At 56.2% G+C, this 43,975-nt stretch carries 36 protein-coding genes; 19 read left to right on the top strand and 17 right to left on the bottom strand.

Going from position 1 to position 43,975, the window contains the following annotated elements; genetic code table 11:
* Positions 1-666 precede the first annotated feature (666 nt).
* On the bottom strand, positions 667-987 hold the full coding sequence (locus DXY10_RS12335) for a hypothetical protein (protein ID WP_136989202.1): 321 nt from the start codon (positions 985-987) through the stop codon (positions 667-669).
* Between the two features lie 329 nt (positions 988-1,316).
* Here DXY10_RS12335 and DXY10_RS12330 point away from each other — a divergent pair, with 329 nt between their 5' ends.
* Positions 1,317-1,658 carry a hypothetical protein gene (locus tag DXY10_RS12330; RefSeq protein WP_136989200.1) on the top strand — a complete coding sequence of 114 codons (342 nt, stop codon included), beginning with the start codon at positions 1,317-1,319 and terminating at the stop codon, positions 1,656-1,658.
* A gap of 764 nt (positions 1,659-2,422) precedes the next feature.
* Here DXY10_RS12330 and DXY10_RS14315 read toward each other — a convergent pair.
* From DXY10_RS14315 to surE, 5 genes are all read right to left on the bottom strand, one after another.
* Positions 2,423-2,728 (bottom strand): hypothetical protein, encoded by a 306-nt coding sequence (locus tag DXY10_RS14315; RefSeq protein WP_136989196.1) that lies wholly within the window; start codon positions 2,726-2,728, stop codon positions 2,423-2,425.
* A 320-nt stretch (positions 2,729-3,048) separates the two neighbouring features.
* Complete coding sequence (locus DXY10_RS12320) at positions 3,049-3,264, bottom strand: hypothetical protein (protein ID WP_206749701.1); 216 nt, start codon at positions 3,262-3,264, stop codon at positions 3,049-3,051.
* A complete protein-coding gene (locus tag DXY10_RS12315) occupies positions 3,240-3,599 on the bottom strand; it encodes a hypothetical protein (protein ID WP_115019734.1) in 360 nt (119 codons plus the stop codon). The genes DXY10_RS12320 and DXY10_RS12315 overlap by 25 nt, the downstream gene beginning before the upstream one ends.
* A 34-nt stretch (positions 3,600-3,633) precedes the next feature.
* Positions 3,634-4,746, bottom strand: a complete 1,113-nt coding sequence (locus DXY10_RS12310; RefSeq protein ID WP_136989194.1) for a tyrosine-type recombinase/integrase — start codon at positions 4,744-4,746, stop codon at positions 3,634-3,636.
* Positions 4,747-5,056: 310 nt separating this feature from the next.
* Positions 5,057-5,866, bottom strand: a complete 810-nt coding sequence (surE, locus tag DXY10_RS12305) for a 5'/3'-nucleotidase SurE (RefSeq protein ID WP_115019730.1) — start codon at positions 5,864-5,866, stop codon at positions 5,057-5,059.
* Positions 5,867-5,939: 73 nt separating this feature from the next.
* Here surE and pheS point away from each other — a divergent pair, with 73 nt between their 5' ends.
* Both pheS and DXY10_RS12295 read left to right on the top strand, forming a co-directional pair.
* Positions 5,940-6,947 carry a phenylalanine--tRNA ligase subunit alpha gene (pheS, locus tag DXY10_RS12300; RefSeq protein ID WP_115019729.1) on the top strand — a complete coding sequence of 336 codons (1,008 nt, stop codon included), beginning with the start codon at positions 5,940-5,942 and terminating at the stop codon, positions 6,945-6,947.
* Positions 6,948-7,036: 89 nt separating this feature from the next.
* Positions 7,037-8,680, top strand: a complete 1,644-nt coding sequence (locus tag DXY10_RS12295) for an AarF/ABC1/UbiB kinase family protein (RefSeq protein WP_115019727.1) — start codon at positions 7,037-7,039, stop codon at positions 8,678-8,680.
* Between the two features lie 3 nt (positions 8,681-8,683).
* On the opposite strand, the gene DXY10_RS12290 is transcribed toward DXY10_RS12295, so the two are convergent.
* Positions 8,684-10,687 carry a hypothetical protein gene (locus tag DXY10_RS12290; RefSeq protein WP_115019725.1) on the bottom strand — a complete coding sequence of 668 codons (2,004 nt, stop codon included), beginning with the start codon at positions 10,685-10,687 and terminating at the stop codon, positions 8,684-8,686.
* 161 nt (positions 10,688-10,848) lie between these two features.
* Here DXY10_RS12290 and DXY10_RS12285 point away from each other — a divergent pair, with 161 nt between their 5' ends.
* The 4 genes from DXY10_RS12285 (at position 10,849) to DXY10_RS12270 (ending at position 13,980) form a co-directional block, all read left to right on the top strand.
* Positions 10,849-11,769 (top strand): NAD(+) kinase, encoded by a 921-nt coding sequence (locus DXY10_RS12285; protein WP_115019755.1) that lies wholly within the window; start codon positions 10,849-10,851, stop codon positions 11,767-11,769.
* 5 nt (positions 11,770-11,774) lie between these two features.
* Positions 11,775-12,452: a winged helix-turn-helix transcriptional regulator gene (locus tag DXY10_RS12280; protein ID WP_115019723.1), complete on the top strand. Its 678-nt coding sequence runs from the start codon at positions 11,775-11,777 to the stop codon at positions 12,450-12,452.
* A 345-nt stretch (positions 12,453-12,797) separates the two neighbouring features.
* Positions 12,798-13,229 carry a VOC family protein gene (locus tag DXY10_RS12275; RefSeq protein WP_115019721.1) on the top strand — a complete coding sequence of 144 codons (432 nt, stop codon included), beginning with the start codon at positions 12,798-12,800 and terminating at the stop codon, positions 13,227-13,229.
* Positions 13,230-13,536: 307 nt separating this feature from the next.
* Positions 13,537-13,980 carry a DUF192 domain-containing protein gene (locus tag DXY10_RS12270; protein WP_115019754.1) on the top strand — a complete coding sequence of 148 codons (444 nt, stop codon included), beginning with the start codon at positions 13,537-13,539 and terminating at the stop codon, positions 13,978-13,980.
* A gap of 136 nt (positions 13,981-14,116) precedes the next feature.
* On the opposite strand, the gene DXY10_RS15030 is transcribed toward DXY10_RS12270, so the two are convergent.
* Complete coding sequence (locus tag DXY10_RS15030) at positions 14,117-14,251, bottom strand: hypothetical protein (protein ID WP_256359483.1); 135 nt, start codon at positions 14,249-14,251, stop codon at positions 14,117-14,119.
* Positions 14,252-14,257: 6 nt separating this feature from the next.
* Positions 14,258-15,604: a precorrin-6y C5,15-methyltransferase (decarboxylating) subunit CbiE gene (cbiE, locus tag DXY10_RS12265; RefSeq protein WP_115019719.1), complete on the bottom strand. Its 1,347-nt coding sequence runs from the start codon at positions 15,602-15,604 to the stop codon at positions 14,258-14,260.
* Positions 15,605-15,734: 130 nt separating this feature from the next.
* Here cbiE and DXY10_RS12260 point away from each other — a divergent pair, with 130 nt between their 5' ends.
* The 4 genes from DXY10_RS12260 to DXY10_RS12245 all read left to right on the top strand — a co-directional run bounded on the left by DXY10_RS12260 (position 15,735) and on the right by DXY10_RS12245 (position 21,652).
* Positions 15,735-16,853, top strand: coding sequence for a DUF1254 domain-containing protein (locus DXY10_RS12260; protein WP_115019717.1), 1,119 nt, complete (start codon positions 15,735-15,737; stop codon positions 16,851-16,853).
* A gap of 290 nt (positions 16,854-17,143) precedes the next feature.
* Positions 17,144-18,649, top strand: coding sequence for a DUF1254 domain-containing protein (locus tag DXY10_RS12255; RefSeq protein WP_244282298.1), 1,506 nt, complete (start codon positions 17,144-17,146; stop codon positions 18,647-18,649).
* 37 nt (positions 18,650-18,686) lie between these two features.
* A complete protein-coding gene (locus DXY10_RS12250) occupies positions 18,687-20,240 on the top strand; it encodes a DUF1254 domain-containing protein (protein WP_115019715.1) in 1,554 nt (517 codons plus the stop codon).
* A 98-nt stretch (positions 20,241-20,338) separates the two neighbouring features.
* Positions 20,339-21,652 carry an NAD(P)/FAD-dependent oxidoreductase gene (locus DXY10_RS12245; RefSeq protein ID WP_115019713.1) on the top strand — a complete coding sequence of 438 codons (1,314 nt, stop codon included), beginning with the start codon at positions 20,339-20,341 and terminating at the stop codon, positions 21,650-21,652.
* A gap of 28 nt (positions 21,653-21,680) precedes the next feature.
* On the opposite strand, the gene DXY10_RS12240 is transcribed toward DXY10_RS12245, so the two are convergent.
* From DXY10_RS12240 to DXY10_RS12230, 3 genes are read right to left on the bottom strand one after another with little or no spacing between them, the layout of a single operon-like run.
* Positions 21,681-22,292 carry a hypothetical protein gene (locus DXY10_RS12240; RefSeq protein WP_115019711.1) on the bottom strand — a complete coding sequence of 204 codons (612 nt, stop codon included), beginning with the start codon at positions 22,290-22,292 and terminating at the stop codon, positions 21,681-21,683.
* A complete protein-coding gene (locus tag DXY10_RS12235; RefSeq protein WP_115019709.1) occupies positions 22,293-23,165 on the bottom strand; it encodes a bile acid:sodium symporter in 873 nt (290 codons plus the stop codon).
* Positions 23,166-23,209: 44 nt separating this feature from the next.
* Positions 23,210-23,596, bottom strand: a complete 387-nt coding sequence (locus tag DXY10_RS12230) for a YidH family protein (RefSeq protein WP_115019707.1) — start codon at positions 23,594-23,596, stop codon at positions 23,210-23,212.
* A 62-nt stretch (positions 23,597-23,658) separates the two neighbouring features.
* Here DXY10_RS12230 and DXY10_RS12225 point away from each other — a divergent pair, with 62 nt between their 5' ends.
* Positions 23,659-24,120, top strand: a complete 462-nt coding sequence (locus tag DXY10_RS12225; protein ID WP_371411157.1) for a DUF1622 domain-containing protein — start codon at positions 23,659-23,661, stop codon at positions 24,118-24,120.
* Between the two features lie 1,122 nt (positions 24,121-25,242).
* On the opposite strand, the gene DXY10_RS12215 is transcribed toward DXY10_RS12225, so the two are convergent.
* Positions 25,243-27,561 carry an arylsulfatase gene (locus DXY10_RS12215; RefSeq protein ID WP_115019704.1) on the bottom strand — a complete coding sequence of 773 codons (2,319 nt, stop codon included), beginning with the start codon at positions 27,559-27,561 and terminating at the stop codon, positions 25,243-25,245.
* A gap of 278 nt (positions 27,562-27,839) precedes the next feature.
* Here DXY10_RS12215 and DXY10_RS12210 point away from each other — a divergent pair, with 278 nt between their 5' ends.
* Positions 27,840-28,910, top strand: a complete 1,071-nt coding sequence (locus DXY10_RS12210; protein WP_244282297.1) for a neuromedin U — start codon at positions 27,840-27,842, stop codon at positions 28,908-28,910.
* Here the strand turns inward: DXY10_RS12210 and DXY10_RS12205 are convergent.
* Complete coding sequence (locus DXY10_RS12205) at positions 28,907-29,947, bottom strand: helix-turn-helix transcriptional regulator (RefSeq protein ID WP_115019702.1); 1,041 nt, start codon at positions 29,945-29,947, stop codon at positions 28,907-28,909. The genes DXY10_RS12210 and DXY10_RS12205 overlap by 4 nt on opposite strands.
* 103 nt (positions 29,948-30,050) lie before the next feature.
* Here DXY10_RS12205 and DXY10_RS12200 point away from each other — a divergent pair, with 103 nt between their 5' ends.
* Positions 30,051-31,148, top strand: coding sequence for a sulfotransferase (locus DXY10_RS12200; RefSeq protein ID WP_115019700.1), 1,098 nt, complete (start codon positions 30,051-30,053; stop codon positions 31,146-31,148).
* On the opposite strand, the gene DXY10_RS12195 is transcribed toward DXY10_RS12200, so the two are convergent.
* Both DXY10_RS12195 and DXY10_RS12190 read right to left on the bottom strand, forming a co-directional pair.
* On the bottom strand, positions 31,114-32,160 hold the full coding sequence (locus DXY10_RS12195) for a hypothetical protein (RefSeq protein ID WP_115019698.1): 1,047 nt from the start codon (positions 32,158-32,160) through the stop codon (positions 31,114-31,116). The two genes, DXY10_RS12200 and DXY10_RS12195, sit on opposite strands and share 35 nt — an antisense overlap.
* Complete coding sequence (locus DXY10_RS12190; protein ID WP_115019696.1) at positions 32,157-32,657, bottom strand: hypothetical protein; 501 nt, start codon at positions 32,655-32,657, stop codon at positions 32,157-32,159. Before DXY10_RS12190 ends, DXY10_RS12195 begins: the two co-directional genes overlap by 4 nt.
* Before the next feature lie 82 nt (positions 32,658-32,739).
* On the opposite strand from DXY10_RS12190, the gene DXY10_RS12185 reads away from it, so the two are divergent.
* Both DXY10_RS12185 and DXY10_RS12180 read left to right on the top strand, forming a co-directional pair.
* Positions 32,740-33,009, top strand: a complete 270-nt coding sequence (locus tag DXY10_RS12185; protein WP_115019746.1) for a hypothetical protein — start codon at positions 32,740-32,742, stop codon at positions 33,007-33,009.
* A 40-nt stretch (positions 33,010-33,049) separates the two neighbouring features.
* Positions 33,050-33,313, top strand: coding sequence for a DUF3764 family protein (locus tag DXY10_RS12180; RefSeq protein ID WP_115019694.1), 264 nt, complete (start codon positions 33,050-33,052; stop codon positions 33,311-33,313).
* Between the two features lie 16 nt (positions 33,314-33,329).
* Here DXY10_RS12180 and DXY10_RS12175 read toward each other — a convergent pair whose 3' ends face one another.
* Positions 33,330-34,871, bottom strand: a complete 1,542-nt coding sequence (locus tag DXY10_RS12175; protein ID WP_115019692.1) for an MFS transporter — start codon at positions 34,869-34,871, stop codon at positions 33,330-33,332.
* Between the two features lie 273 nt (positions 34,872-35,144).
* On the opposite strand from DXY10_RS12175, the gene DXY10_RS12170 reads away from it, so the two are divergent.
* The 3 genes from DXY10_RS12170 to DXY10_RS12155 form a co-directional block, all read left to right on the top strand.
* Positions 35,145-38,327 carry a glycosyl hydrolase family 18 protein gene (locus DXY10_RS12170; RefSeq protein ID WP_115019690.1) on the top strand — a complete coding sequence of 1,061 codons (3,183 nt, stop codon included), beginning with the start codon at positions 35,145-35,147 and terminating at the stop codon, positions 38,325-38,327.
* Between the two features lie 108 nt (positions 38,328-38,435).
* Positions 38,436-40,934 carry a GH116 family glycosyl hydrolase gene (locus tag DXY10_RS12165; RefSeq protein WP_115019744.1) on the top strand — a complete coding sequence of 833 codons (2,499 nt, stop codon included), beginning with the start codon at positions 38,436-38,438 and terminating at the stop codon, positions 40,932-40,934.
* Positions 40,935-41,385: 451 nt separating this feature from the next.
* Positions 41,386-43,975: autotransporter-associated beta strand repeat-containing protein (locus tag DXY10_RS12155; protein ID WP_170955833.1), on the top strand; the 2,590-nt coding region annotated here is incomplete at its 3' end.

The following is a 43,975-nucleotide window of genomic DNA, read 5'->3' as shown; positions in this document are numbered from 1 at the left end:
GAAACCCCCAGTTGAACTTGATGGCATCCTTGAGGTTGATCTCCATCACCCCGAGCTCTTCTGCGCTGCCTGCCTCTTGAGCAGCAGCAGGCAGCAAACCCCCGTTAGCGACTGCCAGTGCAGCAACACCGCTCAGCGATAGATACAGTCTTCCAAGAGGCCGCACTGGGATAGATACAAAATTACACTTATTATCTTGTGTTTGTGCAAGCGTGCAACCAAGTCACATCAATTGTGGTAATGAACACCCTCACGAAGCCTCTGTGTTTTGACCGGTTCAGAACAGTAGTTCAGGCACCTGCAGTTGGGAGTCGGATTATTCCCAAAAAAATAATGTAAATCTCTGAAGTCCTATACGTATACAGGAGGACCTAGGAATTACCCCATAGGGTGCCTCTCTAGCTGGCTTGTTAGTCCAGATAGATCGGCTAAACTCGCTTTACTAGGTGCTACAGCACAGGTTTTAGGGCTTCAATACCAACCAATTTTTCATTTCATGCCAACCACCGCTGAGAACCGTTGTTATGGCTACGACGTCCTACTTCGTATAGAACTCGAACCTATTGTTGGTGCTTTCTTTTGTTTGTTAGGCTCTGCGAGACATTCGTTTAGTGTTCTGCTCCGCTGTGAGCTTAGGTATATCCCAAAGTTCAAGGCAGGCAAAAGTCAATAGCGGAAATATATTTTATTCCTGCCTTTCACTGTTGGTTCGTCGGATTCTTCCAGGAGTTTGCCCTCTTTGCGCCTGTCAGCATCATCAAACTCTCCATAAATGCCCTCGTATTGATTGTCCCAAAAAGCATTGTAGCAAGTTCGATTGCGATTAAAGAGATTATGTGTGATGCCATCTTTGCCTGCAAGCTTATAGCGAATCACCTCTCCCTGTTCTTCCCATTCATTACACGCTTCCAATGCCCTTTGACTGGATGGATACTTTCCGCATCCTGCAAGTCCTAGCAAAAGAAGGAGGGCTGCTACTCGTTTCATTGGTGCTCTGGCTCTAGTCAAAGGCTAGACCTCTTCATTTTGTCCCTTTAGTGGTTTTTGTTGTCACTGTCGCGCTATCTGTAGAAGGTTTGACTTCGGAATCAACTTCTATAGATAGTGTGTTCTCGTGCGTAAACGCCAGTCTCACCGCTACGCCTAGCGCCAACGCTGCTGCGACTGCTAAGTGCATTTGTGAGACGCTGCTATTTCCTTGGTGGCTACTGATGGCACTCAGGGTTAACGGCGCTGATGGCAGGTCAGTGGGTGTTCTGATCCATAATGAAGCAGAGAAGATTCTTATCCCACTGCGTTTCAGTTGAGGCAAGCAAATGAAACTTTCAATACTCCTTGGTGCTCTGCTCCTCTCAGCATCACCTGTTGTCGCTCAATACAATGCTGAAAATAACTGTATAATGAATAAGCGAAGTGAATTGAAAGTGGTTCAGGAATCTATGCTAATGGCTATTGAAAAATCACAACAGCCTGAGATGGTTATTGATTTAGTGAGGCAAATGGAGGAGATCAGTCATTTCCCTAAGGGTCTGAGTGAAAGGGATAAGAATGGTATTGCTTACAAGTTGATGACGGATACAATCGCCCAAATCAAAAACAAGATTGAATTGTTTGAAGCCCTGCCTGACTGCGCAGAACTTCAACGAGGTAAAGGATAATTAAACTCTCACTACTCCTTGCAACTCTGCTCCTCTCGGCGACACCTGCTTTGGCTGAAGACTTTGTGTATTTGATGTGCGAGTCTAAAGGTTTTAATGAAGCTAAAGACCTTGAAATAAATGAGATAGAACGGAGCATAGTTGGAAGTCATATTCAGCACTGGAAGGTTGATATTGCTAAAAGTCGATTAATTACGGCTGAAGGTGATGTATGGGAAAAGCAAAGATCGTTAATGGTGTGGCTATTGAAGAGTGGGAAAAGCCGAGAAACAAGGATGGAATTACCGTCTCTTTAAAGTACTCAATCCAGATAGTTCCTCCAGGTCCGTTATTTCTCCATTCTCTTGCTCGCGGTGATTTCTATTCATATTCGATAAACGGAACTGGGATGTGCAAAGCAAGTGATGCTTCAGTGTTTGAGAAAGCCATGAACCAATCAAACTGATATTCACAATTTCTCTTCAACAAGATGTCTTACTGAAGCCCTGCCCCTAAGAGAACCACGCAACCCAATGTCCGTTGCTTGGTGTGCTTCAAGGGTTACTGATGGTACTAAGAGCTAATGACGCTGATGGCTACAAGTCTTGGTCATAGACGTATCTGCGCGAGAAAATGCATTACAAAAAAGCAATACCAACCAAATGCCAGCCCACATTCACGACTGAGTAATTCAGTGGTACCAATAGTCTTGAAGGTTGGTATTGCCAATGTGCCAGTTCATCGAGAACTCGAGTCTATTGTTGGTTGGCTTATTTGTTGCCTTATCACTTCCCCCAAGTCCAAACGCTCGTTGGCTGAATCATGCCATGTTCTATCCCCAAACAATAGGCACCGACTTTTGATGCACCAGAGATGATCATAGTCACATCTCCCGTGACCACTGTTCCATCAGAGTGGATAATCGGGGCCGCATCCTTGACTACTGTTTTGAGAGTCGTTGGATCTATGCCAAGAATTGCTAGTGCCTTCTCGTCAGTTATTTGCTTATTTCTCCACTGTTGACAGACAACAGCTGATGATGAGCAACCAGTCAAAAGCATTGCAGCAACTGGGATGAGCAGAGACTTCATGTGTTGGCGTTAATCATAAAAATCGCAAAACTTTTCGGTGCTGTACTCGTGCGTCATCTCATTGATTCCAATACGACTAAGAAAATCTTCGTTGGTAATGGCCCCGGAATCTTGAAGTGCGCAGGCTTTACGTAGCTTGGCGTCTTCGTTTACGGCACAGCCAGTAACTAAAGTAATTGCAATTCCAATTGGTATAAATCTATTCATTTGCTGCTCCTAGGGATTCTGATTGACTCTGCCCCGCTATCTGTTGACGGTTTGACTTCCTCAGGAGAGGCCGAGGCACGGAGTGTTTTGAAGTCGTTGAGGGTTGTCATTATTCAGCAGTGACTATTCCTCCCTTTCCCACCAGCAATGGCGACCAGAGCGATGGCATCCAGTTCAACGTCATCAAACTCTTCATCGACGTCAATGGTTTTAATCAGCTCCGAGACTTCAGCTTGATAGAGCTCAAGCTTTGTCTCCATCGGCATGGCGTCTGAAAGCTGCTTAAACCGTTCCAGCTTGTCCATCAGGCGTTCCTCCCGAACAACCACTTGCGCATCGGCCGCATGCCAGGGCAACGGCCCCAAGGTTCGTCGTGTGCTTCCTCTTGGCAGCAACCGTTACGACCGGCACCAATACCACCACCAGCAATGGCAGTCAGGGCGATGGCATCAAGCTCGATGTCGTCAAATTCTTCCTCTTCATCCATTTGCGCCAGGAACCCTTTGACTTCCTCAACGCTGGTGGTCATGCCCTTCTCTGCCGCAAGCTCCACAATCCGCTCAAACATCAACTGAGGGTTTTGGCTCATGAGCGTGATCAGCTCACTTTGAGTTTCAAGAGGCACACCAGCCCGCAACTGACGGAACTGCTCAAGAGTTGGCATCGCTGTCCTCTTCCCTTACTCAAGTCTAGGCGGGTTACTCCAACAGCTCCAACACTTCTCGTACCTGATCCAAGGTCGGAGCTACATATCCCAGGACAACTTTGCTAGTACCTGGAACGGTATGACCAGTGATTGCATGAAGGTAATAGGGGTTTATGTTTTGGAGCATCATCTGTGTCACCACGTAAGAACGCAGATCATGTGATTGAAACCCATAGTTCTTTGTGAAACATGTTGCCCACTTGCTTCCCCAGTTTTCTAGGTGAGATTTGTAGTCCTTTGGCCATATTGGTTCGTTGTCATTCCTGGTTAAAGCTTCGGGTAGCATCAGTCTTATCTTTTGAATTAGTTTGCTGTGAATAGGGATAGTTCTTTCACCACCTTCCTTCAGCTTCAGGTTCCTCTTTTGTCCGTTCCACTCGTAACGCTTTAGGCGCATGACACCAGCGTTCGTGTCTAGGTCACACCAGCGCAGCCCACAGTAATCTTCTTTTCGCAGGCCTTGATATCGTCCAAACCAGAATCGAACATCTCCATGTTGTTCTGCCTTAGTCTCTGCTGCTTCAAGTAGTTGTGGATCGAGTGGTTGTCTTTTTTTGGGTTTGGGCAGATTCTTCTTTTGTCCTTCCCAGATATTCTCCCCAGTAATCTCGCCGTTATTGATTGCATAGTTCCAGAACCCGTTGAAGGCCCCGATGTAATTGAGAATAGTATTGGTCTTCATTTTTTTATGGACCATATGCAGCTTGTATGCACTGGCCTGCTTGCGAGTCATGGTTCCTACGATTGAAGATCCATACCACTCAGAAAGTTGTTTTAACTTGCTTCTCCAGTTAGTGACTGTCGATGCAGTTACCTCTTCCAATAAGCATCGTTCTGTGACCCACTCGCTCCAAGGACGAATATCTGATTTGACTTCTTCGAGTTTGGCTTCTTCGCTTCGGCTGAGCTTTGCATCTAGTCCCTGTTTCTCAAGATCAGCTTTGTCATGCAGGCCTAGCAGCAAGCGTTGACGTTCCTGTGGCTTGTAGTTCGCAGCTCTAAGCGTGTCGTCCAAGGCCTCATCAAGTGGCATCCCAGTGGCCTGAGCTTGCTCTCTGGCGGCCATGAAGGGGCCTGTATCGGCTTCCTTGGTCCACTGCTGCAATAGCTCCGCTTCGATCCTCAGAGCGTTCTTCAGGGCTTCTTCACGGGTATCACCTCCTTTCCGTCTAGCGGTCTTCCCGCCCTTCTTTAGCCGGAGTGCTGATGGCCGATCTACGAATACGTACCAACCACGCCTTCCTTTTTCTTGTCCGACTCGGAACCCCACAGACTTGCTCGACCCCCACAGCTACCCCCACAGAGTAGCGTCTCAGTTCAGTGTTTAAGCTATTGCTGGGGTTTTGGGCGGTTTTGGATCTATCGCGCCCGTTGAACCGAGCCCAGGCTGGTTGCAGCGAACACCGCTTCGATGCTTAACGCACGGCCTGGCCACTGAGGTTGACGCTGGGCAGGGCCGACAGGCCTCCTCGCCAGAAAAGCTCGGGCTGGATTGGCGTGAGTGATGGGGCATTGGTCTGGATCTGGGCCACATCCGTGGGCCAGTCACGTGGACCATCGCCGCCGGATTCGAGATCTTCCACAGCCTCCCCTGCTAGCCAGTAGTAGGTGCGACCACGGGGATCCTTTCGGGGGCTGAACTGCTCTTCGTAACGTCGGATTGAGAGCCGTGTCCAGCGCAGAGGCCCCATTGCATCGGGGTGACAGGGGGGGATGTTGAGATTGAGCAGCAGGTTGTCTGGCCAGCCGTCTCGAAGGGCTGATTCGGCCACATCCAGGGCCAACGCACCGGCGCCCTCGAACTGACGCCACTGGAAGCAGGCGCTGCTCACTGCCATGGCCGGCAGTTGTTCCAGGGTGCCTTCCATGGCGGCAGCCACGGTGCCGGAGCAGAACACATCTGTGCCCAGGTTGGGGCCGTGGTTGATCCCAGACAGCACCAGATCAGGGGGGGCATCTAGCAGTTCAAACAGGGCCAGCTTCATGCAGTCGGCAGGCGTGCCGCTGCACGCCCAGGCGGTGACCCCTTGGCCGAACAACTCATCAGCGCGTTCGGCCCGGATGGGTTGCTGGAGGGTGAGGCCATGGCCGGTGGCAGAGCGCTCCTGATCGGGGCACACCACTGTGACCAGGTGGCCGCGGGCGGCGGCGGCCAGGGCCAGAGCTTTGATGCCATCAGCGAAGACGCCGTCGTCATTGCTGATCAGGATCCGCAGCGGGGGCATGGCATGCCGGAGGGGGTTGAGGGGAACCTAAGCGTCGCTGCTGCTTACAGTCAGTCGCTGCGAACCCAATGCCGTGAGCGCCACAGTGTCTCTTCAGCAGCTCACCGACCAGCTGGAGGCCCTGGAAACAGAGGCCGCTGCTGAGATTGCTGCTGCAGTCGATGCCGATGCGCTTGAGCAATTACGGGTGAGTTTGCTGGGCAAGAAAGGGCGCCTTTCCGGGGTGCTTGGTGCCATGGGCAAGCTTCCGGGCAACGAACGCCCGCTGGTGGGTCAGCGGGCCAACGTGCTCAAAACCCAGGTGCAGACGCTGCTCAGTGAGCGGTTGCAGGTCGTGAAGCGTGCGGCTTTGGAAGCCCGCCTTGCCAGTGAAACTCTTGATGTGACGGCGGCCGCATCCGGCGTTCCGATGGGCCATCGACACCCCCTGATCACCACCACAGAAGAGATTGTTGATCTCTTCTGTGGCCTCGGTTATCGGATGGTGGAAGGCCCTGAGGTGGAGACCGATCACTACAACTTCACCGCACTCAATATCCCGCCTGACCATCCGGCCCGGGACATGCAAGACACGTTCTATTTGAAAGACAACCTGTTGCTGCGTACTCACACCTCCCCGGTGCAGATCCGCCAGTTGGAGCAGACCCCGCCACCGGTTCGGATCGTGGCTCCAGGAAGGGTTTACCGCCGCGATGCGGTGGATGCCACCCACTCGCCTGTGTTTCATCAGGTGGAGGTGCTGGCGATTGACGAGGGGCTCGATTTCAGCCATCTGCGCGGCACGGTGATGGCGTTTCTGAAGGCGTTCTTCGGTGATTTGCCGGTGCGCTTCCGGGCCAGTTATTTCCCCTTCACAGAGCCCTCGGCGGAGGTGGATGTGCAATGGCGCGGCCGCTGGCTGGAGGTGATGGGCTGCGGCATGGTCGACCCTGCTGTGTTGGAAGGCCTGGGACTCGACCCTGAGCGCTTCAGCGGCTTCGCTGCCGGCCTGGGAGTGGAACGCTTCTGCATGGTGCGCCATGGAATCGATGACATTCGCAGGCTGTACACCAGCGATCTGCGCTTCTTGGAGCAGTTCTGATCCCATTCGTATCGACTTGTTCTGATGCTGGATGACCATTGGTTCTGATCTGGTGAGGATCGGGTCTGATCCATGCCTCGGCCCTCGCGATGTCGGTGCTTTCTGTGTTCGATGGCTCTGCGCGTGCCCTCGAGATTGTCAAGATCGTTTCGCGTCATGAATGGTCGTTCCTGAGCCAATTGCTCGGGCGGGGCGACAGCGCAGAAACCCGTCTGCCCTTGCCTTCGGTGCTCTGCAATCTGCTCACCGAGCTGGGGCCCGTTTACGTCAAGCTCGGCCAGCTTCTGAGCACCCGACCTGATCTGCTTTCCGACGACTACATCACAGCTCTCAGCCGTCTACAAGCGGATGTGCCGGCTGTGGCTTGGCAGGAGGTCGAGCCCTCTTTACAGCGTGAGCTGGGCAAGCCGATCGATCAGTGCTTTGAAAGTTTCCAATCCCAACCGATTGCCGCTGGCAGCGTTGGTCAGGTCTATCGGGCCACCCTGCAGCAGGGGTTGCAGGTTGCGGTGAAGGTGCTGCGGCCCGGAATCGAGGCCCAGGTTGAGGAGGATGGTCGACTGCTGCGAAAGGTCGCTGCCTTGGCGGCTGCGACCGCTCTGGGCAGTCAGGTGGATTTTGTCGGCCTGGCCGATCAGGTTCTTGCGGCGTTGCAACGGGAGCTGGATTTCCGCATTGAGGCGGAAAGCACGTTGCGCCTGCAACGTTGCCTGGAGGATTCTTCCTTCCTGCCAGAAGGGCGTTTACGTCTTCCGCAGGTTGTGGACTCTCTGTCAGGTCAGAGGGTGTTGGTGCTCGAGTGGATTGAAGGTGAGCCGATCCTGGCGCCTGCGGCACGGGCAGCACTCCAGCAAGGCCCAGGGATCGAGGTCACGACCAAGGCGCTGCTAGGGGCCTTCGTCGAGCAGTATTTCGTCGAAGGCTTCTTCCATGCAGACCCTCACCCGGGGAATCTCAAGGTCCAGGCCGACGGCACTGTGATCCTGCTGGATGCAGGCATGGTGGGGATGTTCGACCCACGCACCCGCAGCAATCTGCTCGATCTGGTCCTGGCGCTGATCAATCAGGATGCGGCCCGGGCGACGGATTTGCTCGAGCAGATTGCGCCTCCTGTGCAGGGCATGAAGGTGGATCGCCAGCAGTTGCAGCGTCAGCTGGATCAGCTGATCGCCCGTAATTTCTCCAAGCCATTGCAGGAGCTCAATTTCGCTCTGTTTTTGTCTGCTTTGCTTCAGCTCGCCAATCGCACCGGCCTGCAGGTGCCGGGAACGATGGGATTGTTCGTGAAATCGGTTACCAATCTCGAAGGAGTGGGCTGCGCCCTCAACCCCCACTTCAGTTTCACCGGTGAGATGCAGCCCCTGGTCGCCCAGCTGCTGGCCCGATCGGTGATGGTGCCGCAGGAGCGGCTGATGCAATTCGGCCTCGATCTTCGCAACCTTTCGATCGATGCCCCACGCCAACTCAGTCAGCTGCTCCGTCGCTTCAGCAGTGATGAATTGGTGTTCGCATTGCAGCTGGAGGGACTCGATTCCCTGCGCGACACCCTTGACCGTTTCTCCCAGCGGGTGTCGCTTGCGATTCTGGTGGCGGCGTTGTTGCTGAGCGCAACCTTGATGGCGTCGTTGGCGCAGCAGGAGCTGCTGCGCACCGTCAGCGAGGGCCTGTTTATCGGTGCGACTCTCTTTGGTCTCTGGTTGATCGTGTCGCTGCTGCGTTCCAGCCGACGCTGAGGCTTAGTTGGGTTTGCGCACTGGGCCCATCAGAGGATTCTGGACGGGTGCTGCAACGCCGTAAGTGACAACAAGGCCCTGCCCTCCAGGGAAGGTGGAGGTTCGAGCGTTTGGCGTTTTGTTGATGACAACCTCACCGTCAAACCAGTTGTTGGCACTCCAGAGATTGCCAGCATCATCAACGATCACATCGGTGGTGATTTGGATGACTCCGCTTTGGTAATTGTGAATGACATCACCTGTGCTTTTCCCTTCAGGGCATGTGCTGGGTTTCATCCCGCAGATGTGAATTAGGCTTTGTCCATAGAGGTTGCCGATCCAGACATTATCGTTGCCATCAATCGTGACTCCCCAGGGAATGTAGGCGATCCCTTTTGCGATGTCGTTCTTGACAACTTTTAGGTCTGGTGAGATGACAGCAGCAACCCCAGACTGCGTCAGCGTGGGATTGTCAACATAGAACTCCGCCCCCGCCGCAAACTCCTGCATGATTGTTTTCGGTTGGGGTGGATTGGCGGGGATTCCCGGTGGGATCTTGGCGCCTGGTGCTAGAGCGCCTTTTGGTGAGTGGGTTTGTTGGGCGATCCATACATGGCCGGTTGAATCCACGGCAAGCCCGCGAGTACCAAGATTGACCTCGATGGCAGTTGATTGTTCAGGTGAATCCGCTGGGAAAACGGTGATTTTGTTGTTAAAGCTGCTACTCACCCAGACCCGATTTTGAGCATCAATGGCTACACCAAAAGGTGCCTGTAGGCCCTTGATTGAGATTCTTTTTCCCTGGGTATAGTCGCCACCGGGGAAATGAATCATGTGGTTTTCGGTGTTGTCGGCGATCCAAACATCTCCATTCCCCGCTGTGCCGATCCCTTGCAGTTGCCCCACAGGTTGATCGATGGTGGCAGGGCCAAGGGCCTTGCCGTCTTCCAGTGAAAAAACGCCGACTCGGTTATTAAATGTGCCAACCCATGCATACTTCTCTGAGACGCCTGTCCCCCAGCCGGTTCCGTTCAGGCCCTGGCCGTTGTAGCCCGTGATGGGAGGAGAGAGGGCCTTGCCTCCCGGGCCAAAATGCGTCACACCACCGCCAATGCTGTTGATCACGCCAGATTGCGATCCAGGCATCCAATTGGCACCACTCCAGGCGTTGCCTTTGTGATCAAACATCAACTTGCCCAGGGCGAGTGCACCACCGCCGTTGAGCCGGATGGATAGGGAGAAACTATCGGGCTGGAAGAGCAGGTAAGGAAGGCTTGCGGTGGAGCGCAGTTGTGTGTCCTGATCAACGGGGTAGTTGCTCTCAAATAATTGGTAGAGAGCCGCAACATTGTTCCAGGGCTGGCGGGCGATCGAGATCATCGCCGCAAGGGTGTTGTCTGCTCCAGTCAGGCTTAGGAGTGAAGTACAGCCACTGGATTGAGAGGTTTGTCCGCAGAGAGCTAGCAGGTTTGAAAGCACGTTCATGCGAACGGCTGTTTCGGAGTTGAGCAGATTGGCGCTGTTTAATAGGGTGTCACCGAATGTCCCTGATGTTTGGTTAACAAGGTTGTGCACTTGGCTGGAGCCAATCGCCAGTGCACTGGTGCTGCCTGTGAGTTGATCTCCTTCGAATAACTGGGCATTGGGCCACACCGAGCCGACGGTTGTCAGTTCATTGATATGGACGCTTTCAGTGGTGTTTTGATCCAGAACGGTCAACATGGTGAGCTTGTCCGCTGTCTCGCCATTGACGCTGCCCCCTTGGGCAACGAGGTAGTCAATGCTTCCTGCTTCAGGCTTGAGAGCCAGCTTGAAAGATCCGTCAGACTTCGATTTCAGCGTTTGTAAAAGCTTGGCTTCTTCTCCACCGCGGCTGCGCCAGACGTTGATGGTGGCCTGCTGAACCGGTTCACCCATTAGGGAGAGTTTCCCGCTCAATGCGTTTCCCCCTCCGAAGGAGCAAGATGCAACTCCTATCCCAAGTGCAGACAGCAGCAGAGCCAAGGGTGTGGAGCGAGCGAGCAGCATCGGCTTCAGAGAGTCTTCTCTCTCCTTAGCGACGAGAACTCTCGTTGGCAGTGCCCTTTGATGCGGGCCAAGACCCGACTGCAGGCATCACAAATCCCCACCCTGTGCCATGGAGACGGTTCTCTCTCATAAAGTGATCCACCTGTTGCGTGATTCGATCGGTGCCCAAGGTTGGACTGATCGTGAATGACGGCAAGACGCTGGCGGTCGAGACCGCGCAGACCATCCAAGCCAGTCTGGAGCGGGCCGGCCATGACGTCGTGCGGGTCAGCAGTGCTGGCGGCATGGTGGGCTTTGCGAACCCGGATCAGCACCTACGCATGCTGGGTTACAACGCCTGCGTGCCAGAGGGGTTTGATCCCTCAATGGCCTTGGCGATCGTGCTAGGCGGTGATGGCACTGTTTTGTCAGCAGCGCGTCAGACCGCCCCTGTGGGGGTGCCAATCCTCACGATCAACACCGGCCATTTGGGCTTTCTGGCGGAGGCTTATCTCGACAACCTCGATCAAGCGATCGAGCAGGTGCTCACCGAGCAATGGACGATTGAGGAGCGCGCCAACCTGGTTGTGAGTGTGATGCGCGGTGATCAGCGCCGTTGGGAAGCGCTGTGCTTGAACGAGATGGCTCTGCACCGAGAGCCGCTAACCAGCATGTGCCATTTCGAGATCGCGATCGGTCGTCATGCTCCGGTGGACATCTCCGCTGACGGTGTGATCCTTTCCACCCCGACAGGTTCCACCGCCTATGCGCTCAGCGCCGGGGGGCCAGTGATTACCCCGGATTGTCCAGTGCTGCAGCTCACTCCCATCGCTCCGCACTCTTTGGCCTCAAGGGCGCTGGTGTTTAGCGATCAGGAGCCGGTGACGGTGTTCCCGGCCACTCCAGAACGGCTGATCATGGTGGTGGATGGAAGTGCTGGTTGTTATGTGTGGCCAGAAGACCGGGTTTTGATTCGCCGAAGCGAGCATCCGGTGCGATTCGTTCGCCTGGCAGACCATGAGTTCTTTCAGGTTCTGCGCAATAAATTGGGCTGGGGCCTCCCGCACGTGGCCAAGCCAGATCCACCGAAAACGGAGCTTTAGCGGCTGTGGCAGAAGCGGTGTTGCTTGTGGGCGATCAGGCGGTCGGGCTGGCTCCACGCCTCGAAGCGTCCGGCTATCAGCCCCTCGATTGGAGTGCCGGTGCCGCGTCCTTCGCCCCTTCCCCTGAGGCGACGCCCGCTTTGGCGATCGTTTCGGCAGCGCAGGCCAACTTGATCCCCGCTCTGCGCGCTCGTGTTGGCGCCATGACCATCCTTCTGGATGTGGGGGAGGACAGCATTCAGGGGCGTGAAGCTTGCTTGAGCGCGGGGGCCAATGATTTCTGGCTTTCATCGTTGGGCATTAGTGACCTGTTGCAGCGTCTACGCCTGCACCTCACGATTCAGCAGCGCGATCGCAAGCGAAGAACCGTGCTTCAGCTGGCTGATCTGAGCGTTGATTCCAGTTGCCGTCAGGTGCGTCGAGGCGGCAGGCCTGTGGCGCTGACTGCTCGGGAATATGCCCTGCTGATGCTGTTGTTCAGCCAGGCGGGGCAGGTGGTGAGCCGCGAGCAGATCCTGTCTGAGGTTTGGAATGGCGATCAGCGCACATCCAGCAACGTGATTGAGGTGTATGTGCGCTATCTGCGCCAAAAACTTGAGCAGAATGGTGAACAACGGTTAATTCACACCATTCGCGGTAAGGGGTACAGCCTGAGCGACGGTCTGTCGTCCTCGGCACCCTGAAGTTGAGCTCGCGAAAACTGAATCCAATCTAAGTTGAAGCTGCGGCCTTTTAGCCTCTTCAACCAATCAGCCAATTTGTCTTTATTTTCGTTCTATTATTGTTGGATGGGTTTTGATTTGTTATTCCTGTCATTAGGAGATTTGGGGTGTCTTGGCTAGGTCTTGATCGCTTTGAAAGGTGCGCTGTCTGAACACTTATGGTGTCTCTGTTTAAGGTGGCTCCTGCACTGATGTGCATCTTTTCTTGGCGTTGTCTTGGGGTTTTTTGGGTCCAGAGGGCCGAAGTTCATAGGTCTTGATTGTTTGTCATGGTAGCGGGCTTGTCTTTGTTGCTAGACCGTTCTTGTGGCAGCAACAACGTCCCTACCTCTGCTTGGCATCGATCATGTCGTGATTCGTGTGCGCGACTTGGATTCCATGCTCGATTTCTACACAACGGTGTTGGGATGTGAGCTGGCAAAGCACAACGAAGCTTTGGATCTTTGGCATCTGCGTGTTGGCAATGGCCTGATCGACTTGGTTCCCGTGGATGGGGTTCTTGGGAAACTTGGTGGGGCTACGGGAGATACGGCACCACCAGCGGCCAGCGGCCGCAATGTGGACCATGTGGCGTTGAAAGTGCATCCATTTGATGCCGATGCGCTCTTGGCTTATTTGAAAAGCCATGGCATTGAGGCCCGGGCCACGTTGCAAACCCGCTTTGGTGCCGAGGGAAATGGGCCTTCGATTCAGTTCCGCGACCCTGAGGGCAACGGGATTGAGCTCAAGAGTTGCTGAGCTGCTCAGCAACGCGTTGTGGCGGTGGTTGCTTGTTTGCAGGCGGCCGATGTTTCATGTGGGGTCCGCTGTGGGCTCCGCATCGTCATGCTCCGTTTGACTGAATCGTTGGCCTGTCTGTCCAATTGTCAGCTCTCAGCTGGTCAGAGTCGCTAAGGCGGTCCTAGAGCATGGATGCCAGTGGTGTTCATCGAGAGGAGTCGAGGTTGTGAGGTCACGTGAGCGAAGGCTGAGAGGCTTAGCGGTGGCGGCTGGTCTTGCGGTCGTGCAGACCGGCTCAGGTGCCCTGTTCGCGCAGGCGCAGGGCATGCCACCACAGCAGTTGCCGATCGAAGCGCGCTGGTGTTTGAACAGCCGGATATGCATTGACCTTGAGGTGGCGGATCAGACCGACGAACAGCGCCTCGGCTTGATGCAGCGGCCACCACTCCCCCCCCTGAGGGGGATGTGGTTTCCGTTTAAGCGACGGTTGCCCCTCAAATTCTGGATGCATAACACCATTGCTCCGCTCGACATGGTGTTTGTGCTCGACAACAGGGTGATCGCCATTCATCGCGATGTGCCGTTCTGTTCTTCTTTGCCATGCCCCAGCTATGGAGCGGATGTGGATGCTGACGGCAAGATCGATCCCGCTGACAGTGTGATTGAACTCGGCGCTGGTGAGGCTGAACGGCTGGGAATTGAGCTGGGTGATGCGGTGATGATTGAGTCGTTGATCCGTGGATCCACCACCACCACCACCACGAAGTGACCCTCAAGACCACGAGGAGCAGCTGTCATGCCACTCGGGGCTGTCGCTTTCTTGCGATCCCCATTAAGAGCTTTCGCCTGGGCATTCCCCCTACTTGCCTTTGCTGAGGTCGAGGACCAGGTCGTTTCTGGTCTTCTCAGTTGACGGAATTGAAGAATCCCTTGGATTGCAGAAACAGGCCGACCGCCACCAGCGGTCCGAAGCCTGCGATCAGCAGGGTGATCTTGAGGCGAAGGGGAGACACCTGTTTCTCGCGCTTTTGAAGGGCCATCGCTGTTCAGGACTGATGTGAGCCTGAGTCTGCCGTGTTGCTCCCCTGTGCTGCTAACCCCTTGAGCAGCAGCACAGGGTTCATTGGTGCCAGCCGGGTGCCGTCCCCTAGGGACTGTCCGCGCCAGGCCTGATGTTGGCTAATCGTGACCTGCAGCCCGGCGTTGTTCAGGATCGGCCGCAGCTCTGCAAGAGCCTCCAGCGTGGCGAGAGGAATGAGCACGAGCCCCCCGGGGTTGAGGCGTTGCAGAACGGCTTTTAACAAGGCTGCCCGCTGTTTGCCTCCACCGCCGATGAGCACCCGGTCGGGTTGGCGCAGTGCGGCCGGGACAGCTTCGGGGACGGACTCAGGAACGGAGGTGGTGGGCTGGCACTTGGCCATGGCCCCAAGCAGTTGCAAGGCATCCCCTTCCAGAACAGCCCAGGGTTTGACCTGCAATCGCTCCGCGTTCGCCTGGATCAACCTGGCCCCGCCTCCACGCTTTTCAATCGCCAGTAGCTTCAGCTCCGGTCGCAGTCGAAGGGCTTCCAGCCCCACGCTGCCAGTGCCTGCACCCAGGTCCCACAACACGCCCTGCGCAGGCAGTTCAAGCTCTGCCAGTAGTTGGATGCGCACCTCCCGTTTGGTCATCAATCCAGGCCGGTCGCTGTGTTGCAGGAAGAGGCCGTCGTCGAGCCCGAACAGCGGCAATCGCACGGCTGTAGGTGCTGCTGCTGGTTTGGCAAGCAGCACCACTAAATGCAGGGGATGCAGATCGGCTGGAGTGGTCTGTCCTGGTTCCAAGCACTGCACACGTTCATCGGCATGGCCGAGAGCTTCAAAGAGCCAGAGCGTATAGGCCGCTTCCAGGCCACTTCCGCTCAGGATTGTGCGCACTTCCTCAACGCCGCCGCGGCTGGGATCGGTGAGGACGGCCAGTGCTTCGGGGCGTTGTTGAAGTGTGCGGTTGAGGCTGAGCGGATCCCTGCCATGCAGGCTGACCCAGTCCGCGTCCTGCCAAGAACGCCCCAACCGGGCGAAGGCCAGTTGCAGAGAACTTGGCCCGGGGTGAAAGCGCAGTCGTTTAGCTCCGAGGCGTTCGCTCAGGTAGCGGCCAATGCCAAACCAGAGGGGATCTCCGCTGGCGAGGACGACGGCAGGGGTGTTTCGATCGAGCGCGGCGAGTGCGTCACCGAGCACTGCAGGGTTGTCACTGGCAATGCGTTGCTGTGCTTCTGCGCAGGGTTCCCAGGCGTCTAGGGCCGCCAGTAGACGCTTGGGTGCCGCGATCAGCGCAGCGTTGCGGAGCTGCTGTTGCTGGGCTGCCGGCAGGGAGTGCGGAGCTCCGGCATCGGTGCCGATCACATCGATCATGCCGTCATTGTGCTCGTTGCTGAGAGTGGCCTTGATGGTTCCGCTTGTGCTGTTCGCTCCCTGTTGATCGCCGCTTCATCTGCCATCCAGCGCATTGATAGCTACTGAGAGTGAAAGTTTGTTTGTTGGTATGCCTTCGCTTTTTCGCCCACTCCAGCGTTCGGGGGTGTTGTTCGCCTCTGCCTTGAGCTTGGGGATGCTTGGTGCCTCTCAGTATCAGGCCGCTCTTTCTCAGCCTGCAACGTCTGCTGCTCCGTGCCCTAAGGCCGCGGTGGTGCAAACCGCAACGGCAATCACTCCGGTCACCAAGACCAACTACGCGCATGCGGAAACCGAGGTGATCTTGGCGGAATATGTGCGCAAGATTGCCAAAGGCACGTGCAGTTCTGGTGTAGGCGAGTTCCTGCATCTGAAAAAGGGCATGGATCCAGAAGACCGCACGATTTTGCGCCCTAATTTCGACACGCTGTATTCGTTCGCGGTTCTGGATTTGGACAGTCCGGCCACGGTGGTGCTTCCCGATACCGATCGGTATCAGATCCTTGAAGTTGTGGATGGAGAGCACTGGATTCCCCTGATCAGTGACAAGCCTGGTCGCTATGAACTGACCAAAGAATCCATGGGTAGTCGCTACGTTTTCGCCTTCGTGCGCACGCAGGTGAATATGCAGGATGCTGCGGATCTCAAGAAAGCAGGTGCTGTTCAGGATCAGATCCAGCTGGAGCAGGCACAGAAGGGTGAGTTCATCTCCCCACACAAGTACGACATGAAGGAGATCCTGGCCTTGCGCGCCGCCTACAACGAACGGATGGCACCTGAGGGCGTCACGTCGGAGATGGCCTTCGGTCAGCGAGGTGAGATTAGTGAGGAGATGCGTAACTTTGGTGTGGCGATTGGTTGGGGTGGTCTGCCAAAACAGGGGGCTGTTTACCCCTTCCCCAAAGTGGTGAACTCCACTGAGCCCCAGAAGCTTGTCCTCAAGGATGTGCCCAATGATCCCCGGGCCTTCTGGTCGGTGACCATCTATGACAAGCAGGGATTTGCGGTTGGTGAGAAGTACAACATCAACAGTGCTTTCGCTAAGCAGAACGCCAACGGTGAGTATGTGATTCACGTTGGTGGTGATGCCAGCCAAGACAACTACTTAGATATCTATCCCGGTTGGAATGCTGCAGTGCGCATCTATTCGCCGACAGAGGCCTATTTCAACGGCAGCTGGATTCCCCCGCAGTTTCAACCTGCCCAGTGATGCAGGCATGGGCCAGTTCTGCTCTGGCCTCTGCATGCTTGTTCTGTTGGCTCGAGGCATTCGTTTCGCGTCTCCCTGCCCTGTCTCCGACTCGGGTAGGGCTTCTCGGCTGCCTTGTACAGCTGGGATACCAGCAATGATCAGGATGATCCCGATTGGCACATTTTTGCTCTGAAGGATGTTGGGCTCCTTGAGAGTGCCTAAACCAAGAGAAGTGCTCGTACCTGGCTTTGATCAAAAGATTTCGGCAACCTTCAGGCAGGCTTCTCGGCTCTGCTTTGGTGGTGGGGCTGGGCCTCACTTCTGTTGTTAGGCCTCTCGCCGCTTTCTCTCAGGCTGTCCCTAAGGGTTACACCACGTCGATTCCTGCGGAGGTATTCACTCCTGATGTGGTTGACACCAGTGTTGGTACGTTCCGGTTCTTCGATGGCATGCCCGATGCAGCCACCGTTCAAACCAGCTTCGACTACCTCAAATTCATCCGCGCCTATGAGACGTTCCTGACGCTGATGCCGGCCGCCAGCATCGAGATGATGCGGGTCGGTCATGCCCAGCAGGGTGTCGACGACCACACCAAGGTCATGTTGATGGCCCCGCTGAATTCCAACCCCCTCTTCCTCACCGGCAACACCGACACGGTGTATGGCTCCACCTTCTTCAATCTGAAGGACACGGGGCCGATGGTGATCGAAATTCCTGCGGGGCTTGGTCCGGGCACGATCAATGATGCCTATTTCCGTTTCGTGGCCGACACCGGCGCCCCCGGTCCGGATCGGGGCAAAGGCGGCAAGTATCTGATCCTTGGACCCGATGACAGCGAGCCTGCCAACACCGAGGGATATTTCGTCTTCCGCTCACCCAGCTACTCCAACTGGTTGATTCTGCGCGCCTTCCTCGATGATCAAGGCAAGCCCGATCAGGCGATTGCGAACTACGAAAACGGTCTGCGTCTTTATCCCCTCTCGCAGAAAGACAATCCACCGGCGATGACATTCGTCCAGGGCGGCGATCTTGTCTTCAACACGGTGCATGCCAATAATTTCCACTTCTTTGAAGAGCTGAACACGGTGATTCAGCGTGAACCGGTCGACCTGTTTGACCCTGAACTGCTTGGGCTTGCTTCGGCGATCGGTCTGGAGAAAGGCAAACCCTTCAACCCGAGTGCTCAGGACCGCCAGATCCTTGAGGAAGCCGTTCAGGTGGGAGTCGCTTACGTGCGCGCTGATATGGGCAAGCCTCGCAACCGAGACGTCTACTTCTATGAGGACAAGCAATGGTTCACCCCGTTCGGGGGTGGGAGCCATGAATGGCTTGTCGATGGTGGAAAGGGCGGCCGAAATCTTGATGCCAGGAGCAACTTCTTCTGGGGTTACACCGTCAACACCCCAGCGATGGTGCTGAAGATGGTTGGCGCCGGATCCCAGTACGGCGTTGTGGCGACCGATGCCAATGGGGCCTATCTCGATGGCAGCAAAACCTACAAGTTCACGGTGGATGCCAACGTGCCCGCCAAGGATTTCTGGTCGATGGTGGTTTACGACCCTCAGACGCGCTCGGAGTTGCAGACCGATCAACTCTTGCCCAGTAAAAACAGCAAGCGCAACCAAGACATGGTGGTGAATGCCGACGGAAGTATTGATCTCTATTTCGGACCGACAGCACCGCAGGGCAAGGAAGCCAACTGGATTCAGACCGTGCCGGGTAAGGGATGGTTTGCCTGTTTCCGTTTCTACGGACCGCTACAGCCTTGGTTCGACAAGACCTGGCAGCTCAACGACATTCAGCCTCTCGGTTGAGACCTGAACAGATCAACACCACGATTCATTCTCAACCATGACTGCTTTCACTCGTTTCTCAACTGCTGCTCTTTCTGCTGCCGTTCTTGCCGGTAGCGCTTCTGCGCTGCGTGCGGCTGATGTGGTTCCGCAGGGCTACAACACGCCCATCCCTGAAGATGTGCTGACGCCTGACAGGGTGAAGACGCGGATCGGCAGCTTCAATTATTTCGATGGGTTCCCCAACGACGACACCATGGCCAAAGCCCGCCGCCAGGTGGACCTTGGCCGCGGCGTTCAGACCTTTCTGAACTTCATGCCGGCGGCATCCCTCGAGATGCTCTATGTGGGTCATCGTGATGGCTACGGCATGCAGCCGAATCGCGATATCGGTGTGTTTGAAGAGTTGATGAGTTCCAAATCGCTCTGGCTCACCGGTAACACCGATACCGTTTACGCCTCGGCCTTTCTTGATCTCAGTGCCGGCCCGATGGTGGTTGAAGTGCCGGCTGGTACAGGCCCTGGCACGGTGAACGATGCGTTCTTCCGCTTTGTGGTGGATATGGGAGGCCCCGGTCCCGATCGGGGCAAGGGCGGAAAATATTTGATTATCGGTCCAGGTCAGTCAGCTCCTGCCAACACCGATGGCTACTTTGTTGCCAACACTCCTAGCAAGATCAACTGGTTGATCTTGCGTGGTTTTCTGGATGATGAGGGCAAAACAGATACTGCAAAAAATGCATTCAAGGGAGGCCTGAAGGTCTATCCCTATGCGGAGCGTGCCAATCCCCCTGCCAACAATTTCAAGAACCTCACGGATTGGGAGACGAACACCATTCACGCCAACAATTTCAAGTTCTACGAAGAGCTTGATGAGGTGATTCAGCGCGAGCCGTCCGAGCTGTTCTCGCCGGAGCTGCTCGGCATGGCTTCGGCAATTGGCATCCAGAAAGGCAAGCCTTTCAATCCTTCTCCGGAACAGAAGGCGATGCTCACCGAGGCAGTGGCCATCGGTAATGCCACAGCCCGTTCGATTCTGTTTGCTCCCCAAGACCCCAAGGCTTACATCTATCCAGGCAAAGCTGGCTACTGGCAAACCGGATTCCCTGGCGGTAACCACGAATATCTCGTGGATGGTGGCAACGGGGGCCGCGATATGGATGGACGCACCTTGTTCTTCTACCTGGCCACTGTCAACACGCCTGCGATGGTTTTGGAGATGCCAGGAGTGGGTTCGCAGTACACCTTCTCTTCCCGTGACAGTCGTGGTTCTTATCTCGATGGCGCCAACAGCTACTCGATGACCATTCCTGCCAATCCTCCGGCCAACCGTTTCTGGTCGTTTGTGGTCTATGACCCTCAAACCCGCTCGATGTTGCAGAGCGATGAGATGCCTTATCCCAGCAAGAACAACACGCGCAACACCGACATGGTCAAAAATGCTGATGGCAGCATCACGCTCTACTTCGGCCCTGAAGCACCTGAAGGCTTGGATGCTAATTGGATCAAAACGGTCCCCGGCAAAGGTTGGTTTGGGATCTTCCGTCTCTACGGACCTGGCCAGGAGTGGTTTGACCGCACTTGGAAACTTGGCTCGATCGAGAAAATCTGATCGGTTCTCTTTTTGCCCCCCTTTGATGATTGTCTACGGCGGATTCCAACCGCCCGTAGGCATTGATCAGGGAAATGCTCTGATTTTTATTTACCGTGATGCGTGAAGACGTTGATGTAGTAGTGATCGGTGGTGGTTTTGCAGGCATCACCGCTGCCCGGGATCTGCAGAAGCGCGGACTCAACGTGCTGGTGCTTGAAGCACGCGATCGTTTAGGTGGTCGTACCTGGAGTACTGATCGCAATGGATTCCATGTGGAGCTGGGTGGCACCTGGATCCACTGGACGCAGCCCTTTGTGTGGGCGGAAAAGGAGCGCTACGGCCTCGAAATTCAGGAAACCCCTGGGTGTGTTGCGGAGCGGGTTGCGATTAAGGTCGATGGTCAGGTTTGTGAGTTACGGGACGATCAACTCGGTGAGTTCGTCGCAGGTTTTGAGCAGTTCTTCGCTGAAGCTCCTCTGGTTTGGGAGCGTCCTTACGACTCTCATTACAACTGGGCTGCCATCAAGGAACGCGACTCCCTGAGCGTGGCCGACCGTCTGCAGTCCATGGAGCTGACTCCATTGCAGCGCACCAGCATCGGTGGCTTCCTGGAGATCCTGTCGATGAATCAGCCCGAGAACGCCTCTTACTTGGAGATGATGCGTTGTTGGTCGCTCACGGGTTGGAATTATGCACTGTTCAATGACGCAGCAGCCCGTTACAAACTCAAGCTTGGTACCGGTGCACTCGTTGAAGCAATCGCCAGCGACGGTGGCTTTGATGTGTTGTTGGACACTCCCGTGAGATCCGTTCACCAGACTGCCAACGGCGTGACGGTGACGACCGCGGCCGGGGAGCAGGTGACGGCCAAGCGGGCTGTTGTGACGCTGCCGCTCAATGTGCTTCACAATGTGGCGTTTGATCCTCCACTGCAGTCGGTAAAAGTGGAGGCTTCAAAGCTTAAGCATGTGGGTGGTGGCGCCAAGGTGTTCTTTGAGGTGGAGGGTGACCCAGGTGCCGTGATGACCCTGGCCAGGTCCACTGAGTCTCCTTTGATCGGCAGCTTTACGTATCAGCGCGGTGAACAGCATTCGGTCCTGGCTGGTTTCAGCCTGGAGCCGGATGCACTTGAGAGGTCTGTTGCCGATTGGCAACCAGTCCTCGAGGAGTTTGTTCCGGGTCTTCGGCTGCTTTCAACCTTCGGTCACGATTGGGGAGGGGATGCTCTGTCTCAGGGCAGCTGGTGTACGTATCGACCCGGAACCTTTGTGCGCTTTGCTGATGCTCTGCCTCGGCAGGAGGGTCACCTTTTCTTTGCCTCCGGGGATCATGGTGAAGGCTGGAGAGGCTTTATCGAAGGGGCCATTGCCAGCGGCTCGCGAACGGCGGTTGCCGTGTGGCGCAGTCTTCTTCCCTCCAGAACAGCATGATCGGATTTCGCCTCAAGCATGGTTGTGTTCAGGCTTGGTGGTGATGGTGGAGATGTTTCCTGAGTCGATGGCTGATCCAGCCAGGCCCAACCAGTGACAACACGATGATGGTCAGCGAGGTGCTGAGTCGACTGGAGGCAGCTCGCGCTTCATCAAGACCGCTGAAGATAAACGTGATCGCCACCACGACGCCAAACACCCCAGTGAAGGTTCCGCTCAAAGAGCGGAGCAGGTCGCCGATCGAGCGTCCCTCGATTGCCTTGGGATCGATCCCGACTCGGCGACCTGAGAGGAACCCAGTGATTCCCAGCAGCAGCACCAGGGCCAAGCGTTCCCACAGGCTGTGACTGCTCCCCCCTTGTTGCATGTCGACCACCATGGATGAGGCGGTGCCGATGAAACAGCCTGAGCACAGGCCGATGCTTCCCCACCATTGGCTTGGACGATGCAGACGGCGGCGCAGACGGCTGAGCATGATCAACAGGCTGCAACTGATGCATGCGGCGAGCAGGATGGGCAGCACCAGATTGACCAGGTAGCCGATCGTTGCCGCGATGAGCAGTGCAGCGATGTCGCTGCCTTGGTGGAGACCTGTCTTGCGCGTGGCTTCGTCGTTGGGATCAGGTGTGATGCTGGCCATTCAGTCTTGTGCGGGGATCTGTTGTTGTGCGGTGATGCTGGTGCGCCACTTCACAAAGGGTGCTGACCCCAGAGCCGTCATCAACACGTAGCCGACCACAGCGGCTTTGAGATCCATGGCATCGGGAGCCATGCGTTGCACCAGAAGAAGGGCCAGTCCTGGATTGCGCATGGACACCACCAGGGGAAGAGTGCTGCGCTCGTCCTTGTTCTGACTGGCGATCAGGAAGCCCAGACCCAGGGCCGCGATGGTCAGGATCAGCATTAGCAATGCCCCTTGAAGATCCCGGATCAACAAGGGTGCCGCCTGCGGCAACGCCACGAGCAGAATCAACACCAACAGCAGCAACAGCACGATTGAGGCTGTTTTTTGGATGAGAGGATTCCAGCGTTCGACCCATGCCCCACGCCAACGGCGCAAGATCACGCCCAGTAGCAGAGGAACCAATTGCACTTGTAGAACCTGAGCGGCGACATCTTTTGCCGGGATCGTCCAGATGGCTTCGCCGGCCTCAGTGGGGAGCTGACTGATCCACAAGGGCACACTGATGACTGCGGCGCAAGCTGACCAGAACTGCAGTTTTGCCGCTAATTCAGGATCGTTGGCGACCTGCCTGCTTTTCAGGGTGATCATCGGTGCGCTGGGGCAGATCGCCATGATCATCACGGCTGTGGCCATGGTGGGAGACACACCCTCTCCCAGAGGAGAGTGGAGTAGCAAGATGGCAATTAGGGGCAGACCGATGCAGGTCACCACTAAGACACGAAGCAGCAGTGCTGGTCTGCGCCTCAAAAGATCGAAGCGCATGCTGGGCAGATTCAGGCCCAGTGACACCATCACCAGAAAGAGGGCCAGTGCAATCAGGAGTGACATAGCGGAGTGGGTACGGCGGTTTCAGGAGCAAAACTTGGTTTGATTCAGGCTGGAAAGAGTCCAAACAACAGCAGCAGGAATGCCGCAATGCCAATCAAAAGAACGGCCGTTGCTGTGGCGATCGAGAGGGATGGCTCGTGGCGATAGACATAGGGGTCATGCCGTAACTTCTCCAGTTCGCGCTTGTGTTGGCGCATGGCGATCAGCAGGGTGAAGATGCCGATGCCGATGAACCCCATCGACATCAGCTGAACACTCAGATCACCTGATGCACTCCCGCCTCGATCGTTGTGGCGGATGGCACCGATGATTTTGTCGAGGCCGAAACCGAAGCTGATCAAGGCCAGAGCCGTGCGGATCCAGGCCAGCGTGGTGCGCTCAGCGGCAGCACGGTTACGAGTTTTGGCTAACTCTGTGTTGCTGTTGGTCATCCTCGAGCGAGGGGGTGTTCCGCTGCTTGAAGGCTAGAAATCGTCGCTGTTTTGGTCAGCCCATGGAGGTGCCGATTGTGCTGAATCTCAGCCTGGCGATGGATTGTTGCTGGCCAATCTTCCTTCCCTTGCTCACAATCGCTTCAGATCTGGAGTTGAGGTCGATGGAGTGGGCTGATCAGTTGTTGATGCATGCCGCCGAGGGCTTGCGTTTGATTCTTGAGAGTTTGTCGGTTCTGTCCGTTGGGGTTGGTCTCTTGGCGGTGTTCAGCCCGCGAGGTCCCCTGCGCTTGCGGGCCATTCCGCCTCGGCTTTTGGAGCGCGGTCCCCTCACGGCAGCCCGTCTCACCTTTGGTGGTTGGCTGGCCTTGGCCTTGGAGTTTCAGCTCGGAGCTGATGTGGTGCAGACCACCATCAGCCGGGATGCATCAGCACTGATTCAGCTCGGTGCAGTGGCGTTGGTGCGGACGTTCTTGAATTATTTCCTCAGCTTGGAGCTCAAAGAAAAAGAGCAAGCCTCTTGATCCAATGCGCCTCTGAATGAGGATGTGGGAAGTGACGTTGTTGTCGGATCTTTGAAGGATTTGATGTTTGTGGGCTGTGTTCGTTCGGGCTGAGGGTGTGATGGCCAACACCCTTCAGTCCGCGGTCTGCCTGGCTTCTGTCTCCACATTTTGCTCTGCGTCTCTCTATTCCTTCAGAAGAAGGAAAGTGATCAGACCTTTTTGTTTTCGGTCGGCAGCAGAGCGGCAGTAGCGCCTTGAAAATCAACAGAAAGATATGGATCTTGATGACAGGGAATGTGTATCGTTTAACTTTTTTGATGCTGGAAGTGATGTGCTGGAGAAGCGTGTAGCATTTTATTTGTTTGTAGAGCTTGCGAGATGGCAGAGAAAAATGTTACTCCTAAGGCTCAACTCCAAACTGAGCAAACGATTGCGCGTCCTCCAGTGGCTGATTGGGGGATCAAGCTTTTAAGAAAATTGAGGCTTGAAAAGCTCATGACCCTTGGTAATCGAATTGAGGGGCCATGAGCATCAGTCTTGGCTGCGCAAAACGAAGCGGTCCGGGCGGCCCAAGTCGACGACCCTTAATCATGGGTTAAACTTGGCTTAAGGAGGGCCTGGTCTATGAACCCTGAGAAGCAGCACAAGAAACTGATCAAGCTCAAGGTCAAGGCTGAGGAGTGCCTCACCAGAGAGCAGGCTCAAAAGATCCTGAGGAAGGCAGACAAAGCTCACCGCAAGCTTTCTGAAGGTTAAGGGCAAGCTCTCACGTCTCGTCCCTGCTGAGCAGGTCGATCGTTTGTTCAAGTCATGGAGGCGCTTGTCGCACCTCGCCTAATGTCGATCACAACCCCCAAGCACGAGGAGGCCGGATTGGCTTCTCTGTGCAAAGCGGATTGCGCGGCTTGCGGTGGTCACTGAGGCTGCTGAGCCTTGACCCCGTCAAGCTCTGAGACGTCGCCCGGCTTGTTGCTGCATTGGCCCCAGATCCAAGTAGGCACTTGGTTTCTTGTGGCTCAGAAGCATGATTTCTGCCTAGATCCAGTGTGTTTTCAAGTGCGATGTATTCGGCCAAGCATCTCAACATCCTTTGATGTTGAGATGCTTGGCTTGCTGAATGGGTACCTGGGATGACGTGCCCTATTCGAGATACTCCACGTGCATGGTGTGAATTGATCCGTTGAACTTGAACGGAGCACGTTCGTGGTAATCCAAGGAAACCGGCGACCCCAGTGCTTGACCAACATCCAGGCAGTCATTAGCGGTGAACAGCACAGCTGCCACCCTTGGAACAATGCCTTCGATCAGCTGTGTGCCATTGAGGGACACCTTGATCGAGAGCGGGCCCCTTGGATTGTCGTCGGTGTGCCGGGTCACGACCTCCAGCTTGTGTCTGCCAGCCGGCAGTGGCTGATCAGAGCGCAGCTTGGTGCGCTCAACGATGAACAGGTTGTATTCATAGGTGAGAATTCCTTCATCCATGTAGAGGGTGAGACCACCTGAATTGGCACCGAGTTTGTAGAGCACACCACTTGCATTCTCTGGTATTTCCATATCGATCACAACTTTGTTGTTCAGGCAACCAAGTCGTGGAGCACAGGGCTCGGGAATGCGGGTAATGGTGCCAGGCAACTCCCAGGATGTTGCTTCCGGGGCCACCTTCAGTTCTGGGTGGAAGATGATGGTCCAGAGTCCACCACCAATCGGCATATTTTTGTACTTCGCCGATTCCACCAGGAACAGATTCTTGAGCATCTGCAGCTTCTCTGGATACTCATTCGCGACGTTCTTGCTCTGACTGAAATCGTCGTCGAGGTTGTAGAGCTCCCAGTCGTCGGTGTCGGGTGACCAGGTGAGGATATCTGGGTCCACACCCTTCACCCAAGGTAGGCGTGGCCCCACGGCTCCAGCCATCCATCCATTGTGGTAGATGGATCGAGAGCCCATGATGTCGAAAAACTGGGTGTGAAGTTCACCCGGTGCATCCGGTGCATTGAAGGCATAGGCAAAGCTGGTGCCGTGAATCGGATCCTGAGTGACACCATTCACCATCTTGGGTGGAGTGATTCCTACCAGCTCGTAGATCGTTGGCACCAGATCGTTGCAGTGGTGGAACTGCGACCGAGGTTTGGGATCCGGCTTGATGCCCTTCGGCCATTTGATCGCCATCGGATTGCGAGTGCCGCCGAGGTAAGAGGCCATCAGCTTCATGCCTTGATAAGGCGTACTGCCAGCCCAGGCCCAGCCTGCGTGATACATGTTGTCCACGAGTGGGGAGCCAAGCGCATCCAGTCCACCTAATTCGTCGAGCACTTTGATGTGCTCATCGATCTCTGTGGCAATGGAGTTTTGCGCAAGCAGCTCAGAGATCGTGCCGTCCTGGCCTTCACCGGAGGAGCCGTTGTCTCCCCAGATGTAGACCACCAGGGTGTTGTCTTCGTATCCCAGTCGTTCAATTTCGGAGACGATACGACCAACCTGATGATCGGTGTGTTCGGCAAAGCCTGCCAGCACTTCCATCAAACGCGATTGGAAGGGCTTCTGGTGCTCGGGGATGGAATCCCAAGCTCCTAACCGGGGATGGCGTGGAGTGAGTTGGGCATTTTCGGGAATCCAGCCTTTGGCTTTGGCATTCTTGAAGGCACGCTCGCGGTAGGCGTCCCAGCCATCGTCGAACTTGCCTTTGTACTTATCAGCCCATTCCTTGTTGACATGGTGCGGGCCATGCAGGGCTCCTGATGCCCAGTACATGTAGAAAGGCTTATCGGGGCGGAGCGCCTTGTGGGTTTGCAGCCAGTTGATGGCATCGTCGGCCAGGTCCTCACTGATGTGATACCCCTCCGCTGCCGTTTTAGGCGGCAATACCACCGTGGTGTTGCGCACCAGATGGGGCTCGTATTGGGAGGCTTCACCGGCGAGGAAGCCGTAGAAGTATTCGAATCCCAGACCCGTTGGCCAGTTCTCAAAGGGACCTGCCGCAGTGGTTTCGTTGGACGGTGTGTTGTGCCACTTCCCCCATGCCCCGGTTGCGTAGCCGTAGTTGCGCAGGACGTCGGCCTGCAGTGCACAACTTTCTGGAATCCGACCTGAATAACCGTCCCAGTCGTTGGCGAATTCACAGATCTGGCCATTGCCCACGAAGGTGTGGTTGCGACCGCAGAGCAGCGAGGAGCGCGTTGGTGAACACATCGCTGTGGTGTGGAAGCGATTGAAGCCCACGCCACCATCTTTGATTGATTGCAGAGCAGGGGCATGGATATCGCCTCCAAGACACTCCGGCAGTGCCGGGCCTGCATCATCGATCAGCACCACAAGGATGTTGGGTGCATCGTCAGGAAGCCTTTGGGGTTCTGGTAGCGGACTGTATGTCGACTCCTGCATCGTCGTTCCGGCCTTACTCCCCGATGGCTTGGGAGGAAACGGCAGGATGGAACCGTCAACGTGTTGGGTTCTGGTCATGCGCGACACCGCTGGGCAAAAAGGGCAACATCCTTCTGGTAGCCATAGCTGCTTGGCTCAAGCTCTCCGCTAGATCAAAGTTGCACGATTGGGACCTTGATTAGGGCAATGCTGGATCCAAGCCCTTGAAGGTTGAATGTGGTGGAGAGGGAAACGCTCCCTTGGGCGGGCGTGACAAGCTGCATGGGCCAGTTCGAACCCGGTTGCGGGGGGTCTGGTTCCATTTGTGCACAACCTGCTAAGACTTTGCCCCGCTATCCGGTTATGGCTGGTATGAAATGCACAACTTTCAGGACCGTGTTGTGCGTAGCTTCCCCCTTCGCTTTTTGATTGCTGCAGGGGTGATCGGAGGCTTCTCACTTCTGTTGCCAAGTTCGGTGTCAGCAGAGGTGCATGACAAGGTGCTGGAGAGAAACGTTGTTGATTTTGATTTCAGTCCACTGTTGATTGAGGAGCAACAGCTGGCCCAGGCCGCTGATGCCGGTCAGATCTCAGGCGGTGGGAATGACACGGTGACGGTGTCGCCCGACGAATCCAAGTCTGAGGAAGAAGGATCGCTGGCGAAGGCTGCACAGAACCCGATCGCCAGCCTGATCAGTTTGCCGATTCAGTGGAATGCAACCCCTTCCACGCAATGGGCTCCACGGCTTCCCATCCCCTCAGTGGATCCAACGCAGCCCGTGCGCTACGTGAAGGCGGAGCCCAATCAGACCCTGAATGTGGTCAATATTCAGCCGGTGATCCCTGTTCCAGTCAGCAAGGGGTTGACGTTAGTCACACGCACGATTGTTCCTTTTATCTCTAAGCCCTGGGCGAACGGTTCTTCAATCCAGGCTCTCGGTGATATCAATCCGTCTGTGTTTTTTGTTCCCACGCTGAAAGGCAACCTCACAGTTGGCCTCGGGCCAACGCTGGTGATTCCCTCTGCAACGGATAACCGGCTCAGTTCGAAGCGATGGAGTGGTGGGCCAAGTGGTGTGCTGGTCTATTCAAAAGGGCCTGTTGTGGCAGGTGGTCTGATCAACAATGTGTGGTCTTTTGCAGGCAGTGATGGCCAGGATGTGAGCACAATGTTGATCCAGCCTTTCTTGAACTACAACTTGCCTAAAGGTTGGTATCTCACCAGCTCGCCAATTATTACTGCGAACTGGAACAATCCAGACAACAAGGGCTGGACTGTGCCTGTTGGTGCAGGTTTTGGCCGTGTGTTTGTGATCGGTACCCAGCCTGTGAATGCCTCGCTGAGCGCCTACTACAACGCTGTGAAACCTGAGATTAAGGGCCAGACGCTCTTGGGTGACTGGACGATTCGCGCACAAGTGCAATTCCTGTTCCCGGCAGGCGGTTAAGCCACAGACTTAAGCAGGGTTGTACGAGGGCTCTCTTCAAACTGCTGTTGGTAAGCCCTGGCGAAATGTCCACGGCTGCGAAATCCGAAATACTCGGCCACTTCGCATACCTGATGCAGCTCAGCCCTTTGGCGTGCTTGTTCTGATCGCAGCAAGCTATGCACTTGTTGGAGTCTGATGATGCGTAGCAACTCCATCGGCCCGCAGCCGAAATTCTCCTTGCTACCGAGGATGAGAGTGCGTCGAGACGTGAACAGCTGCTGACATACCTGATCAAGGGTGAGGGGTGTGTTGCTATTGGTGATTCCCCAAGACACCATTTCTTGAACCAGTTGGTCACGAGCTGATAGTTCAAAAGGAACGAAATGTTTGGTATTGCTTTGCAGGCAGCTCAGAATGCTGACCAGGATTGTTTGGGCGGCAAGTCTGCTTTCCTGTTCTGTCGATGGTGGCTTTTGGAAAATCTTGCAGAGATGATTGCTCAGGGTTTGATGCAGTTGTTGATCAAGTTGCATGCAGTTGCTCAGCATTAATTGATCAAGCAAGTGCTCTTGGCCGACCCGTGTCAGAAAGGTGTTGAACCGGTGGCAGGAGGTGATGGCCAGGATGCTTGTTGATCCGGCGCTGAGCTGGAAGTGCGCTTCTTGCAGGTTCTGCTTGAAGCCGTAGAGAGAAAATTGTTGGAAGGGCTGACATTGCACCCGGTGATCGTCACTGTTCCCCGTCACCTCAAGGCAGAAGCTGGTGGTGTCCTCTCCCCGCTCACCCGTGAGCAGTAGCACCTTGTTGGTCGTCAGCCTGAGCAAGCTCATCCCCTGCAGCTGCACCACGGTGAAACGACCCACGAGTGCCCCAGGTGTGAGCTGGACAATGCTGAAGTTTTTACCGATCCGTTGAAAGCAACGGGAGAGATCACAAGCGCTAAAAAAAGCAACGTCCCAGCAGCACAGGCTGGGTCGGACCTGTTGAGAAGGGAGAGAACCGCCTTGTTTTGCGATGGAAGGGACGGTCGAGGCGATTCGGGTGTCCAAGGACATGCCCAGCTTGTTCTGTTCGCTCAGACATGCAACTTATGCATAAAATCTTCTCAGTGCAGCAAATGTGGTTATTCCAAGGCGTTTATACATATTTTCGGTCGTGATGGATCGCCTTGTCGCCGGAGGCTTCCTGCGGCCGGCTACAGCCTTGAAATCCTTGCGCAATGGTCGTGTTCGTTGGAACCGCCTCCCGGTCGCGATCAATCTTGTTCTGCCCGGTGTGCTTCTGGAGCCTCTGGCCTGGTTGCAGCAGCTGCTGCTAGCCCATCGTTGTCGATCACTGCGGTTGCCAGATGATCCGGTGGTGATTGTGGGCCATTGGCGCAGCGGTACCACCTTTTTGCATCAACTCCTGGCTGCGGATCCAGGCGTTGCCACCGCCCGCAACAGTCTCACGGTTGCCCCCCAGGTGGCTGTGTTGCTGAAGCCTGTGCTGATACCACTCTTGCAACGGTTGATGACGCGCACCCGTCCGATCGATGCGGTGCCGTGGTCAGCACAGGATCCACAGGAGGATGAGATTGGCTTGGTTCGTCTCACGCCTGATACGAACATGGCTGGCGTGGCCTTCCCCTGGCACTACCTGCATCATTTTCGACGCTGTGTGCTTTCCTCTACGCCAGATTTTGAGCGCAAGCTGGTGCACTTCACCCGCTTGACTTGGCTCCATGACGGTACCGATAAGCACACGCTTCTGATCAAAAATCCAGCTCATACTGCGAGAGTTGCGCTGTTGCTGCGGCTGTTTCCGCGAGCTCGTTTTGTCTTTCTGAAGCGGGAGCCGATCGATACGATCCGCTCACTGGTTCAGGTGAAGCAGTCACTCGGAAATCTTGTTGGTTTGCAGGCGCCTCTTGATGACCTCACTCAAGTTGAGCAAACGGCGGAAGCCTATCGCTGCTTACTGAAGGCTTTTGATGCGGCACGCCCCTTGATCCCTCCAGGGCAATTGCTGGAAGTGCCTTACGACGCGCTGGTGACAGATCCTTTCTCGACCGTGCAGCGGATTTACAGCGAATTGAACCTCCAGGGTTGGGACCAAGCCCGAGGCCCGATCGCTCGCAGGGTTGCTGCGGCGTCGGATTACCGGGCTCGGCCTGTCACGTTGGCCCCATTGGCTGAGGAGCGTTTGCAGGTGCTGATGCTGTCGTTGGATGAGGGAGACGTTACTGGCCAAACGCCACCTGACAGGCGGCATTGAGCAGTTGCGCTTCATTGGCATCCTGGGGACTGCCTCCGTTGAGGCTGCCCTGTTGGCAGTTGGCGCTGTAGCGAACAGTGTCGTAGCCGTTATCGGCTTCGAACGTGATCACGTCGCCACTGGCGGTGACGCTGGGGTAATAGAGGGAATAATCGGAGTCGGGAACAACGATGTAGCTCACCTCATTGCTCTGGGCTGAGTTCACCAGGTTGTTGATCACACCGAAGGTCGCCATGCTGGCCAGTCCCCAGGCGGCAGCCCTTCCGGGGTACCAGCCCCAGTTGTTCCAGGTCGACCCGCCGTACCAGCCGTGGTTCCAAGGGCGGTTGTTGGACCAACCATTGTTGCTGTACCAGCCTCGGCCGTACCGATCCCAGTTGTTGGCAGCTTTTCTGTAGGAGTCATTGCGGGTGTTGACGCGATCAGTCCTGTTGTTCTGCCGGGTATTGGTGCGGTTGCTGCGTCCGTCCTGCCGGGTGTTTATCGCATTGTTGCGATCCGTTTGGCGGCTGTTACGCGTGCTTTGGCGGTTGGTTTGGCGGCTTCCCTGGTTCGATTGGCGCGTGCTGCGTGTGCTTTGGCGGTTGGTCTGTCGGGTGCCTTGGTTGGATTGGCGCGTGCCCTGCCGGGTACTGCGGTTTGCTCCCGCAGTTCGTGAACCACTGCTTCGTGACCCACTGCTTCGCGAACCACTGCTGCGCGATCCACTGCGACGGGACCCACTGCCGCTGTAGGAGCTGAAGCCTGTGCGGCCACCGCTTCCTCGAGAACTACGGGAGCCGGAACTGCGGGAGCCTCCTGCTCTGGAGCCTCCGCCTCTGGAGCCTCCGCCTCCACGGCTTCTGCCTCCGCGTGATCCGCCGCCACCTCGGCGTTGGGCCAGTTCAATCTCAGAGGTTGAGCCTGTGGGGGCTTCCACGCTGGTGGCCATCACGGCCACTGCCGCGGTGGGTTGCAGGCTGATGATCAGGCTGAGGATCCCGGCAAGCGGGGTTGCGTGCTGTTTGTTCATCGCTTCAAGATCTCCAGCAGTCGGGTGCAGCCCTCGTCGAAGCAGGCCACGTCTACGCGGCCGTTGCGACCGAAAGCCATGCCCACCTGGGTGCGTCCCTGCATGGCATCGCCGCTGTTCACCAGCACATCGGCCAGAAAGGTGGGGTTGTTGACACAGAAGGCTCGGTTGTTGAAGCAGAGCTCCTGGGTCTTGAAATTGATCGTGGCGCTCTTCACCGAATTCCAAGGTGTTCCGGCTTGACGGCCCTCGATGCGCACATAGGGGTTTTCGATGACGCGGTAGGCCACCGAGCGACCACCAAAGCGGTGGTGATACTCAGTGGTGTCATTCACGTTCAGTGCCGTCACCGTGCAGGCGAAGGGTTGGGCCTCAGTGGATGCACTGCAGGTGGTTTTGAGGGTGTAGAGCTCTTCGGCCTGCAGGGGTGGCGTCTGCCACAAGCTGCCCAAGGTGAGCAGACCCAGCAGTAACCGGCACCGTTGTGGTGTGGTCATGGGCTTGAGCATTCGTGCAAAGAGGGAGGGCTCTGTGCCTCCGTTCTTGCAAGATGGCCACAGCCTTGAATGGCGTCAGCACATGAGCACGGATGGGAGCAAAGACCGGCGTGAGCGTCTCCATGAGTTGTTGCTCGCACTGATCGCTCAGCAGGGCGACCTGGAGCTGATGGATGCCGATGGCCCCGTCGGGTTCAGTGGCAGCGGCGGTGGTGAGGGAGCAGCGGACGCTGCTCGTTGGTTGGATCGGAACCGTCGGCTGTTGCAGCGTTACCAGGCGCTGGTGCGCACAGCGGTCACCCTCGATGCTCTGTTGGATGCCGAGAACGCACCCGGAGCAGATGTGAGCTGAAAAGGTCGGTTCTTGGTGGTAGTTTTCGCAAAAATTTCCCATGGTTGAAACGCACGTTCTCACCTTCACAATCACCAAAAGCTTTAGTGAGTGGGCTGCGACCTACGACGCCTCCAAGCCCCTTCAGAAGGTTGCTGGAATTACGTCGTTGTATCGCGGTGTGAGCAAAGACGATCCCACCAAAGTCTGCGCCGTGATGCAGGCCGAAGCAGGGGTGATGGAGGCGTTCATTGCCGACAATGCGGAGATGATTGCCTCCTCCGGGCACGTGCTGGAGAGCACCGTAAGTCAGGTGTTTGTTTGAGCTTGTGGGTGAGGGTTCAGAGTTCCTCTTGATGCAGTAGCTGCTGCTCTGAGCCGATGATCAGGAGCAACAAGCTGAGGGCGAGTAGTAGTCCAGTGAGTGCGGCCACCACGAGCATCGTGGCCGCCATCCCTTGGCTGTATGCCTCCCGCATCACTCGGAGCACAGGCTCCACCTCGATGCCTTCCAGGTGGATCGGGCTGTTTCTGAGAAAAAGGCGCACCTGTTGATCGAGATTGGGAATCCGATCAGCGCTCAGCCCTGCCAGTTGCAGGTGGGTGACCAGATCGTTGAATCCGAATCCGCTCACCATCGTGCCGCTCACGGCCAGCCCGAAGGCGAAGCCGAGTTGGCCGCTGGTGGTTCGAAAGGCCAGCACAGAGCCGAAGCAGTTGTTGGGCGCTTCCTGCACGAACAGGGCGGACTGGGGAACTGCCACAAAGGCAAGGCCGATGCCCGCCAGGGTGAGCCCAGGGAGCAGCTGCCAGTAGGGCGTTTGCACCTGCACGATCGCGAGGAGGGCGAGCCCAAGGGTGAGGGCGAGGCTGCCCCAGCCCATCAGCACAAGGGTGCGCCGACCCGGGGCCATCCATCGGCCCGCCAGGATGCCGCCGACTCCAAAGCAGAGCAGAAACGGCAGTTGGCCAAGGGCCACAGCGCTGGTGCTGTAGCCCTGCACAAGTTGCCAGAAGTTGCTGGTTTGCAGTTGCAGCACCGCCTGAGCCACATTCCAGCCGAGCCCATTCACCACAGCTGCGGCAAAGAAACCGCGCAGATAGAGCCGTGGGGGAAAGATCGGCATGCGGCAGCGCCGTTCGATCGCAATGTGCACGGCGAAGAGCAGCATCCCGAGGGCGGTGGGCAGCCAGAAGCTGATGCTGCGTAGGCCTGGAGTGGCGTGGTTGATGCCGTACAAAAACAGCACCACGGCCGAGGCAATCGTGATCAGGCCGGCGCGGTCAGCACGCAGTGTGCGGTTGGCGGGGATCGACGGCAGTAGTACCGGGAGGAGCGGCAGGCTCACCAAGCAGATCAGGGGCACCAGTGCCATGGCCAGCCGCCAGTGCATCACCGCCATCCAGCCGCCAAGCAGTGAGCCGCTGATGAACCCCACCACGATCAGCAGATTCCAGAGGCCCAGCGCAGCGCTCACGTGCCCCGGCCTGCTCACAGCACGCACGCTGGCAAAGGTGCCGGTGAGCACGGATCCCAGGGCGATGCCGGTAAGGGCCCGGCCCAGCAGAAAGACATCGGCCTCGGCAGCCAGCATCGACAGCAGATTGCCAACCAGAGCCAGCAGCAGGGACGCCGCCAGCACCCGCCGGCGCCCGTAGCGATCTCCCAGAAAGCCCATCACGAGAACCGTGGCGGCCTGTGCCAGGGTCGACACGCTCGCGGCCAGTGCCAGCGTGGGACCTTCCATTTGCATGGCGGCGCTGGCCTTGACCAGAGCGATGTTGGCGACGCTGGGATCGATCAGCTGCAAGCTGGCCAGGATCCCTAAATAGGGCACCGCCAGGGGCGAGGTGCCGTGAGGAGGGGGGAGTGAGCGGCGCATCGCAGAGTCAGGCGACTGTCTATCCAAGGCGAGAGGAGGCCGTGGAGACGGGGCCTCGGAGGTCGGTTTTCACCCATTGGTTGTTGCTGAATACGACTGGAGCTCGCCCGGCTCGAGCCGGGAAATGTTTTGTCACTGTTTGATCATCGATGAGGCATGACTGGGGGGATTGGCAGGGTTATTCCAATGGTCGTGGCTTTGCTTTCGGGCTGAAAAGTCACTCCCAGGGTCAGCTCAGATGCTTGGGGTTTTTGTACGTTTGGGAAGGGCCTTGTGCTTGGTTTTCATGGTGGCGGAACGATCTATTCCGTCAATCCATCTGGTGCTGATATCGCCGGATTTGATCCAGAGCGTGATGTTTTGGATTTCGGGGATATTTCTGTTCATGGATTGATTCTCGGCAAGCTTGAAGATGGCTCTGCTGTCATTGTCAATCCATGGCAGGACAATGATTTTCAGCGGATTGTCGATGCGAGTGCTTCCCCGATCCGTTGGGACCAGCTTTGTCTCGATAACTTTGCTCCTGTTGGTAACGAGCATTTGCGGGCCGATATTGGAGGCGTGTTGTCTTGGGAGCTGAATCGTGGCCCCAAACAGGATGGAGTGCAGGCCGATGCTGATGGCCGGATTATGCTTTCATCCTTCGATGAATCTGTTTCTGAAACGGTGTACATCCGTTCTCATGAATATGGTGTTCAGGAGATTGTCAGTTATTTCAATCCTGAAGTCGATAAGATCAGCTTTGTCTATCTAGGAACACGTGAACGCGTCTCTGCTGTTGATACAGCACAGGGACTTCTGATTGTCGTCCAACCCAGTGGCCAGAGTGTGCTCTTGGAGGGCATTCAGGCCAGTGAACTTCGTGCCGATCACGTCGAATTTCACTTTGATCAGGTGCGAGAAGACAATCTCGAGACGGTTCTTGGCTTCGATCAGAACGATGTGGCCTTGGTCGATCGCAGCGTGCTGCTGACGCCGGATGCGCCAGTTGGAGCCTTCACTGATGGGTTTCAGGTGGAGCCCGGACAACCGGTGTATTCGCTGGGTGCCTCAATCGCCAATGGTGTGGCTTCGCACCATGCCGAGCACATGCAGCATGACCACAACCCTGGCGCTCATGCTGAAGGCCATGGCATGGAAGAAATGGCGCCTTCTATGGGGGCGCTAACGCTGAAGGCCAGTGGCAGCTTGTACTGGGGCGGGATGAGCGGTCAGCTCACCATCACCAACAGCTCAGATCAACCTTTGAGTGATTGGTCGGTCAGCTTTGAGACGCTGCATCAGAACTTCCAGAGTTGGGCTGGAGATGCGTCTCTCGAGCCACTGCCAGAGGGTGGTGTAAGGGTGACGCTGACGCCTGCCGCATGGAACAGCACGATTGCGGCCGGTCAAAGCATCAATCTGAGCTTCAACGCCGACAGCGTGGGGCTGCCGAATAGCGGCAACCTCACTGATGAACTGTTCTTTGTGGGAGGCAGCGGAGTGGAACCGGTGCCAGCTCCGGAACCCCAACCAGAGCCTGCTCCAATGCCCGAACCCGAACCCGAACCCGAACCCGAACCCGAACCCGAACCCGAACCCGAACCTGCGCCTGAACCGGCTCCCCAACCGCCACCAGCGGCTGTGCTGGTGGAAGCCACGGTCACCGACCACTGGAGCGGCACCTTCTCGGGCAATCTCACCGTCACTAACGCTGGCGCACAGGAGCTTGAAGCTGGTTGGTCGGTGAGCTTCCTGAGCGATTACGCCCTGAAGAGCATCAGCAACTTCAGCCTCAGCCAGGAGCAGCAAAGCGACGGCCGCTATCTCGTCATCCTGTCGGCGCCGAGCTGGTCTGCGGGTCAGGCCTTGGCGGCCGGCAGCACCCTTAGTTCCTACTACCAAGGCAGTGGCGACCTCAGTGGTCAGACATCACTGAGCTTCGACACTGGCGATGCGACGGCTCCCGCAGAGCCGGCAACTCCCACAGCACCTGGTGAGACCTCTGAGCCGGTCGAACCAACGTCTCCGAGCGAACCAACGGCTCCCAGCGATCCCGTGGATCCAATCGACCCAACGCCCTCACCCGATCCATCCCCCTCCAGCGATGGCCTGCGGGTGGTGGGTTACTTCGAAGAGTGGGGCATTTATGGCCGCGACTTCCGCGTTGCCGATGTGGATGCCAGCAAGCTCACCCACCTCAACTACAGCTTCTTCGGGGTGGATGACAGCGGCGATCTGTTCATCCATGACGCCTGGGCGGCCACCGACAAGCGCTTCACCGCTGATCAGCAGGTGAGCCGCACCTTCTCCGCTCGCGAATGGAGTGGCCTCGATGCCGCTTATCGCGAGGGCTTGGTGAATGGCGGTGATTTCTCTCTCTCAACAGCAGCTGATGGGTCCGTCACCCTCACCGGCCTTCCGGTGGGTTGGGAGGACCCCAATGCTGAGGCCGGCAACCTGCGTCAGCTGGATCTGCTCAAGCAGCTCAACCCTCACATCAACCTTGGCTTTGCCCTGGGGGGATGGACTCTCTCTGGAGACTTCAGCCTGGCTTTCGACGATGTCGCGGGCCGGGAGAGCTTCACCGACAGCGTGATCGACACCCTCAACCGCTACGACTTTTTCAACACCGTCGATTTCGACTGGGAGTACCCGGGTGGTGGTGGATTGGGCAGCAATGCGGTGAGCGATCAGGACGGCGCCAATTTCGCCCTCACCTTGGAGCTGCTCGATCAGAAGCTGGAGAACTTCCGGCAGCAGACCGGCCGCGAGGTGGAGATCTCCATCGCCACCGCCGGTGGTGCCGACAAGCTGGCCAACCTCAACCTTGAGGGGATCGACCCCTATGTCGACTTCTACAACGTGATGACCTACGACTTCCACGGAGGCTGGGAGTCGCAGACCGGCCACCAGGCAGCCATGACCGGTGATGCGGGGGGCTACGACGTGCTCACCGCCATCGATCAGTTCCGCCAGGCGGATGTGGATCTCAGCAAGGTGGTGCTTGGTGCTCCGGCTTACACCCGCGCCTGGGGTGGCGTGCAAGACGGGGGCACCAATGGCTACCAACAGGCGGGAGATTCCTCGCAGGCGGCCGGGTCGTTTGAAGCCGGCAGCTACGACGTCAAGGATCTGCTCACCGGGGTAGAGAACGGCAACCTGCAGCTGTTCTGGGATGACACCGCCAAAGCGGCATTCGTCTACGACTCCGTCAGTGGTCTGTGGAGCTCGATCGAAACCGCAGCCACCGTGGCCGGTAAAGCGGCCTACGTGCAGGAGGCGGGGCTTGGCGGCTTGATGTTCTGGGCGCTCTCGAATGATGCCGCTGGTGAGCAGAGCCTGGTGGATGCTGCCTTTGATGCCTTGCGTGGTGGTGGTTCTCTACAGGAGATCGCCTCCAGGGCTGAGCCGTTCGACCAGGTGCTTGGCGGCGACGGCCAGTTCAGCCTCCAGGATTTCACCGCTCTGTCCTGATCGGAGCATGCGCCACCAGTGCTGGCCTTCACTGCGGTGAGGGCTTTGTGCTGGACCCCTGGCCCTTCTGCCCAACTCTGGCAATCTGGGGCGACTCTCGGCCCATGCATGGCTCCGCTCGGATTGTCTGCTCTCAAATCCCTGCTGGGCCGTGGCTCCAAATCGAAAGGCTGGAAGCCGCCCGAGGCGAGCTGGAGCCGGCCCTTTGGTCTGGGCTGGGAGAACCCCTATACGGTGCGCTACGCCAGCAACCTCGACGATGGTGCCAATCACGGCATGCCTCTTGGTGGCTTTGGGGCGGGATGCTTCGGTCGGGCAACGGACGGCAACATCAACCTCTGGCATCTGGATGGCGGTGAGCACTGGTTTGGGGTGCTGCCGGATTGCCAGTTCGCATTGTTCGAGAGCAACGGCACCGCAACGCGCGCCCATGCCCTGGCGGTGAAACCGGATGTGGATGCATCACGGCCTGAAGCAGGAGAGCCGTTATCCGCTTGGGATTGGTATCCAGCCAGCACCGCAGAGCAGACCACGGGCACCTATGCCGCCCGCTATCCACTGAGTTGGACGCACTACGAAGGCGTCTATGACGCCGAGGTGCGTTGCGAGGCCTTCAGCCCGATCCTGCCGGGTGACTATCAGCGCACCAGCTACCCAGTGGCGGTGTTCGTGTGGACCCTACGCAACCCCACCGACCAGCCCCTGGATCTATCGCTGCTGCTGAGCTGGCGCAACACCACCGGCTGGTTCACCAACACCGATGCCTCCGCGGAGGTGCACTTCCGCGACGACGGCAGCCCGGAGCACAACTACGCCCCAGCAATTGGCAAGACCAACGGCCAACGCAACCGCTGGGTCGACGATGGCACCCTCAAAGGCGTGGTGCTGGAGGGCAACGTCTCCAACCCTGTTGCTGAAGGCGAGGGGCAGTGGTGCATCGCCACCACCGAGCAGCCGGGGGTGCGCATCCACCGCTGCAGCCGCTGGAACCCCCACGGGGATGGCAGTGAGCTGTGGAACAGCTTCAGCGCCGATGGAACGATTCCTGATAGCAACAACGATCGCCGAAGCGGTAAGACGGATCCGCTCAGTGCTGCCCTGGCGGTGCAGTGCCAGTTGGCGCCGGGCCAGAGCCTGGAGATTCCGGTGGTGATCAGCTGGGATCTGCCGGTGACGGCCTTTGCTACCGGCAGCCAGGCCCTGCGGCGGTACACCGATTTCTTTGCTGCAGACGGCAACCAGGCCGCTGCGATCGCTTCCGAAGCTCTGCGCGATTGGCGTCGTTGGCAGGCTCAGATTGAGGCCTGGCAGCAACCCGTAGTGGAGCGCCGTGAGCTCCCCGAACCGTTGCGGATGGCGTTATTCAATGAGCTCTACGACCTTTGCAGCGGCGGCAGCCTCTGGAGTGCGGCGACGCCAGCTGATCCATTCGGCCGATTCGGCGTGCTCGAGTGCCTCGACTACGCCTGGTACGAAAGTCTTGATGTACGCCTTTACGGGTCGTTTGCCCTGCTTCAGTTGTGGCCGGAGCTCGATAAGGCTGTGCTGTGCAGCTTCGCTCGGGCGATTCCAGCTGCTGATGCAACGCAACGGCCGATCGGTTGGTATTTCACCCAGGGCAAGGGCAGGGTCGAAGCCGATCGCAAGGTAAAGGGGGCCACTCCCCACGATTTGGGTGCCCCCAATGAGCAGCCTTGGGATGCCACCAACTACACGGCCTATCAAGACTGCAACCTCTGGAAAGATCTCGGTAGCGACTTCGTGCTGCAGGTTTGGCGCACCTTCAAGCTGGCCCCAAGCGGAGAAGACATCAACTTTTTGGCCGCATGCTGGCCAGCAGCTGTGGAGGCCCTGCGCTATCTCAAAACATTTGATGCCAATCACGATGGCCTGCCTGATAACGGTGGTGCACCGGATCAGACCTTTGATGATTGGCCTTTGCAGGGCGTCAGCGCCTATTGCGGAGCGCTTTGGATCGCTGCTCTTGAAGCAGCCTTGGCCATTGGTCAGACCTTGCAGCTCAAAACAGGGCTGGATACGGCAGAGGAGCAGCGAGAGTTCAGTGGTTGGTTGGAGCAATCGCGCAGCAACTTTGATCGCTTGCTCTGGAATGGTGAGTACTACGACATCGATGCCGAAAGTGCTACTCCGGTGGTGATGGCCGATCAACTTTGTGGTGATTTTTATGCCCGCTTGCTCGGGCTGGAGCCTGTGGTGAGTGAGGCCAACAGCCGCAGTGCCCTCAAGGCTGTGAAGGAAGCCTGTTTCGAACGGTTTGAAGGTGGAGCACTTGGTGTAGCCAATGGACTCCGCCGTGACGGCACACCCTTGGATCCGAATGGCACCCATCCTTTGGAGGTGTGGACCGGAATCAACTTCGGGATTGCGAGCTACTACCAGCTGATGGGAGAAGAACAGACGGCTGAAGCAATCTGCTCAGCGGTGGTGAACCAGGTGTATTCAGGTGGCTTGCAGTTCCGCACGCCGGAAGCGATCACCGCTGTGAACACCTTCCGTGCCTGCCATTACCTACGGGCGATGGCGATCTGGGGGCTGTGGGCGACACATACGGAGTGGCAGGTGATTCCTGGAGCTGAGAAGGTTTGATTATTCGCAAAACTCTGGAGCTCAAGATCAGCGGTATGTTATTTGATGGTTGATTGCCCCGTTGAAGGTTGGTCAAGAACTCCCTCTCTAAGTTCTTTCGGTGAAACTGGTTTGTTCACCCCCAGTTTGAAGTTGGCCTGGCTTGGAGACTGGAACCAGGGGAATGAGGAACAGACGATTGGGTTTGACTTCACTGACAAGACCCACAGCGTGGGAACGAACCAGGAGGATTGCTTGAGAGGCGGCGCTGTGATGTGAGGACGCGATCGTGGAACGAACTGTCGCGCGAGCGATGGTGTGAGCTTTCAGTTGCAACCTCGATGAGCACAGGACTGATACCCGCCCCCCTCAGATCAAAGCATTCTCCCTCGAATGGTCTGTGCTTTGTAAGAACCGGTTGAATTTCTGCGCGTGACAGCAAGAATGATCTCTGTATCTACTCGATGTGACGATGGCGATTAAGACAACGGGCCTGGTTGTTGCCCTTGGTCTTGGCTTCGCGAATTCGGTCTTTTGGCCGGCCGTCGTCAAGGCGAACGATCTAGAGGGGAATTATGTCACCACCGCTAGTGGAGGCTCCATGGTTGATGTCTACACCTTGCCGCAGGATTATCAGACGATTCTTCGTGTTGAGGGTGAGGATATTTATGCTGTTGAGTATTATATTACGACAAACGATGATGCTGATGCTCTTGGAATATCCCTGAAGCAATGGGTTGATGAGAGCAGTGGCGTTGAGCAGTTTTTCAATGCTTGGTACGGTGAAGAAAACAAGAATCTTGCCAAGAGTTTGTCTGAAGGGTATGAAATCTTTGCCTCTGACAATGGTCTCCTAGGCGTTTCGACTCCTTGTACGAATAACGAGGGCATTGAACCTGATGGTGCATTGTGTTTGAACGATGGGAGTAATGGTGGAGGCTTTATTTATTCCGGATGGAGCGGAAATCCTCCTTTGGCTTCCGAGTTTAATCGTCCTGACACTGATATTGGCAGCAACAATGGCCTTGTTTACTATTGGAATGGCCAGGACTATTACACTAATGGTGGTAAAATAGTTAATCGAATTCAAGCATTCGGTGGTTGTGCGGTGAATACCATCAAGGCTGATGTTGCTTCCAATAAATTGGTTGGAGCCAAGGGTAGTGGAACCGATGGCGCAACTTTTTGTGCCTACGATGGCAAGAAGGTGTCTTCATCGTTGTATGCACCTGTGTTTGAGGGTGGCACTCTGGAGGTCGTAGGTGACGATGCCCAAACCTTTGCGCAGAACTTCTATATCGCCGAAGAGGGTGGTGAAATTAATAACAATGGTAAGAATGTCACATTCTCGGGTGAGTTTACAGATGATATTCCGTCTCCCACTCGCGGGACTCTGACCTTCTCTGGTAGTGCGACCACAACTCTGTCCGGAAGTAATGACTACGATGGTGAAACCGTTGTCAAGCAAGGAACCCTAAGGGTTACGAATCGTATGGGACTGGGCTCCGCTAATGGTGGAACAACAGTTCAAAAAGATGCACAGCTGATCTTCAAGCTCAATGGTGTTAGCAATACCGATAGAGCGACAATTCATGAGCCCATTGTTGTAGATGGTGGAGTCCTCAGTTTTGATGGACAGCATTTAATTCTTGGTGCTGATGCTTCTTTGGAGTTGATTGGGGACTCGAGAATCAATGTCACAAAGGATTCCAAAGATGTTTATATCTTCGTTAAAGATGGAATTCAGGGTGAAGGTAATTTAATTAAAGTCGGTGCTGGAACCTTGCTGCTCAACGCGCCCTCCAGTGGCGATTCTGAGCAAAGGTATCAAGGAAATACCCTCGTCCGTGAGGGCGTGCTGATTATTGACAGCAACACGTCGTTGCCATCCACGACGGATGTGGAGATTGACAAGGATGCGACCTTACGCATCCTCAGCACAATCAACCGTGTTCAGTCTCTCAGTGGTTCAGGAGATCTCGTGCTTCGAGATCCGGATGCTGCTTTGATTGCAACAAGCTCCAATGGTAAGTCGTTTGCTGGGGAGATTTCGGGAGAAGGCAGCTTTACGAAGACTGGATCAGCTGACTTCCTGGTGAGAGGCTCCAACGCTTTTCGACAGTCGGGTGACACACGGATCAAGAACGGAACTCTTGATTTAGGAAACACTGCACAAGAGATTCAGTCTCTGATTGTTGAAGGTGCTGGAGAAGTGCTGGGGGGAGACCTTTCCGTCGGTCAATTGGATAATGCTGGTGAAATCACAGCGGCGGCTTTGTCCGGAAACAATGATGATAATAAATTCATCAACTCTGGCTCGATCGAAATTACGACTTCAGCCAATATTGACTTAAAGGGGGGAGATGACACTTTCTTGACCAACGCCAATGTCTCTGGCTCGGGAATCATTGATGGTGGTGAGGGCACTGATACGATCAAATTTGGTACGGATAGAACATGTGATCTTGAGAATCTAGATAATCCATGCGAAGACGTGCCTTCGTTTAAAGCAGCGAAAATAGATAATTTCGAATTTGCTGAACAGGTAACAGGCGACTGGGATTATGACGGCAACTATAACGAGGCTGGCGTTGAGACAATGACTCTCAAAGGGGGGCGACTGCTCATCCTTGATAGCGAGCACGCAACATTCAAGAACTTTGTGATGGAAGGTGGTCAGATTTATGCCAGCCTTGAAAGTAAGAATTCAGCGCCGCTGGTTGCTGATCGTTTTGATTACAGAGGTGGATCTTTAGTGATTGCGGCTGCTGATCAGGCCGATCCAGAGGGAACCTACACAGTGATTGATGCCCCTGCTGCCAGTCAAGGAGAAATGAATGAGCTGGCAGCAAAAACAGTGCTTGTCTTTGACGGCAATATTGGATACTTCAGCGGTATTGGAGTTAATAAAGGAATTGAAGAAAGCACGATTTATGATGTTTATCTCCAGGAAGGCAGTTTGCAGCTCGTTGTTGATAAGAAGTCGGCTTCTGAAGTGATTGCTGATTTGGATTGCTCGAGCCCAGACCGATATGTGGATGCCATTTGTGACCCTGGCAGCC

The organism is Synechococcus sp. UW140, from assembly GCF_900474295.1.
Lineage (GTDB): Bacteria > Cyanobacteriota > Cyanobacteriia > PCC-6307 > Cyanobiaceae > Synechococcus_C.
The sequence above is the reverse complement of the archived record's forward strand: the minus strand, read 5'-3'. Positions and strand labels throughout refer to the sequence as shown.

What these genes read in the sequence shown, in the direction of transcription:
- DXY10_RS12335 (WP_136989202.1), bottom strand. Translation starts at nt 987, where the DNA reads ATGAAACGAGTAGCAGCCCTCCTTCTTTTGCTAGGACTTGCAGGATGC.
- DXY10_RS12330 (WP_136989200.1), top strand. Translation starts at nt 1,317, where the DNA reads ATGAAACTTTCAATACTCCTTGGTGCTCTGCTCCTCTCAGCATCACCT.
- DXY10_RS14315 (WP_136989196.1), bottom strand. Translation starts at nt 2,728, where the DNA reads ATGAAGTCTCTGCTCATCCCAGTTGCTGCAATGCTTTTGACTGGTTGC.
- DXY10_RS12315 (WP_115019734.1), bottom strand. Translation starts at nt 3,599, where the DNA reads ATGCCAACTCTTGAGCAGTTCCGTCAGTTGCGGGCTGGTGTGCCTCTT.
- surE (WP_115019730.1), bottom strand. Translation starts at nt 5,866, where the DNA reads ATGCCCCCGCTGCGGATCCTGATCAGCAATGACGACGGCGTCTTCGCT.
- DXY10_RS12295 (WP_115019727.1), top strand. Translation starts at nt 7,037, where the DNA reads ATGTCGGTGCTTTCTGTGTTCGATGGCTCTGCGCGTGCCCTCGAGATT.
- DXY10_RS12290 (WP_115019725.1), bottom strand. Translation starts at nt 10,687, where the DNA reads ATGCTGCTCGCTCGCTCCACACCCTTGGCTCTGCTGCTGTCTGCACTT.
- DXY10_RS12270 (WP_115019754.1), top strand. Translation starts at nt 13,537, where the DNA reads ATGCCACCACAGCAGTTGCCGATCGAAGCGCGCTGGTGTTTGAACAGC.
- DXY10_RS15030 (WP_256359483.1), bottom strand. Translation starts at nt 14,251, where the DNA reads ATGGCCCTTCAAAAGCGCGAGAAACAGGTGTCTCCCCTTCGCCTCAAG.
- cbiE (WP_115019719.1), bottom strand. Translation starts at nt 15,604, where the DNA reads ATGATCGATGTGATCGGCACCGATGCCGGAGCTCCGCACTCCCTGCCG.
- DXY10_RS12260 (WP_115019717.1), top strand. Translation starts at nt 15,735, where the DNA reads ATGCCTTCGCTTTTTCGCCCACTCCAGCGTTCGGGGGTGTTGTTCGCC.
- DXY10_RS12250 (WP_115019715.1), top strand. Translation starts at nt 18,687, where the DNA reads ATGACTGCTTTCACTCGTTTCTCAACTGCTGCTCTTTCTGCTGCCGTT.
- DXY10_RS12245 (WP_115019713.1), top strand. Translation starts at nt 20,339, where the DNA reads ATGCGTGAAGACGTTGATGTAGTAGTGATCGGTGGTGGTTTTGCAGGC.
- DXY10_RS12240 (WP_115019711.1), bottom strand. Translation starts at nt 22,292, where the DNA reads ATGGCCAGCATCACACCTGATCCCAACGACGAAGCCACGCGCAAGACA.
- DXY10_RS12235 (WP_115019709.1), bottom strand. Translation starts at nt 23,165, where the DNA reads ATGTCACTCCTGATTGCACTGGCCCTCTTTCTGGTGATGGTGTCACTG.
- DXY10_RS12230 (WP_115019707.1), bottom strand. Translation starts at nt 23,596, where the DNA reads ATGACCAACAGCAACACAGAGTTAGCCAAAACTCGTAACCGTGCTGCC.
- DXY10_RS12225 (WP_371411157.1), top strand. Translation starts at nt 23,659, where the DNA reads ATGGAGGTGCCGATTGTGCTGAATCTCAGCCTGGCGATGGATTGTTGC.
- DXY10_RS12215 (WP_115019704.1), bottom strand. Translation starts at nt 27,561, where the DNA reads ATGACCAGAACCCAACACGTTGACGGTTCCATCCTGCCGTTTCCTCCC.
- DXY10_RS12210 (WP_244282297.1), top strand. Translation starts at nt 27,840, where the DNA reads ATGCACAACTTTCAGGACCGTGTTGTGCGTAGCTTCCCCCTTCGCTTT.
- DXY10_RS12205 (WP_115019702.1), bottom strand. Translation starts at nt 29,947, where the DNA reads ATGTCCTTGGACACCCGAATCGCCTCGACCGTCCCTTCCATCGCAAAA.
- DXY10_RS12200 (WP_115019700.1), top strand. Translation starts at nt 30,051, where the DNA reads ATGGATCGCCTTGTCGCCGGAGGCTTCCTGCGGCCGGCTACAGCCTTG.
- DXY10_RS12195 (WP_115019698.1), bottom strand. Translation starts at nt 32,160, where the DNA reads ATGAACAAACAGCACGCAACCCCGCTTGCCGGGATCCTCAGCCTGATC.
- DXY10_RS12190 (WP_115019696.1), bottom strand. Translation starts at nt 32,657, where the DNA reads ATGACCACACCACAACGGTGCCGGTTACTGCTGGGTCTGCTCACCTTG.
- DXY10_RS12185 (WP_115019746.1), top strand. Translation starts at nt 32,740, where the DNA reads ATGAGCACGGATGGGAGCAAAGACCGGCGTGAGCGTCTCCATGAGTTG.
- DXY10_RS12180 (WP_115019694.1), top strand. Translation starts at nt 33,050, where the DNA reads ATGGTTGAAACGCACGTTCTCACCTTCACAATCACCAAAAGCTTTAGT.
- DXY10_RS12175 (WP_115019692.1), bottom strand. Translation starts at nt 34,871, where the DNA reads ATGCGCCGCTCACTCCCCCCTCCTCACGGCACCTCGCCCCTGGCGGTG.
- DXY10_RS12165 (WP_115019744.1), top strand. Translation starts at nt 38,436, where the DNA reads ATGGCTCCGCTCGGATTGTCTGCTCTCAAATCCCTGCTGGGCCGTGGC.